The organism is Kitasatospora sp. NPDC048407, from assembly GCF_043200475.1.
In the GTDB taxonomy this organism is placed as follows: Bacteria; Actinomycetota; Actinomycetes; order Streptomycetales; family Streptomycetaceae; genus Kitasatospora.
Genome location: NZ_JBICXW010000037.1, coordinates 1 through 45958, shown reverse-complemented (window position 1 = coordinate 45958; position 45958 = coordinate 1). Strand labels below are relative to the sequence as shown.

Annotated in this window: 43 protein-coding genes; 14 read left to right on the top strand and 29 right to left on the bottom strand. The window is 72.3% G+C overall.

Features of this window, described 5'->3' with window-relative positions; all coding sequences use genetic code 11:
- Positions 1-272 precede the first annotated feature (272 nt).
- The 3 genes from ACGFWJ_RS35225 to ACGFWJ_RS35215 form a co-directional block, all read right to left on the bottom strand.
- On the bottom strand, positions 273-1067 hold the full coding sequence (locus tag ACGFWJ_RS35225) for a DUF3710 domain-containing protein (RefSeq protein ID WP_387866718.1): 795 nt from the start codon (positions 1065-1067) through the stop codon (positions 273-275).
- A gap of 153 nt (positions 1068-1220) precedes the next feature.
- On the bottom strand, positions 1221-1688 hold the full coding sequence (dut, locus tag ACGFWJ_RS35220; protein ID WP_073817349.1) for a dUTP diphosphatase: 468 nt from the start codon (positions 1686-1688) through the stop codon (positions 1221-1223).
- Entirely contained in the window at positions 1685-2266 is a 582-nt protein-coding gene (locus tag ACGFWJ_RS35215; RefSeq protein ID WP_387648924.1) for a PaaI family thioesterase, read from the bottom strand. The genes dut and ACGFWJ_RS35215 overlap by 4 nt, the downstream gene beginning before the upstream one ends.
- A gap of 94 nt (positions 2267-2360) precedes the next feature.
- Between ACGFWJ_RS35215 and ACGFWJ_RS35210 the strand changes: the two genes are divergently transcribed.
- Positions 2361-2810 (top strand): DUF3093 domain-containing protein, encoded by a 450-nt coding sequence (locus ACGFWJ_RS35210; RefSeq protein WP_387648922.1) that lies wholly within the window; start codon positions 2361-2363, stop codon positions 2808-2810.
- A gap of 244 nt (positions 2811-3054) precedes the next feature.
- On the opposite strand, the gene ACGFWJ_RS35205 is transcribed toward ACGFWJ_RS35210, so the two are convergent.
- The 4 genes from ACGFWJ_RS35205 to ACGFWJ_RS35190 form a co-directional block, all read right to left on the bottom strand.
- Entirely contained in the window at positions 3055-3354 is a 300-nt protein-coding gene (locus tag ACGFWJ_RS35205) for a DUF4193 domain-containing protein (RefSeq protein ID WP_043909894.1), read from the bottom strand.
- A 592-nt stretch (positions 3355-3946) separates the two neighbouring features.
- Complete coding sequence (locus tag ACGFWJ_RS35200; RefSeq protein ID WP_387648919.1) at positions 3947-4924, bottom strand: acyl-ACP desaturase; 978 nt, start codon at positions 4922-4924, stop codon at positions 3947-3949.
- Positions 4925-5126: 202 nt separating this feature from the next.
- On the bottom strand, positions 5127-6431 hold the full coding sequence (locus ACGFWJ_RS35195; protein WP_392956752.1) for a sensor histidine kinase: 1305 nt from the start codon (positions 6429-6431) through the stop codon (positions 5127-5129).
- A 46-nt stretch (positions 6432-6477) separates the two neighbouring features.
- Entirely contained in the window at positions 6478-7131 is a 654-nt protein-coding gene (locus ACGFWJ_RS35190) for a response regulator transcription factor (RefSeq protein WP_030458051.1), read from the bottom strand.
- A gap of 466 nt (positions 7132-7597) precedes the next feature.
- Here ACGFWJ_RS35190 and ACGFWJ_RS35185 point away from each other — a divergent pair, with 466 nt between their 5' ends.
- Positions 7598-7783, top strand: a complete 186-nt coding sequence (locus tag ACGFWJ_RS35185; RefSeq protein ID WP_073817364.1) for a hypothetical protein — start codon at positions 7598-7600, stop codon at positions 7781-7783.
- Positions 7784-7856: 73 nt separating this feature from the next.
- On the opposite strand, the gene ACGFWJ_RS35180 is transcribed toward ACGFWJ_RS35185, so the two are convergent.
- Positions 7857-8657 carry an inositol monophosphatase family protein gene (locus tag ACGFWJ_RS35180; protein WP_392956761.1) on the bottom strand — a complete coding sequence of 267 codons (801 nt, stop codon included), beginning with the start codon at positions 8655-8657 and terminating at the stop codon, positions 7857-7859.
- Positions 8658-8662: 5 nt separating this feature from the next.
- The gene (locus ACGFWJ_RS35175; RefSeq protein WP_392956750.1) at positions 8663-9799 is read right to left on the bottom strand and encodes a ferrochelatase; all 1137 of its coding nucleotides are present in this window, start codon (positions 9797-9799) and stop codon (positions 8663-8665) included.
- A 173-nt stretch (positions 9800-9972) separates the two neighbouring features.
- On the opposite strand from ACGFWJ_RS35175, the gene ACGFWJ_RS35170 reads away from it, so the two are divergent.
- Both ACGFWJ_RS35170 and ACGFWJ_RS35165 read left to right on the top strand, forming a co-directional pair.
- A complete protein-coding gene (locus tag ACGFWJ_RS35170) occupies positions 9973-11226 on the top strand; it encodes an MFS transporter (RefSeq protein WP_392956748.1) in 1254 nt (417 codons plus the stop codon).
- Positions 11227-11342: 116 nt separating this feature from the next.
- Positions 11343-12644, top strand: a complete 1302-nt coding sequence (locus ACGFWJ_RS35165; protein ID WP_392956747.1) for a D-arabinono-1,4-lactone oxidase — start codon at positions 11343-11345, stop codon at positions 12642-12644.
- Between the two features lie 7 nt (positions 12645-12651).
- Here the strand turns inward: ACGFWJ_RS35165 and ACGFWJ_RS35160 are convergent, their stop codons facing one another.
- Complete coding sequence (locus ACGFWJ_RS35160) at positions 12652-13464, bottom strand: hypothetical protein (protein ID WP_392956745.1); 813 nt, start codon at positions 13462-13464, stop codon at positions 12652-12654.
- A 438-nt stretch (positions 13465-13902) separates the two neighbouring features.
- On the opposite strand from ACGFWJ_RS35160, the gene sepH reads away from it, so the two are divergent.
- Entirely contained in the window at positions 13903-14979 is a 1077-nt protein-coding gene (gene sepH, locus ACGFWJ_RS35155; RefSeq protein WP_387648908.1) for a septation protein SepH, read from the top strand.
- Positions 14980-15142: 163 nt separating this feature from the next.
- On the opposite strand, the gene ACGFWJ_RS35150 is transcribed toward sepH, so the two are convergent.
- The 5 genes from ACGFWJ_RS35150 to ACGFWJ_RS35130 form a co-directional block, all read right to left on the bottom strand.
- Positions 15143-15973 carry a sulfurtransferase gene (locus tag ACGFWJ_RS35150; RefSeq protein WP_392956744.1) on the bottom strand — a complete coding sequence of 277 codons (831 nt, stop codon included), beginning with the start codon at positions 15971-15973 and terminating at the stop codon, positions 15143-15145.
- A 35-nt stretch (positions 15974-16008) separates the two neighbouring features.
- Positions 16009-16656 carry a thymidine kinase gene (locus ACGFWJ_RS35145; RefSeq protein WP_387648903.1) on the bottom strand — a complete coding sequence of 216 codons (648 nt, stop codon included), beginning with the start codon at positions 16654-16656 and terminating at the stop codon, positions 16009-16011.
- A gap of 46 nt (positions 16657-16702) precedes the next feature.
- Complete coding sequence (locus ACGFWJ_RS35140) at positions 16703-17863, bottom strand: alkaline phosphatase family protein (protein ID WP_387648900.1); 1161 nt, start codon at positions 17861-17863, stop codon at positions 16703-16705.
- 7 nt (positions 17864-17870) lie between these two features.
- Complete coding sequence (locus tag ACGFWJ_RS35135; RefSeq protein WP_043909865.1) at positions 17871-18455, bottom strand: DUF5998 family protein; 585 nt, start codon at positions 18453-18455, stop codon at positions 17871-17873.
- A 122-nt stretch (positions 18456-18577) separates the two neighbouring features.
- Complete coding sequence (locus ACGFWJ_RS35130) at positions 18578-21346, bottom strand: GNAT family N-acetyltransferase (RefSeq protein WP_392956759.1); 2769 nt, start codon at positions 21344-21346, stop codon at positions 18578-18580.
- Positions 21347-21527: 181 nt separating this feature from the next.
- Between ACGFWJ_RS35130 and ACGFWJ_RS35125 the strand changes: the two genes are divergently transcribed.
- From ACGFWJ_RS35125 to ACGFWJ_RS35110, 4 genes are all read left to right on the top strand, one after another.
- Positions 21528-21806: an HPr family phosphocarrier protein gene (locus tag ACGFWJ_RS35125; protein WP_392956742.1), complete on the top strand. Its 279-nt coding sequence runs from the start codon at positions 21528-21530 to the stop codon at positions 21804-21806.
- 227 nt (positions 21807-22033) lie between these two features.
- Complete coding sequence (locus tag ACGFWJ_RS35120; protein WP_392956741.1) at positions 22034-22723, top strand: AzlC family ABC transporter permease; 690 nt, start codon at positions 22034-22036, stop codon at positions 22721-22723.
- The gene (locus tag ACGFWJ_RS35115) at positions 22716-23030 is read left to right on the top strand and encodes a branched-chain amino acid transporter permease (protein ID WP_392956739.1); all 315 of its coding nucleotides are present in this window, start codon (positions 22716-22718) and stop codon (positions 23028-23030) included. The genes ACGFWJ_RS35120 and ACGFWJ_RS35115 overlap by 8 nt, the downstream gene beginning before the upstream one ends.
- Positions 23031-23211: 181 nt before the next feature.
- Entirely contained in the window at positions 23212-24813 is a 1602-nt protein-coding gene (locus ACGFWJ_RS35110; RefSeq protein ID WP_392956737.1) for an ABC-F family ATP-binding cassette domain-containing protein, read from the top strand.
- A 46-nt stretch (positions 24814-24859) separates the two neighbouring features.
- On the opposite strand, the gene ACGFWJ_RS35105 is transcribed toward ACGFWJ_RS35110, so the two are convergent.
- Positions 24860-25231 carry a DUF4190 domain-containing protein gene (locus tag ACGFWJ_RS35105; RefSeq protein ID WP_392956736.1) on the bottom strand — a complete coding sequence of 124 codons (372 nt, stop codon included), beginning with the start codon at positions 25229-25231 and terminating at the stop codon, positions 24860-24862.
- A 135-nt stretch (positions 25232-25366) separates the two neighbouring features.
- Between ACGFWJ_RS35105 and ACGFWJ_RS35100 the strand changes: the two genes are divergently transcribed.
- Positions 25367-26578 carry a sensor histidine kinase gene (locus ACGFWJ_RS35100; protein WP_392956735.1) on the top strand — a complete coding sequence of 404 codons (1212 nt, stop codon included), beginning with the start codon at positions 25367-25369 and terminating at the stop codon, positions 26576-26578.
- Positions 26575-27264, top strand: a complete 690-nt coding sequence (locus ACGFWJ_RS35095) for a response regulator (protein ID WP_392956734.1) — start codon at positions 26575-26577, stop codon at positions 27262-27264. The genes ACGFWJ_RS35100 and ACGFWJ_RS35095 overlap by 4 nt, the downstream gene beginning before the upstream one ends.
- Positions 27265-27271: 7 nt before the next feature.
- On the opposite strand, the gene ACGFWJ_RS35090 is transcribed toward ACGFWJ_RS35095, so the two are convergent.
- From ACGFWJ_RS35090 to ACGFWJ_RS35080, 3 genes are all read right to left on the bottom strand, one after another.
- Positions 27272-28465 (bottom strand): RtcB family protein, encoded by a 1194-nt coding sequence (locus tag ACGFWJ_RS35090; RefSeq protein ID WP_392956732.1) that lies wholly within the window; start codon positions 28463-28465, stop codon positions 27272-27274.
- Between the two features lie 347 nt (positions 28466-28812).
- Positions 28813-30180 (bottom strand): M16 family metallopeptidase, encoded by a 1368-nt coding sequence (locus ACGFWJ_RS35085; protein WP_392956757.1) that lies wholly within the window; start codon positions 30178-30180, stop codon positions 28813-28815.
- Between the two features lie 29 nt (positions 30181-30209).
- Positions 30210-31544, bottom strand: a complete 1335-nt coding sequence (locus ACGFWJ_RS35080; protein WP_392956730.1) for a M16 family metallopeptidase — start codon at positions 31542-31544, stop codon at positions 30210-30212.
- Positions 31545-31772: 228 nt separating this feature from the next.
- Here ACGFWJ_RS35080 and ACGFWJ_RS35075 point away from each other — a divergent pair, with 228 nt between their 5' ends.
- Entirely contained in the window at positions 31773-34220 is a 2448-nt protein-coding gene (locus tag ACGFWJ_RS35075; RefSeq protein WP_392956727.1) for a DNA topoisomerase (ATP-hydrolyzing) subunit A, read from the top strand.
- A gap of 58 nt (positions 34221-34278) precedes the next feature.
- Here ACGFWJ_RS35075 and ACGFWJ_RS35070 read toward each other — a convergent pair whose 3' ends face one another.
- The 4 genes from ACGFWJ_RS35070 to ACGFWJ_RS35055 are packed head-to-tail and all read right to left on the bottom strand — an operon-like array spanning position 34279 to position 37212.
- Positions 34279-34908 (bottom strand): hypothetical protein, encoded by a 630-nt coding sequence (locus ACGFWJ_RS35070; protein WP_392956725.1) that lies wholly within the window; start codon positions 34906-34908, stop codon positions 34279-34281.
- Entirely contained in the window at positions 34905-35465 is a 561-nt protein-coding gene (locus ACGFWJ_RS35065; protein ID WP_392956723.1) for a hypothetical protein, read from the bottom strand. Before ACGFWJ_RS35065 ends, ACGFWJ_RS35070 begins: the two co-directional genes overlap by 4 nt.
- Positions 35465-36919 (bottom strand): putative T7SS-secreted protein, encoded by a 1455-nt coding sequence (locus ACGFWJ_RS35060; protein ID WP_392956722.1) that lies wholly within the window; start codon positions 36917-36919, stop codon positions 35465-35467. The genes ACGFWJ_RS35065 and ACGFWJ_RS35060 overlap by 1 nt, the downstream gene beginning before the upstream one ends.
- Complete coding sequence (locus ACGFWJ_RS35055; protein ID WP_380476393.1) at positions 36916-37212, bottom strand: WXG100 family type VII secretion target; 297 nt, start codon at positions 37210-37212, stop codon at positions 36916-36918. The genes ACGFWJ_RS35060 and ACGFWJ_RS35055 overlap by 4 nt, the downstream gene beginning before the upstream one ends.
- A 121-nt stretch (positions 37213-37333) precedes the next feature.
- On the opposite strand from ACGFWJ_RS35055, the gene ACGFWJ_RS35050 reads away from it, so the two are divergent.
- Positions 37334-38239 carry a sucrase ferredoxin gene (locus ACGFWJ_RS35050; RefSeq protein WP_392956720.1) on the top strand — a complete coding sequence of 302 codons (906 nt, stop codon included), beginning with the start codon at positions 37334-37336 and terminating at the stop codon, positions 38237-38239.
- Positions 38240-38287: 48 nt separating this feature from the next.
- On the opposite strand, the gene ACGFWJ_RS35045 is transcribed toward ACGFWJ_RS35050, so the two are convergent.
- The 6 genes from ACGFWJ_RS35045 to ACGFWJ_RS35020 all read right to left on the bottom strand — a co-directional run bounded on the left by ACGFWJ_RS35045 (position 38288) and on the right by ACGFWJ_RS35020 (position 45178).
- The gene (locus tag ACGFWJ_RS35045; protein WP_392956719.1) at positions 38288-39895 is read right to left on the bottom strand and encodes a cation acetate symporter; all 1608 of its coding nucleotides are present in this window, start codon (positions 39893-39895) and stop codon (positions 38288-38290) included.
- Positions 39892-40317 carry a DUF485 domain-containing protein gene (locus ACGFWJ_RS35040; RefSeq protein WP_387648861.1) on the bottom strand — a complete coding sequence of 142 codons (426 nt, stop codon included), beginning with the start codon at positions 40315-40317 and terminating at the stop codon, positions 39892-39894. Before ACGFWJ_RS35040 ends, ACGFWJ_RS35045 begins: the two co-directional genes overlap by 4 nt.
- Before the next feature lie 114 nt (positions 40318-40431).
- On the bottom strand, positions 40432-41154 hold the full coding sequence (locus tag ACGFWJ_RS35035) for a response regulator (protein WP_392956756.1): 723 nt from the start codon (positions 41152-41154) through the stop codon (positions 40432-40434).
- Positions 41155-41165: 11 nt separating this feature from the next.
- A complete protein-coding gene (locus ACGFWJ_RS35030; protein ID WP_392956718.1) occupies positions 41166-42326 on the bottom strand; it encodes a sensor histidine kinase in 1161 nt (386 codons plus the stop codon).
- A 75-nt stretch (positions 42327-42401) separates the two neighbouring features.
- Positions 42402-42887, bottom strand: coding sequence for a DUF1453 domain-containing protein (locus tag ACGFWJ_RS35025; RefSeq protein WP_392956717.1), 486 nt, complete (start codon positions 42885-42887; stop codon positions 42402-42404).
- 140 nt (positions 42888-43027) lie between these two features.
- Positions 43028-45178 carry a type IIA DNA topoisomerase subunit B gene (locus tag ACGFWJ_RS35020; RefSeq protein WP_387866681.1) on the bottom strand — a complete coding sequence of 717 codons (2151 nt, stop codon included), beginning with the start codon at positions 45176-45178 and terminating at the stop codon, positions 43028-43030.
- A gap of 429 nt (positions 45179-45607) precedes the next feature.
- On the opposite strand from ACGFWJ_RS35020, the gene ACGFWJ_RS35015 reads away from it, so the two are divergent.
- Positions 45608-45838: a hypothetical protein gene (locus ACGFWJ_RS35015; protein WP_387648848.1), complete on the top strand. Its 231-nt coding sequence runs from the start codon at positions 45608-45610 to the stop codon at positions 45836-45838.
- Positions 45839-45958 lie beyond the last annotated feature (120 nt).

Below are 45958 nucleotides of genomic sequence, written 5' to 3'. Positions count from 1 at the left end.
GTTGACTTTTGGCACGCTGTTGAGTTCTCAAGGAACGGACACTTCCTTCGGTCTGCCTTCCAGCAGGCCCTCCGGGCGCTTCGTTCTTTCGTGTTTCCAGCTTATCAGACGTTTTCCGCTCCGTTTTCCGGAGTTTCATTCGATCCGACTTGCTTTCGTTCGCCCCTCTCGGTGCGACTCCGGAACTGTACGGGGATCCGCGTCCGCAAAGCAAATCCGCCCCCGCACGCGGACCGTGCGGGGGCGGAAGGGGACGCGGGACGTCCTGGAGGTCAGCGGACCTCGGTGATCTCGGGGCCGCGCGAGAACGGGTCGATGGAGCCGCCCGCGTAGGGGGACTCGCCCTCGGCGGTGGGGGCCGCGGCGCCGTCGGCGACCATCTGGGCGTCCTCGGGGAGCTTGAGGACGATCGGGTCGCGGGGCGCCATGGGGGCTTCGCCGCGGACCACGACGGTCTGCCGGAAGACCTCTTCGAGGATGCCGGCCATCTCGGGCTGGACCGCGGCCTGGCCGGAGATCACGCCGCGGAGGAACCAGCGCGGTCCGTCACAGCCGATGAAGCGGACCAGCTGGACACCCTGGGTGCCGTCGGGGAGCTGCACCGGGACCTGGGCGCGGAGGTGCCAGCCGAGCGAGCCCTCCTCTTCCTCGATGGCGCCGCCCTGGCTGGTGATGCCGTTGGCGATCTCCTCGCGGACCTCGCCCCAGATGCCCTCCGACTTGGGGGCGGCGAAGGCCTGCAGCTGGATGGCGCTGTTGCCGAGCACCAGGGTGGCGGCGACGATCGAGTCACCGGCCACCTCTACCCGGAGCTCCATGCCCTCGACGCCGGGGACCAGCAGGCCACCCAGGTCGACGCGGCCCTCTTCGGGCTTCTCCAGCTCGGAGACGTCCCACGGCCCGTCCGGGCGCGGGGCCGGCGGGAGGCCGACCCGGTCGGCCGGGTCGAGTTCGGTGTCGTTCTCGTTCTCGACGGAACCCTCGACGTCATCGGCCGTCTCGTCGGCGCTGATGGCGTCCTCGGCGAGCTGCTCGACAGCGTCCTCGCTCTTGCGACGACGGAACACGGTCACTGTCCTTCCCGGTCCAAGACCGAATCCAAGACCGAACGCGAATATCTGCTACCTGCTACCCATCGGACCGGCCGAAAATCGCTGAAACTGCATCGCTTCTTCCACCGCTCGTCGTGCTGCCCGGCTGGGCCGGGACCGCGGCGCATGCTAGACCGCAGCGTGACCGCCGGTCGAGCCGAACCCGCCTTCGGCCCGGACCGAACCCGGGAGTTCACCCACTTCGTGGAAGCGGGCCTTCTCGACCTGCTGGATGACCAGCTGGGCAATTCGGTCGCCTCGCTTGAAGTTGACCGGCTCCCGAGGGTCCAGGTTGACGACGATCACCTTGATCTCACCACGGTACCCGGCATCGACCGTCCCTGGGGCGTTCACCAGTGCAACTCCGCAGCGGGCTGCCAGACCGGAGCGCGGGTGAACGAACGCGGCGTAGCCGTCCGGTAGCGCAATGGAGATGCCGGTGGGGAGCAACGCCCTTTCGCCGGGCTGGAGTTCGGCGTCCTCGGTGGTGCGCAGGTCGGCGCCGGCGTCGCCGGGGTGCTCGTAGGCGGGGAGCGGGATCTCCGGGTCGAGGCGGCGGATCAGGATGTCGACGGGCTGGCGGGCGGAGTCGGTCACGGGTTCACCTCGAAGGCTCGGGCGCGTTTGATCTGGTCCGGGTCGTCCAGGACCTTCTGCACGTCCTCGGGTCGGCCGTGCGTGGTGAAGTGTTCCAGCTTCACCTGGACGAACAGTGCCTGGGCGCGAATGGCGACCGGCCCGTCGGGGCCGCCGATGCGGCCTTCGGCGGCGCTGTAGACCTTGCGGCCGTGGACGCCTGTCACCCGTGCGTGGATGTGCAGCACGGAGTCGACGGGGACGGGGCGGACGAAGTCGGTCTCCAGCCGGCCGGTGACGGCGGGGGCGCCGAGCAGCCAGTTGAGCGTGCCGAGGGTCTCGTCCATGGCGCTGACCAGGATGCCGCCGTGGGCGAGGCCGGGGCCGCCCTGGTGGGCCGTCTTGACGGTGAACTGCGCGGTGACGTCGAGCTGTTCGCCGGCGACGGCGGTGAGCTGGAGGCCGTGCGGGTGGTGCGGGCCGCAGCCGAAGCAGCCGTCGTAGTGGGATCCGATGACGGTGCCGGGTGCGGGGGCGTACGGGGAGCGGGGCGGCAGGACGGCGTCCGCGGGCGGGGTGGTGGGGGTGGGTCCGTTCACGCTCGCGACCCTACCTGCCAGTAGGTTTCCGGCACAGGCACGCCGAGGGGCCCCGGCCGCCGGGCACGGCGTGTGCTGCGCCCACAATGGAGGCATGTACGAGGAACGTCTCACCGTCCCGCGGTCCTGGTGGCTGCTGCCCGTGGCGCTCGGGCTTTCGTTCGGGCTGATCATGCTCCGGTTCAACGGACTGGGCGCCCTGATCGGGCTGGTCGTGGGGGTGGCCGCCGGTGCGGCCGCCCTGAGCAGCTACGGCTCGGCGCGGATCCGGGTGGTGCAGGGATCGCTGGTGGCCGGGCAGGCCCGGATCCCGGTGAGCGCCCTGGGCGAGGCCGAGGTGCTGAACCCGAAGGAGGCCGTCGCCTGGCGCTCGGTGAAGGCCGATCCGCGGGCGTTCATGCTGCTGCGCAGCTACGTCCCGACGGCGCTGAAGGTCGCGGTGACGGACCCGACCGACCCGACCCCGTACCTGTACCTGTCGACCCGGTCGCCGCAGCGCCTGGCGGACGCGCTGGGCGAGGCGGCGGGCGGCCGCAGCCGCTGACCGGCGGCCCGGGGACAACCACAACGCAGACAGACCGAAAGGGACGGCCCCACCAGCGTGGGGCCGTCCCTTTCGGTCTGTCTGCGTGCTCTGCGGGTGCAGGCGCGCGGTTCGCGTTCTGCCGGGTGCGACCGCTCGGGACGGTCGCTGCTTCTGCCTCCGGCCCCGCTGCTCAGGGCCGGACGGGGCGGCGTACCGGGCCGGCGGAGGGGTCTCGCCCGCCCGGGCCAGTGCCGCTCCGTTTTCAGGCGCCGCAGTCCCGGCAGATCGGCTGGCCGTTCTTCTCGCTGTAGAGCTGGCTCCGGTGGTGCACCAGGAAGCAGCTCATGCAGGTGAACTCATCGGCCTGCCGGGGCAGCACGCGGACCGACAGCTCCTCGTTGGAGAGGTCGGCACCGGGAAGCTCCAGGCCCTCGTTGGCGTCGTACTCGTCGACGTCGACGGAGCCGGAGGCCTTCTCGTTCCGGCGGGCCTTCAGTTCCTCGATGCTGTCCTCGTTGAGGTCGTCATCGGTCTTGCGTGGGGTGTCGTAGTCCGTTGCCATTTTTCGCTCTCCCCCTTTGGGTGTGTGCGGTATCTCCAGCGCACGTAACGCCTGGGGGGCCGGTCTTGTGCCCGACCCGAGGGCGAGATTGTGCCTTACTTCAAGCCCTGTTACTCAATCGACACCCGGCCCGAGGCCCGTCGGGACGGTCGAACAGGGTTCGAAAGAGCTCACCCGTGCGGGTGAGCCGGCCAAGGGTGCGAGTCAGCGATCGTGACGGTGCGTGGCGGCCGATCGGCGCCCGGAGCGGCAACTGGGCGGTCAGGAAAGGTTCTTGACCAATGGTCGAGTTGTCCGCGATTATCGGGCACGGTGACCCACCGTAGCCACTCCATCCGAACGGGTGATCGCCCGGTCGGGTGGCACGAATGAGCCACCCGGCCGAGTGTGATGTTCGTCACATCTGGCGCGAGTGTGGGCGATTCCCGTGAAAACGGGCCTTTCGGCTCACCTTTGCGCGGTCGGATTGTCCGCATACCGACCGGAATCGAACGGAGACGTTCCGCTCCCGGGCGACCACACTCCGCTGCGGGTGGCCGGCCACGCCCGACTGCGCGTGGCGACCGCGCTCAGGCGCGGGCGGCGACGGCGCTCAGGCGCGGGCGGCGGCCGCGGCGGCGCGGCGGGCGAGCAGCGCGGCCTGGCGCTCGTCGAAGCGGGTGGCCTGGGCGTCCAGGCCCTCCAGGAAGGCGCCGAGCTCCTCCTGGGCCTGCCGGCCAGCCGGGCCGAGGCCGGTGATCTCCATGACCTTCAGGTGGCGCAGCACGGGCTGCAGCACGTCGTCGTGGTGGATCCGAAGGTTGTAGATGCCGCCGATGGCGATCTGGGCGGCGGAGCGCTCGAAGCCGGGCATGCCGTGGCCGGGCATCCGGAAGTTGATCACCACGTCGGCGACGGCGCGCATGGCCTGGTCGGGGGCGAGCTCCAGGGCGGCCTTGAGCAGGTTCCGGTAGAAGACCATGTGCAGGTTCTCGTCGTTGGCGATCTTGGCCAGCAGCTGGTCGCAGAGCGGGTCGCCGGAGTGGTGGCCGGTGTTGCGGTGGGCGATCCGGGTGGCCAGTTCCTGGAAGGCGACGTAGGCGACGGACTGCAGCATGCTGTGCGCGTTGTCGGACTCGAAGCCGTTCGCCATGTGCGCCATCCGGGCCCGCTCCAGTTCGACCGGGTCGACGGCGCGGGTGGCCAGCAGGTAGTCGCGGATCGCTATGCCGTGCCGGCCCTCCTCGGCGGTCCAGCGGTGCACCCAGGTGCCCCAGGCGCCCTCGCGGCCGAACATGGTGGCGATCTCGTGGTGGTAGCTGGGGAGGTTGTCCTCGGTCAGCAGGTTGACCACCAGCGAGATCCGGCCCAGCGGGGTGACCTTGGACTGGTCGAGGGACCAGGCCTCGCCGCCGAGCACGCCGTCGAAGTCCCGCCCCTGGCTCCACGGCACGTACTCGTGCGGCATCCACTCCTTGGCCACCTTGAGGTGGCGGTTGAGCTCGGTCTCCACGACCTCTTCGAGCGCGAGGATCAGCCTGGCGTCGGTCCAGGCGGTCGTTGCGATGCGCTGCACGGGGGCGATGGTCACGGCGGTTGCTCCTGCGGAAGTGCGGGCGGACCTACGGCTGCGTAGGTTACGACACCGTAAGTTCTTCCGGCCGCAAATGACAAGCCGCCCCTGTCCAGCGCTTATGTCGTTCCGACAAAGGCTGGGCAGGGGCGGCTGAGGGCGTCCCGGCACCGGAAAACGCCGTGTACGGGCACAGGCGGCCCGCAGGGTGTCCCGGCGACTAAGGGATGCGGACCTGGATGCGCAGGCCTCCTCCGGGGCGGGCAGTGGCCTCCAGGGTGCCTCCGTGGGCGCGCACCACGGAGCGGACGATCGACAGGCCGAGACCGACGCCCTTGTCGCTGCGGGTGCGGTCGGTGTTCTTCAGCCGCCGGAACGGCTCGAAGATGTGGTCCAGCTCGTAGCCGGGGACCACCGGGCCGGTGTTGCTCACCACCAGCTCGCCGCCCCCGCCGCGGACCGTGGCGGTGGTGATCTCCACCCAGCCGCCGGGGCTGTTGTAGCGGACGGCGTTCTGCAGCAGGTTGAGCGCGATCCGCTCCAGCAGCACGCCGTTGCCGTGGGCGGGCGCCTCGGCCAGTTCGGGGCGCAGCTCGACCTCGCGGTTGCCGGCCTCCGGGCGGATCTGTTCCAGCGCGCGCTGGGCGACCTCGGCGAGGTCGACCGGGCGCCGCTCGGTCAGCTCGTTCTCGCTACGGGCCAGCAGCAACAGGCCCTCCACCAGCTGTTCGCTGCGCTCGTTGGTGGCCAGCAGGGTCTTGCCGAGCTGTTGCAGGTCGGGCGAGGTGTTGGGATCGGAGAGCTGCACCTCCAGCAGGGTGCGGTTGATCGCCAGCGGGGTGCGCAGCTCGTGCGAGGCGTTGGCGACGAACCGGTGCTGGGAGTCGAAGGCGCGGTCGAGGCGCTCCAGCATCTCGTCGAAGGTGTCGGCGAGTTCCTTGAGCTCGTCGTCCGGGCCGTCCAGGTTGATCCGGCGGTGCAGGTCGGAGCCGGCCACCTCGCGGGCGGTGCGGGTGATCCGGCCGAGCGGGTGCAGCACCCGGCCGGCCACCGTGTAGCCGACCGCGAAGGCGATCACGGCCAGGCAGACCAGGGCGGTGAGCGCCTTGCGCAGCAGCGTGGAGAGCGCCTCGTTGCTCCGGGTGTCCTGGAAGTGCGCCAGCCACCGGTCGAGCTCGCCCTGGTTGGTCAGGGTGGCGCCGTCGTAGGCCCGCAGTGTGACGCCCTGGCCGAGGGTGAAGTGCGGCACCAGGTCGGTCTGGAAGGCCGAGCGGACGAAGTAGTACATCAGCAGCAGCAGCACCACGCCGGCCATCAGGAACATCCCGCCGTACAGCAGGGTGAGCCGGATGCGGATGGTGGGCCGCAGCGACAGCCAGGCGAACAGGCCATCGCCGGGGCGGTAGGCGTCGTCGTCGCGGCGTGGGCCGGGCGGGCGCGGGGGGTGGTTCGGTCGCGGGGGCACCTGGCCCGGGCCCGGAGTGGGCACGCCGGGGGCCCCGCCGGCGGGTGGCGGGGTGGTCATGGCCGTAAGTCCTCTCAGACGGCGGTGGGGGTTGCGGCGGGGCGCGTCAGACGCGGTAGCCGGAGCCGGGGACGGTGACGATCACCGGCGGGTCGCCGAGCTTGCGGCGCAGGGTCATCACGGTGACCCGGACCACGTTGGTGAACGGGTCGGTGTGCTCGTCCCAGGCCTTCTCGAGCAGCTGCTCGGCGGAGACCACGGCGCCGCCGGCCCGCATCAGGACCTCCAGCACGGCGAACTCCTTGGGAGCCAGCTGCACGGGCTTGCCGTCCCGGATCACCTCGCGGCGGCCCGGGTCCAGGCTGATCCCGGCGCGCTCCAGCACGGGGGGCAGCGGGACGGTGGCGCGCCGGCCGAGGGCGCGGACGCGGGCGACCAGCTCGCTGAACGCGAACGGCTTCGGAAGGTAGTCGTCGGCGCCGATCTCCAGGCCCTCGACCCGGTCGCTGATGTCGCCGGAGGCGGTCAGCATGATCACCCGGGTGGCCAGGCCCTGCTCGACGACCCGGCGGCAGACGTCGTCGCCGTGCACCAGCGGGAGGTCCCGGTCGAGCACCACCACGTCGTAGTCGTTGACGGCGATCCGCTGGAGCGCGGCCTCCCCGTCGTAGACGACGTCGACCGCCATGGCCTCCCGGCGCAGACCGGTGGCGACGGCCTCGGCGAGCAGCTGCTCGTCCTCGACGACGAGTACCCGCACGGTGTTTCCCTTCTCCCGGATCGGCCCAGGCCGTGCTGCCCGTGCGGGCCGTGATGCGCCGGGCGCGGATCCGGACATACGGATCCGACGGTGTCTCCATCCTGCCTGGTCGCGCGGTAAAGCAGTCGTAAGTCCGGTGCGCCGACGGCGAAAACGGAGGCTTCGGATGCCGGTTGGACTGTGACTCGGGCAACTTTCCCGTGAGTTGAGGTTTCCCGGGGCCCCGGGTGGGGAGGACACGTGCACACCGTGATGCCGTCCCTTGGCGGCTTTTCACGGCCACCACCCGCCGAGTGCCCCATCCGCACCGGCCGTGGATCGAGAGCCACCGGGTCGCGACTCAATTGTCGCGCGAGCGCCCGACCGGATCCTGCACCGGTCGTGGTGCCTGTCCGGGGTTCATCCGATTCCGTGCCGGGGGGTGCCTCGGGACCGTGCCCGTCCGACACAGGAAAAGGGGGCCCGTATGGACGCCTTCACCGCCGGAATCCTTCAGCGGATCAAGAACGCCGAGCAGGATCTGCACCGCGCGATCGAGTCCGGGGACGAGTTCCTGGCCGAGGTCGAGCAGTCCGAGCTGGAAGACCTCCAGCGTCTCGCCGCCGAACACGGCGTCGACCCGATGCTCGGAACGCACCGCTCCGCGGCCTGAACCCCTCCCTCAACGCACCAGCGAGCCCTGGCACGGTCTCCCCGCGCCAGGGCTTTTCGCTGCCTGCCGAAGATCAGTCGTGCCAGGCGCCGAGCTCCTCCAGCCGGGCCTGCAGCGGCTCGAACACGCCGGGCGGGGCGGCGACGGTGAGTTCGCCGTCGGCGGGCAGGCCGGGGCGGGAGCCGGTGAGCGCGCCGGCCTCCTGGGCGATCAGTACGCCGGCCGCCCGGTCCCAGGGGGCCAGGCCGCGCTCGAAGTAGCCGTCGAAGCGGCCGGCGGCGACGTCGCACAGGTCGACTGCGGCCGCGCCGGCCCGGCGGATGTCGCGGACCTCGCCCATCAGCGCGTGCAGCACCTCGGCCTGGTGCACCCGGCGCTCGCGCAGGTAGCCGAAGCCGGTCGCGACCAGCGCCTGGCCCCAGACCGGGGCCGGGCGGACGGTGAGCCGCCGGCCGTTCAGCTCGGCGCCGCGGCCGCGCACCGCCTGGAACAGCTCGCCGCGGGCGGGCACGTACACCACGCCGACCACCGCTTCGCCGTCCAGTTCGGCGGCCACGCTGACGGCCCAGGACGGCAGCCCGTAGAGGTAGTTCACGGTGCCGTCGAGCGGGTCGACCACCCAGCGCACGCCGCTGGTGCCGGGGCGGTCGGCGCCCTCCTCGCCGAGGTAGCCGTCGTCGGGGCGGCGGGACGAGATCAGTTCCAGCACCAGCTTCTCGGAGGCCAGGTCCATCTCGGTCACCACGTCCACCGGGCTGCTCTTGGTGGCGGCCACCCCGAGGTCCTCGGGCCGGCCGTCGCGGAGCAGTTCCCCGGCCCGGGTGGCGGCGTCGACGGCGGTGGCGAGCAGGTCGTCCAGCAGTTCCACGATCAGTTCCTTCAGGCTTCGGCGGCGGCGGGGCGGGGGGCGCGCGGGTTGGGGCAGCAGGCGGTGGCGCACACGTCGTGGCTGGGGCCGAGGGTGCCCAACGCGCAGCGGCTGACCGGCTCGCCGCGCTGCGCGGCGGCCCGTTCCAGGACGAGTTCGCGCACGGCGGCGGCGAACCGCGGGTCGGCGCCGACGGTGGCGGCGCGGGCGACCGGCAGGCCGAGTTCGGCGGCCTTCGCCACCGCCTCGGTGTCCAGGTCGTACTTGACCTCCATGTGGTCGGAGACGAAGCCGATCGGCACCATCACCACGGCGGCGGCGCCGTCGGCGTGCTGGGCCGCCAGGTGGTCGCAGATGTCCGGCTCCAGCCACGGGATGTGTGGGGCGCCGCTGCGGCTCTGGTAGACCAGCTGCCAGGGCCGGTCGGTGACGCCGGTGTGCTCGGCGACCGCGTCGGCGATCAGCCGGGCGACGTCCAGGTGCTGGGCGACGTAGGCGCCGCCCGGGGTGCCGCGGGCCGGGTCGTCGGGGGCGCCGGAGGTCTCCGCCATGGCGGTCGGGATGGAGTGCGTGGTGAACGCCAGCCGGGCGTTCTCCCGTGCTCCGTCCGGGAGTTCGGCGAGTGCGGCGAGGGTGGCGTCGATCATCGGCCGGACGAAGCCGGGGTGGTTGTAGAAGTGCCGGAGCTTGTCGACGGTCAGTTCGGGCCGGCCCTCGGCGGCCAGTTGGACGAGTGCGTCGGCCAGGTTCTCCCGGTACTGCCGGCAGCCCGAGAAGCCCGCGTAGGCGCTGGTGGCGAGCACCAGCACCCGCTGGTGCCCGGCGTCGGCGATCTCCCGCAGGGTGTCCACCAGGTACGGCGCCCAGTTCCGGTTGCCCCAGTAGACGGGCAGGTCGAGGCCGTGGTCGGCGAAGTCCTTGCGGAGTGCGGCCAGCAGGTCGCGGTTCTGGCCGTTGATCGGGCTGACGCCGCCGAACAGGAAGTAGTGCTTGCCGACCTCGGTCAGCCGCTCCTTGGGGATGCCGCGTCCGCGGGTGACGTTCTCCAGGAAGGGCACCACGTCCTCGGGGCCCTCCGGCCCGCCGAAGGACAGCAGCAGCAGCGCGTCGTACGGCGCGGGGTCGGTGGGGGTGCGCGTGTCGGGCATGGCTCCGATCCTGCCACCCGCGGCGGTCCGGCCGGTGTGTGCCTTCCGATGGCGGGTGTCCGGATTATCCCGGGTGCGGACGATGGATCACGGTTCGTAAGCTGTGTGGGCGATAGTTGTGCCTTACCCCTATCCACGCCCCCGCGCCGCACCCCGTCCGACGGAGCCACCCCGTGCTGTCCAGCTACCGCCAGATATTCGCCGCCCCCGGCAGTCTGGCCTTCTCCTCCTCCGGGCTGATCGCCCGCCTGCCGATCTCGATGACCGGGATCGGCACCGTCACCATGCTCGCCGAGATGAAGGGCACCTTCTGGCTCGGCAGCGCGCTGTCCGCCACCCTCGCGATCTCGGCGGCGATCCTCGGCCCGTGGATCTCCCGGATGGTCGACCGGCACGGCCAGCGCCGGATCGCGCGGCCCGCCACCCTGGTCACCGTGCTGGCTGCGGCCGGCCTGCTGCTCGGTGCCCGGACCGGCCTGCCGGACTGGACGCTGTTCGTGTTCGCGGCGGGCATGGGCGTGATGCCCAGCACCGGTTCGATGGTGCGCGCCCGCTGGGCCCAGCTGTACCGAAACGAGCCGCCGAAGCTGCACACCGCGTACTCCTTCGAGGCGGTCGCGGACGAGATCTGCTTCATCGTCGGCCCGATCCTCGCGGTCTCGCTGGCCACCACGCTGTTCCCCGAGTCCGGTGTGCTGCTGGCGGCGGTCTTCCTGGTGGTCGGCGTCCTGCTGTTCACCGGTCAGCGGCGCACCGAACCGCCGGTGCATCCGGCCACCCACCACGCCGGGCCCGCGGTGATCGCCAACCGGGGCCTGCAGATCCTGGTGATGACGCTGGTCGCCACCGGCGGCGTGTTCGGCTCGGTCGAGGTGGTCACCGTCGCGTTCGCCAAGGCCCAGCAGCACACCGGCGCCTCCGGCCCGGTGCTCGCCGTCTACGCGCTCGGTTCCTGTCTGGCGGGCGCGGTGTTCGGCACCCTGAAGCTGTCCGGCTCGATGGCCCGCCGCTTCCTGGTCGGGGTGACGGTGATGGCCGTCGGCATGGTGCCGCTGATCCTCGCCGCCCAGCTGATGCACGGCACCGCCGCGCTGGTGGGCGTCGGCACCGCGCTGTTCCTGTCCGGTCTGGCCATCTCGCCGACCCTGATCACCGCGATGGCGCTGGTCGAGCGCCTGGTCCCGGCCGCCCAGCTGACCGAGGGCATGACCTGGACCACCACCGGCATGGCGCTGGGCGTGGCGTTCGGCTCCTCGGCGGCGGGCCTGGTGGTGGACGCCAGCGGCGCGGCCGACGGCTACTGGGTGCCGGTCGCCGCCGCGGGCCTCGGCGCGCTCGCCGCGTACGTCGGCATGCCCCGGCTGCGCCACCAGCTGGCCGCGGCCGAGCAGGCGCCCGCCACGGAGGCCGTGGCGTCCACGATGTGAGCCTCCCTCATGTTGGGCCCTTCGGACCATGGACCGGCGCCCGAGGCAGTGACTACGCTCCCCCTACCCACCGGTAGAACCGGCAGGCGGGACACGCGAGCGGGAGGGCTCTGGAGATGACCGAGGTCTGGCGGAACTGGGCGGGAAACCAGAGCGCGCGGCCCGCGCAGGTGACGGCACCGGGCTCGGTCGAGGAACTGGCCGCGGTGATCAAGACGGCCGCGGAGGCAGACCGCCCGGTGAAGGCGGTCGGCTCGGGCCACTCGTTCACCGCGATCGCCGCCGCCGGCGACGCCGTGATGGTGCGCCCGGACCGGCTGACCGCGGTGCGCGGGATCGACCGCGCCGCCGGCACCGTCACCGTCGAGTCGGGCCTGCCGCTGCACAAGCTGAACCGGCTGCTGGCCGCCGCCGACCTGTCGCTGACCAACATGGGCGACATCGAGGTGCAGACGGTGGCCGGCGCCACCAGCACCGGCACCCACGGCACCGGCCGGGACTCCGGCTCGCTGGCCGCGCAGATCCGGGCGGTGGAGATCGTCCTCGCCGACGGCTCGGTGCAGACCTGCTCGGCCACCGAGAACCCCGAACTCTTCCAGGGCGCCCGCCTCGGCCTCGGCGCGCTCGGCGTGATCAGCGCACTGACCTTCGCGGTCGAGCCGATGTTCCTGCTCAGCGCGCACGAGCAGCCGATGGGCTTCGACGAGGTGCTCGACCGCTTCGACGAACTGACCGCCGTCAACGAGCACTTCGAGTTCTACTGGTTCCCGCACACCGACCGCTGCTCGACCAAGCGCAACAACCGCAGCCAGGGCCCCGCCGCCCCGCTGCCGAAGTTCAAGGCCTGGCTGGACGACGACTTCGTCTCCAACACGGTGTGGGAGGGCGTCTGCCGGGTGGGCCGGAGCTTCCCCGGCTCGATCCCGACCATCGCCCAGATCGCCAGCCGCGCCTGGTCGGAGCGCCGCTTCACGGACCAGGCGTACAAGGTCTACACCAGCCCCCGCAAGGTCCGCTTCGTCGAGATGGAGTACGCGGTGCCGCGCGAGTCGGCCACCACCGTGCTGCGCGAACTGAAGGCCCTGGTGGAGCGCTCGGACTGGAGGATCAGCTTCCCCGTCGAAGTCCGGGTGGCCCCGGCGGACGACCTGTGGCTGTCCACCGCGAACGGCCGGGACAGCGTGTACATCGCCGTCCACCTGTACCGGGGCACCCGCGAACTGGGCTACTTCAGCGAGGTGGAGAAGCTGATGACGGCCCACCAGGGACGCCCGCACTGGGGCAAGCTGCACACCCGGGACGCCGAGTACCTGTCGTCCGTCTACCCGCACTTCGGCGACTTCACCGCACTGCGCGACAAGGTCGACCCGGAGCGCCGGTTCGCCAACGACTACCTGCGCCGGGTGCTCGGCGCCTGACCGCCCGTCAGCCGGTCTTCCCCGCGCCGGGCACGGTGTCATGCCCGGCGGCGGGGCCGGGCGAGGCCTCCCCGGTGGCCGCCGGGGAGCTGCCCGCGCTCGGCGAGGCGGAGGGCTCCGGCTTGGTGGACGGCCGGGGCGAGGCGCTGGGCGCGGGCGAGCCCGAAGTCCCCGACGAGGGCAAGTCACTCGGCCCGGGCCAGGACGGCTCGCGGCTCGGCGGCTGGGTCGGGGCGGGCTGCTGCCATCCTTCCTTGCCCCGGCTGCCGTCACCGTCCGTACCGGTCTTGTCGCTATTTCCGTTGCCGCCGGTCGGGCGCGACGGGTTGAACGAAGTGCCGCTGCCGTCCTTGCCGGTGGTGATGTCGTGCAGCGGCTTTCCGGTGGCGAGTTCCACCGACACGATCGGCACCATCGCAATGACGAACACCAGTGCGGATACCGCCGTGTAGGACTTCCAGGTCCAGCGCCGTTTCGCCCGCACCAGCTGCGGCTCGTTCCAGTCCCCGCTGATTCCGCCCGCCGGAGCCGGCCGGGGATCCGCGCCGGGCCCGGATTCGGCGCCGCGGTTTCGCAGCCGTTCCGCGGTGCGCTTGAACAAGTGCTGGAAGACCGCGCTTCCGGTGGTCGCCCCCACCGAGACGACGGCAGCACCGAGTATCGTTCCGTACACTCCGAGTTCCGAGGCGAGTACCGCACCGACCACCGTCGCCAGCGCGCTCGCCGCAACCTGGGTGACCGTCAGGTCAAGCCGCTTGCGCTCGGGCTTCGGGTCGGCCTGGTCCGCTCCGTGCGCGAACTGCTCCCTCTGCTGCGGCATCCAGGTCCCTCGGTCGGCGTGTCGGAATTTCGAACAAGTCTCTCCATCTTGCCCAAAGAAGGACACAAGGGTCGAAAATCCGGTTCCTCCCGGTCGATATATGTGAAGATGATCACCGTCCGTTGATCACTGGCCGTCCATTGGCGTGCCCACTCTTGAGATTCCGATGATTCGCGGGAGACTTGAGCGGCGAGCCGCCCCTGTGGATGCCACGAATGGAGTACTGTTCGTGGAGCCTGAGCCTTCGGTCCCGCCTGTCGACACACCGTCAGACGACAACCCGGGCGCCCGGGTGCGATGTCGACCGTCGACGTGGCAAACAGGCAACCGTGCCACAGCGGCGCGCCCGGGCGAAAGCCCGACACGCCGGGTAACTCTGCAAGGTTGTGGCCACTCGCCAGCGGGCAGGCCACACTCAGTACGGGAGCAGCGACGCAGGTGACGTCGGCAGGCACCACCCGGGAGGTAACCGTGCCCGAACTGCGCGTCGTGGCCGTCAGCAACGACGGCACACGGCTGGTGCTCAAGGCTGCCGACAGCACGGAGTACACCCTTCCGATCGACGAGCGGCTGCGCGCCGCCATCCGGGGTGACCGGCCGCGGCTCGGCCAGATCGAGATCGAGGTGGAGAGCCACCTCCGCCCGCGGGACATCCAGGCACGGATACGAGCCGGTGCCTCCGCCGAGGAGGTCGCACAGGCCGCCGGCATCTCGGTCGAACGAGTCCGCCGCTTCGAGGGTCCGGTGCTGGCCGAGCGCGCCTTCATGGCCGAGCGGGCCCGCAAGACGGCGATCCGCCGCCACGGCGAGTCCACCGGCCCCCAGCTCGGCGAGGCCGTCGCCGAGCGGCTCGCGCTGCGCGGCGCCGAGAAGGACACCGAACGCTGGGATTCCTGGCGCCGCGACGACGGCACCTGGGAAGTCATCCTCGTCTACCGCGCCGAGGGCGAGCACCGGCGTGCCTCCTGGTCCTACGACCCGCCGCGACGACTCGTCCAGCCGAACGACGACGAGGCGCGCGCGCTGATCGGCGAGAACGTCGAACGCGAGGAGGACTCGGTCTTCCCGTTCATCCCGCGGATCGCCCGCCTCCCCCAGGAGCGCCCGGCCCGCCCGATGATCGAGCGTCCCTCCGCCGACCGCATCATGCAGGTCCGCGAGGCCCGCGAGGCAGTCGCCGCGGTCTCCCCCGAACGGGACTCCCTCACCAGCCTGTTGGACGTGGTGCCGTCCTACCGCGGCGACCTGACCCCGGTCGGGCCGAGCGTGGAGACCACGGTCACCGAGGAGCCCGAGGAGATCGACGAACCCGCGAGTGCCCCTGCGGCGAGCGTCGGCGCGGGCTCCGCGTACGCGGACATCCTGATGCCCCGCTCGGTCTCCCCGCACCGCGACCGCATGGTCGGCGCGACAGACCGCCAGGCGGAAGCGGACGGCGTCCGCCCCGGTCGGCGGGCGACGGTGCCGAGCTGGGACGAGATCGTGTTCGGCTCCCGCCGCAAGAAGCCCGAATAATCAGGGGCCCGGGGAACGGCGGGGCCGAGACTGCTGGTGATCAGCAGGGCACGGAAAGGCCCCGTCGTTTCTGGTTCCCGTCTTCAGGCCGCCGGCAACACGGCCCTCCGCTGTCCCCGACCACTCGCAGCTCGGCCCCGCCGTTCCCCGGGCCCCTGGTGGTTCACCCCACAGCGACCGGGTTGGCCGGGTCCGCAGACCATTCGCTCCAGGAGCCCGGGTACAGCGCAGCGCCGGTGTACCCCGCGAGTTCGAGGGCGAGGAGCTGGTGCGCGGCGGTGACGCCGGAGCCGCAGTAGACGGCGGTGTGGGCGGGGTCGGTGACGCCGAGGGCGGCGAACCGGGAGGCCAGATCCGCTGCGGGGAGGAAACGTCCGTCCGTCGCAAGGTTCTCCGTGGTGGGGGCGGAGGTCGCGCCGGGGATGTGGCCGGCGCGGGGGTCGATGGGCTCGGTCTCGCCGCGGTAGCGTTCGCCGGCCCTCGCGTCCAACAGGAGTCCGGTGCGGGCGAGTTCGGCGGCCCGGGCGGCGTCGACGGTGGGCAGGTGGCCGGGGTCGGCCTTGAAGTCCCCGTCACCGGAGGTGGGCGTCTCGGTGCTGACGGGCTGCCCGGCGGCGAGCCATCCGGCGAGGCCGCCGTCGAGGACCCGGACGTCGGGGTGGCCGGCCCAGCGGAGCAGCCACCAGGCGCGGGCGGCGGAGAGCGAGGGGCCGGCGTCGTAGGCGACGACGGGGCGGCTCGTGGTGACGCCGGCCCGGCGCAGCGCGGCGGTGAGGCGTTCGGCGTCGGGCAGCGGGTGTCGGCCGGCGGGGCCGGGTGGGTCGGCGAGGTCGTGGTCGAGGTCGAGGTAGTGCGCGCCGGGCAGGTGGCCCTTGGCGTACTCCTCGGCGCCGGGCGGGCCGCCGAGCTGCCAGCGGATGTCGAGCAGGACCGGCGGGTGCGGGGTGTCGAGCGCGGCGGCGAGTTCGGCGGCGGTGATCAGCGGCGAGGTCATGCTGCCATTGTGGCGGCAACGGACCTGACGCGGTGTCAGCCTTCGAACGGGAGAACGTCCGGGGAGAGCACGGCGGCGCGGGCGGTGGCTGCGGTGAGGCGGCGGCGGTGGTGGCGCCGGCAGAGCACCTCGTAGCCGATCTCGTCCTCGTTGACGGCGACGTCGCCGACCACGACCTGAGCTCCCTCGACGACCATGACGCCGCCGACGGTGCGGGCGTTGTGGGTGGCGCGGGCGCCGCACCAGCAGAGGGCCTCGACCTGGAGGACCTCGACCCGGTCGGCGAGTTCGATCAGTCGCTGGGAGCCGGGGAACAGCTTGGTGCGGAAGTCGGTGGTGATCCCGAAGGTGAACACGTCGATGCCCAACTCGTCCACGATGCGGGCGAGTTGGTCGATCTGTCCGGCGGAGAAGAACTGGGCTTCGTCGCAGATCAGGTAGTCGACCTTGCCGCCGGCGGAGAGCAGGTTGACCACGTAGGCCTGGAAGTCGAAGGCGTCGCCGACCTCGACCGCTTCGGCGCGCAGGCCGAGGCGGCTGGAGATGGTGGCGGCGCCGGCCCGGTCGTGGCGGGTGAAGATCATGCCCTGCCGGCCGCGGGCGGTGTGGTTGTGGTCCATCTGGAGGGCGAGCGTCGACTTGCCGCAGTCCATCGTGCCCGAGAAGAACACCAGTTCAGCCATGGGTTGAGCGTCAGCCTTTCGGGCGTGGGTGGTTGACGGGCCGGTCTCAGCCACGGACTTCGAGCAGCGGGACGAGTTGTTCGACGGGGGTCATCGAGCCGTGCAGGCCGACCATCTGGGACTCGCCGGGCTCGTTGCGGCTGGCGATGATCGCGATGTCGTCGCGCGCGGCGGCGACCACGTCGCCGATCCGGTGGTAGACCCGTTCGTCCACCTCGGGGCCGAACCAGCCTGCGGCGATGGCCTGTTCGCGGGTGGCGACCCACATCTGTTCGCCGAGGACCTCGCTCCACACGGCGTGCACGTCGCCGGCCGCGCCGGGGTGGGCGTACACGTGGCGGGCGCGGCCCTCGCCGCCGAGCAGGGCGACGCCGGCCGAGAGTTCCCAGTCCTCGTCGAAGTCGATCCGGTTCTCCGGGGTGACGTCGATCATGCCGTGGTCGGCGGTGATGTAGAGGGCGGAGCGCGGCGGGAGCTGTTCGGCGAGGCGGCGGGCGAGCCGGTCGACGGTGGACAGGGTGAGCCGCCACTCGTCGGAGTCGACGCCGTACCGGTGCCCGGCGGCGTCGAGTTCGCTCAGGTACGTGTAGACCAGGGCGCGGTCGTGCTCGGCCAGCCAGGCGGCGGCCCGGTCCATCCGCTCCTCGCCGGTGGTGCGGCCGAGGAAGGTGCCGCCGGAGAGCGCGACCTGGGTGAGCGGAGTGGTGGCGAACAGCGGGGAGGACACCTGCGCGGTGGCCACCCCCGCGAGGTGCGCCTGCTCGAAGACGGTCGGGTAGGGCTGCCAGGCGTGCGGGTCCACCGGCGGCTGCCAGCGCAGCTGGTTCATCAGCTGCCTGCGGCCCGGGATCGCCACCGTGTACCCGGCCAGTCCGTGCTGGCCAGGCGGCAGACCGGTACCGACGGAGGCCAGCGAGGTGGCGGTGGTGGACGGGAACCCGGCCGTGATCGGCGTGCCCGCGGCCGTCAGCGAGTTGAGGAACGGCGCCCAGTCGGGGTGCCGGCGGATCAGCTCCCAGCCGAGGCCGTCCACCAGGAAGACGCACACCCGGTCGGCGGGCTCCAGCGGCAGCGTGGCCCGGTAGCCGGGCACGCCGAGACCCGCCGCCAGGGTCGGCAGCAGGTCCGAGAGGGAGGCGCCGCCGTAGCGCGGGGCGGGGGCGTCGGCGGGGTCGAGCGGATCGAACGAGTCGTAGCCGTGATGCATACCGGGCTCAGCCGTTGGCCACGGTCGCCTCGGACAGCGCCCGGGCGAACACCAGCGCCTGGGCGACCGTCTCCGGACCGTCCCCGGCCTCGCTGACCCGCAGCGACAGGTCGTCGGCGGTGGCGGAACCGGTGTAGCCGTGGTCCGCCTCGCAGTTGGGGTCGGAGCAGCCGGCCGGCTCCAGGTCGAGGCGCTGCACGGCGCCCCAGCCGATGGTGAGGACGACCTCGCGGGGCAGGGTGCCGGGGGTGTACGTCTCGGGGTTGGCGACCATGCGGCTGATCACCACGGAGTTGATCCGGTCCAGCCGGACCGTCTCGGTGGAGGTGGTGGCGTACGGGACGGGCGTGGCCGCGTCGCCGTTCTGCTCGTCGGTGTGGCTGACCACGAAGCGGGACGGGGTGAGCACCAGCACGGTGACGTGCCGGCGGACCTCGTTCGCGTCGAAGGTGGTCTCCTGGTGCACCAGGTACGAGCTGATCGGCTCGGGGCCCACCGCGGACTCCACCGCCTCGGAGACCAGCGCCGGGTAGTAGCCGCTGCGCTCGATCGCGGACCGCAGGTCCTGCGTGGTGGTACCGGTCTTCGCCATATCTCCATCCTGGCATGTCCCGCCGGTCCGGCGGGTGGCACTGCGCCGGGGTCGCCCGGCCCGTCGTCCTGCCGTCCGGCCCGGGGGTTGCCCGCTCCTGCCGGGCGGGCAACCACGCAAGATTACAGCGTGCTCATGGCGCGCGGTCCCAGATCGGTACGGACCGGCAGCGGCGCGATCCGCACCCGGGCGCCGAGCACGGTCAGGCCGTGCGGGGCGACCACCACGGGCTCCAGGTCCACGGCGGCGATCTCGGGCAGGTCGTCGACCAGGCGGGAGACCCGCAGCAGCAGTTCCTCCAGGGCTCCGGTGTCCACCGCCTCCGCGCCCCGCCAGCCGAACAGCAGCGGTGCGGCGCGGACCTCGCGGATCAGTTCGGCGACGTCCCGGTCGGTGGCCGGGACCAGGCGGTGGGCGACGTCACCCAGCAGTTCGGCGGGGGCGCCGGCCAGGCCGAAGGACAGGATGGTGCCGACCGCCGGGTCCACGGCGGCGCCGATCACTGTGTCCACGCCGCGCGGGGCGAGCCGCTGCACCACCAGTTCCGCCTGCGCTGCGCCGCCCAGCAGGGCGTCCAGTTCGCGGTGGGCGCGGCGCAGTTCGGCCTCGCTGGTGAGGTCGAGGCGGACGCTGCCGAGGTCGGGCCGGTGGCGCAGGTGTTCGGCGGTGGCTTTCAGCGCAACGGGGTAGCCGAGCGTGGCCGCCGCCTTGACGGCGCTGTTCTCGTCGGGCGCGGCCAGCGTCGGACTGACCGGGATGCCGTAGTGCCCGAGCAGCGCCGCGGCGTCGAGATCGGGCAGGGTGACCCGGGCCCCGCCGGACTGCAGCCGGGCCGCGACCGCCTCGCGGCTGCCCAGCGCCTGCTCGACCAGCGCGCGGGCGGCGCCCTCGTCCACGCCGTCGAGTTCGGGGACCCGCGCGGTCTCCTCGGCCTCGGCGCTGCGGCGTCGCCACTTCGCGTAGCGCACCGCGTCGGCCAGCGCGTGGACGGCGCGTTCGGGGGCCGGGTAGGCGGGCACTCCCCCGACCCGCAGCCGGGCGACCAGGCCGGGCAGTGCGAGGTGGGCGAGCAGCAGCGGCTTGCCGAGTTCCCGGCCGCGCTCGGCCGCGTCCAGCAGTGCCTGGGCGATCTCCGGGGCGTCCTCGACCAGCTCCGGCGCGGACTCGGGGCCCAGCACGCCGATCGGCGGGATGGCGACGGCGATCACCGCGTCCACCTGCGGGTCGCTGAGCGCGGTGTCCAGGGCGATCCGGAAGTTCTCGCCGCTGGCGCCGGTGGTCAGGTCGACGGGGGTGCGCGGGCGCAGGCCGGTGCCCAGGCAGGTGTCGTAGGTGAGCAGGCCGAGCGAGTCGGAGTTGCCGACGATCGCGACCTTGTTGCCGGCCGGGAGCGGCTGGCCGGCCAGCAGTTCGCCGGTGTCGAAGAGTTCGGTGATGGTGTCCACCCGGATCACGCCGGCCTGCTGGAACAGCGCGTCCACGGTGGCGTCGCGCAGCCGGGTGGCGGCGGGCTGGACGGCGTGGCCGGGCGGCAGGCTGCCGGTGTGCCGGGCGCCCTTGAGCACCACCACCGGCTTGGCGGCGGCCAGCCGGCGGGCGATCCGGGTGAACTTCCGCGGGTTTCCGAAGGATTCGAAGTAGAGCAGCACCACGCCCGTGGCGGCGTCCTCCTCCCAGTACTGGAGCAGGTCGTTGCCGGAGACGTCGGCCCGGTTGCCGACCGAGGCGAACGAGGAGACGCCCAGGCCGCGCCGGTGGGCGGCCTCCAGCAGGGCGACGCCGATCGCGCCGGACTGGCAGAACACGCCGAACGGTCCGCGGCCGGGCAGTACGGGGGCCAGCGAGGCGTTCAGCCGGCGCTCGGGGTCGGTGTTGATCAGGCCGAACGCGTTCGGGCCGACCACCCGCATACCGGCGGCCCGGGCCTGCCGGACCAGTTCGCGCTGCTTGTCGCGCCCGTCCGGCCCGGTCTCGGCGTACCCGGCGGTGACCACCACCAGGCCCTGCACGCCGTGCGCGCCGCACTCGGCGACCACGGCGGGGACGGCGGGCTCCGGCACCGCGATCACCGCCAGGTCGACCGGGCCTCGGATGTCCAGCACCGAACGGTGGGTGGGGACGCCGTCCAGCTCGGTGCCCGGCTCGACGGTGCGGTTCACCGCGTACACCGGGCCGTCGAAACCCGCCCGGATGTCGCGCAGCAGCGCCCGGCCCACCGACTGCGGGTTGCGCGAGACGCCGATCACCGCGATCGAACGGGGCGTCAACAGGCGCTGCACGGAACGGGCTTCGGCACGGTGCTCACGGGCCCGCATCACCGCGAGCGACGCGGTGGTCGGCTCCAGGTCGAACTCCAGGTGCACCACGCCGTCGGCGAAGCTGCGCCGCTGGGTGTAGCCGGCGTCGGCGAACACCTTCACCATCTTCCGGTTCTCCGGCAGCACTTCGGCCGTGAACCGGCGGATCCCGCGCTCCTGGGCGACCGCCGCGATGTGCTCCAGCAGAGCGGAGGCGATGCCCCTCCCCTGGTGGGCGTCCTGCACCAGGAACGCCACCTCCGCGTCCGTACCGGTGGTGGACGGCATGCCCGCCTTGTCGATCCGGTCGTAGCGGACGGTGGCGATGAACCTGTCCCGCACCACCAGCGCCAGGCCGACCCGGTTCACGTAGTCGTGGTGCGTGAACCTGCGCACGTCCTTGTCGGACAGGTGCGGGTACGGGGCGAAGAAACGGAAGTACTTCGACTGGTCGGAGACCTGCTCGTAGAACTCCACCAGCCGGTCCGCGTCGTCCGCGGTGATCGGTCTGATCCGGGCCGTGCCGCCGTCGCGCAGCAGGACGTCGGCCTCCCAGTGCTGCGGATAACCGTGCTCGGCCTCTTCGCGCGCCATGGCGTGCTTGACGGTGTCGTGCTCCACGGTCGTCAGGGTAGTCGTCGGCGAGCCTGATGGCGCCGCCCCTGCCGGGCACGGCACTCTGACCCTGCTCGCCCCCGGGCCGCGACAGCACCGGCGTGCAACACTGGTCTAGACAACACCTGCACCACCCTGCACCACCTGAAAGGCACCTCTCATGGCTGAGCGCCGCGTCACCATCGGTTGGGCCGAGGGCCTGCACGCCCGTCCCGCCTCCCTCTTCGTCAAGGCCGTCACCTCCACCGGCGTCCCGATGACCATCGCCAAGGAGAGCGGCACCCCGGTCAACGCCGGCTCCATGCTCGGCGTACTCACCCTGGGCGCGGAGGGCGGCGACACCGTGATCCTCTCCGCCGGCGCGGAGGGTGCGGAAGCCGCGCTGGACCGGGTCGCGAAGATGGTGCACGAAGGCCTGGACGAGCTGCCGGCTGCCTGATTTCTCAGGGGGGTTTGTTCGGGGGTTGGGTATCCAGGGGCCCGAGGGTGCACCACCAGGAGCCCGTGGGGGCACCTCCCAGCCCCCTGGGGCTGGGGGAGCACGGCGGGGCCGGGTCTGCTGGTGATCAACAGGGCGCTGAGCGTTCCGCCGCTTCCGGTCCCCGTCTTCGACCCCCGCCCCGTCCCACTGGATGCACGTCCCACCTGCATTAATGTCCTCGTGTGGTGACCACAACCGACGTCCAGGACCCGCACGCCATCAGATCCGCCGCGACGGACACTCTCGGAGTGGGTCTCGGCCTGTACCCCCTGGGAATAGCATTCGGGGTGCTGCTGGTGCAGAGCGGGTTCGACTGGTGGTGGGCGCCGGCCTTCTCGCTGCTGATCTACGCGGGCTCGCTGGAGTTCCTCGCGATCGGCCTGCTCCTCGCAGTGACGCCGCTCGCGTCCGTTGCCGTCACCACCTTTCTGGTGAACTTCCGGCACGTCTTCTACGGGCTCTCCTTCCCGCTGCACCGGGTTCGCGGTCGGGCCGCGAAGGCGTACAGCGTGTACACGCTGACCGACGAGGCCTACGCCCTGGCCGCCGCCCGGCCGCACCTCACGGGGCGGCGGATCGTGGCCATCCAGGCGTTCTGCCAGGCGTACTGGGTGCTGGGCGGGGTGACGGGGGCGTTGCTGGGTGCCGCGCTGCCGGGCACCGTCCGGGGACTGGACTTCGCGCTCACCGCGCTGTTCGCCGTTCTCGCGGTGGACGGCTGGCGCGCCACCCGTGACGTCCCGGGTCCGATCCTCGCGCTGCTGTCCGCACTGGCCGCGCTGCTGCTGGCGAAGGGCCAACTCCTCGTCGTGGCACTGGGGTTGTACGTCGCGTCGCTGACCGTCCGCTACCTGCTGAGGGGGCGTCGTGCCTGACTGGCGGTACGTGCTGGCCGGCCTGCTGGTGATGTTCGCAGTGACGCTGCTGCTGCGGGCCGCGCCGTTCGTGCTGCTGGGCCGGGTACGGGAGTCCGGGCTGCTGAAGTTCCTGGCGGCGACCATGCCGGCCGGTGTGATGGTGATCCTCACCGTCTACACGCTGCGGGACGTCCCGCTCGCCGGTGCGGGCCCGGCCGCCGCCGGTCTGGCGGCGACGCTGGGGCTGCACCTGTGGCGTCGCAACGCCCTGCTGTCGATCGTCGCGGGGACGGCCGTCTACATGCTGGCGCTCCAGCTCTCCTGACCTACCGAAACCGCTCCCGACCGACCGAGACCTCTCCTGACCTGCGGAGACGGAAATTCGAGTGCGGAACGCCCGGCCGTCGGCGTAGCGTCGGGACCATGTCGACGCCCCGCATCTCCTAGCAAGAGGACCAGCTTCCACGCCACCCGTGTGTCCTCTTGCTGTTTCGGAGCGTCCTTTCATGATCACCGTTCGTGGTCTCGACGTGCGCGTCGGCGCGCGTCTGCTGCTGCACAACCTCTCCTTCCACCTCGCACCGGGCGACCGGGCCGGCCTGGTCGGCCGCAACGGCGCGGGGAAGACCACCCTTCTCTCCACCCTGGCGGGCCTCGCCGAGCCCGCCGCCGGAACGATCTCGCGGACCGGTTCGACCGGGTACTTGCCGCAGGATTCCCGCGCGGCCGACCCGACCGTCCCGGTGCTGGACCGCATCCTGTCCGCGCGCGGGATGGACGGCGCGCAGCGTGCGCTGCGCGCGGCGGAGTCCGCGATGGCCGCGGCCGAAGGGCCGGCGCTCGAGCGCGCGATGAACGCCTACGCCAGGGCCGAGGCCGGCTTCCAGCGGCGCGGCGGGTACGCCGCGCAGGCGGAGGCGGCCCGGGTCGCGGCGGGGCTGGGCCTGCCCGAGCGGCTGCTGGAGCAGCCGGTGGGCGACCTGTCGGGCGGGCAGAAGCGCCGGGTCGAACTGGCCCGGATCCTGTTCGCCGGGCACGACACGCTGCTGCTGGACGAGCCGACCAACCACCTGGACGCCGACTCGGTGGCCTGGCTGCGCGGCTTCCTGGCGTCCCACCGGGGCGGGCTGGTGCTGATCAGCCACGACCTGGAGCTGATCGCCGCGACGGTGAACCGGGTGTTCCACCTGGATCCGCAGCGGGCCGCGCTGGACGTGCACAACACCGGCTGGTCGGCGTACCTGACGCAGCGGGCGGCGGACGAGCGGCGGCGCGCCCGGGAGCGGGCGAACGCGGAGCGCAAGGCGTCCAGCCTGCACGCGCAGGCGGAGAAGATGAAGGCGAACACGAACACCGCCTCGGCGGCGAAGTCGATGGCCAAGCGGGCGGACCGGCTGCTGGCGGGAACGGAGCCGGTGCGGAAGGCCGAGCGGACGGCGCGGATCCGGCTGCCCGAACCCGCGCCGTGCGGGCGGATCCCGCTGGGTGCGATCAGCCTGGCCAAGTCGTACGGGGCCCACCGGGTGCTGGCCGGGGTGGACCTGGCGGTGGACCGCGGCAGCCGGCTGGTGGTGCTCGGACCGAACGGCGCGGGCAAGACCACCCTGCTGCGGCTGCTCGCGGGCCGCGAACTCCCGGACGGCGGGCGGACGGTGGCGGGCCCGGGCCTGCGGCTGGGCTACTTCGCGCAGGAGCACGACACGCTCGTCCCGGACCGCACCGTGTTCGAGCACCTGTCGTCCGCCGCACCGCACTTGACGGACAGCGAGGTGCGCTCCGCGCTCGGATCGTTCCTGTTCGGCGGGGCGGACGCGGACAAGCCGGCCGGGGTGCTCTCCGGCGGCGAGAAGACCCGCCTGGCGCTGGCCTGCCTGGTGCACTCGGGCGCCAACGTGCTGCTGCTGGACGAGGCGACCAACAACCTCGACCCGGCCTCCCGGGACGAGGTGCTGCGGGCGGTCGCCGGGTACCCGGGCGCGATGGTGATGGTCACCCACGACCCGGACGCGCTCGCCGCCCTGCGCCCGGACCGGGTGCTGCTGCTGCCGCAGGCGCACGAGGACCTGTGGCACGACCGCTACCGCGCGCTGGTGGGACCCGGCGCGTAGTTGCCGCTCAGCGGCGGCCGCACGCACGTGGGCGGGTAGCCACCGGTCAGCCGCGGTCGAGCTGCTGCTGGACGCACTGCGTCCACTGGCCGACCTCGCGGTACTCGTAGCAGTCCCGGGTCAGGTCCGCGAACCACACCGCGAAGACCGCCATCACGGCGGCCGCCACGACGGCGAGCGCGGACAACACGGTGCCGGTCAGGGCCAGGCCCCGGCCGGCACCGGTCCGGCGGGCGGTCCGCAGCGCGAACGGGCCGAGCACCAGGCCGATCACGCCGAGCGCGCCGCCGACCACCACCGGGGAGGTGAGCAGCGCGACGGTGCCGAGCACCACGGCGGCCACGGCCGGGGCCGGCGCCGTCCGGCCGGGGCGGGGACCGTAGCTGCTCGGTGCGGTCGTCGGGTGGGTGGTGTTCATCGTCGTCCTCTCGTCGGTTGGGCCGGGTCCGATCCTGGCGGTGGGGACGGGGTGCGCACATCGCGGGAACAGGGGAACTGTTCCTCCCCCGGTCGGGGGAGGTCCGCGTCCGGCGGCCCGGCCATACTTGCGCCCATGACCTGGGGATTTCGGCCGCTGCTGCGCGGCTCCACGTACTCCGGCGCGCTGTTCGCGTTCTGCGCCGCGCCGGCGAGCCTCGTGCTGCTGCCGCTCGCCGTGGTGCCGGCGACGATCTGGGGCTCGGCGCCGTACGGGGCGCGGGCGGCGGTCACCGTGCTGGTCTGGGCGGTGCTGGTCGGTGCGGTCGGCCGGCCCCGGATCACCCGGCGGGCGCTGACGGCCGGCGCGCGCCGGCTGCTCGCGGTGCCGTTGCCGGACGTGCCGGCGGCCGGTGGCGGCGGCTGGCGCACTCCGCTGTGGCTGGTGGCGCAGGTGACGCTGGGCTGGGTCGGCGGGCTGAGCTGCCTGGTGCTGGTCGTCGCCGGGGTGGCCCTGCCGGGCAACTGGCTCGGCGGGGAGGCGAAGCTGAGCCTGGCGGGCCGGTCGGCCGAGGTGACGGGTGCCTGGAGCTGGCTGGTCGCCGCGCTGTGTCTGCTGCTGGTTCCGGTGGTGTGCGCGGTGGTGGCGGGCGTGCTGCGCGGGCTGGCTCCGGCGTTGCTCGGGCCGTCGGCGGCGGAGCGGCTGGCGCTGTCGGCCGAGCGGGAGCGCCGGCTGGCCGAACGCAACCGGCTGGCCCAGGAGTTGCACGACTCGATCGGGCACACGCTTACGGCGGCCACCATCCAGGCGGCGGTGGCCGGCGAGGTGCTCGCCGCCGACCCGGTGACGGCGCGGGCCGCGCTGCGCAGCATCGAGGTGTCGACCCGGGCCGCGCTGGAGGACCTCGACTACGTGCTGGGTGTGCTGCGCGAGGAGGAGTCCACCACGGCGCCCACCCGGACGCTGGCCGACCTGCCCGAGCTGCTGGAGCGGCTGCGGCACGCCGGTGCGGTGGTGGAGCCGGAGCTGTCGGGCGAGTTGACGAATCTTCAGGGGACGCTGTCCCGGGCCGCGTACCGGATCCTGCAGGAGGGGCTGACCAATGCGCTGCGCCACGGCGCCGGCGGGCCGATCGAGGTCCGGGTGGCGGCGGGGCGGGAGGCGTTGGAGCTCACGGTGGTGAACCGGACCGGGGTGGCGGCCTCTCGAGACTTCCCGACCTCCGGGCACGGCCTGCCCGGGCTGGCCGAGCGGATCCGGCTGCTGCACGGCGAGTTCGAGGCCGGCCCCGACGGCCCGGGGCACTGGCGGCTGGCGGTCAGGCTGCCCGTCCGGTGGTCGGCATGATCGCGTCCGACGCTGCGGCTCCCGTCACCTTGCTGATCGCGGACGACGACGACATCACCCGCAGCGGCCTGCGCGTGCTGCTCGGCACGCAGCCGGGCCTGAGCGTGCTCGGCGAGGCCGCCGACGGCGTCGAGGCGGTCGAGCGGGCCCGGCGGTTGCGGCCCGACGTGGTGCTGATGGACGTCCGGATGCCGCGCTGCAACGGGATCGAGGCCACCCGACAGCTGCTGGCCGGGGAGGCCGATCCGCCGAAGGTCGTGATGATCACCACCTTCGAGAACGACGGCTACGTCACGGCGGCGCTCGGCGCGGGTGCCAGCGGTTTCGTGCTGAAGCGGCTTCCGGTACCGCAGATCGCGGAGGCGGTGCGGGTGGTCGCGGCGGGCGAGGCGATCCTGTTCCCGGCCGCCCTGCGCCGGATGGTGACCGCCCGCCCCCGGGGTTCGGCGGAGGCCCTGCCGCGGGCCGCGCTGACGGCGCGGGAGGAGGAGGTGCTGCGGCTGATGGCCACCGGCCTGTCCAACCCGGAGATCGCCGAACTGCTCACGGTGAGCACCGAGACGGCGAAGACGCACGTCGGGAACGTGCTGACCAAGCTCGGCGCGCAGAACCGGACGCACGCGGTGGTGATCGCGTACGAGTCCGGCCTGGTGGTGCCCGGATTCCGGGCACCACCGGGCAGTTGACGCTTCGTCAGCCCTTGACGCAGATCACCTGCTTGAGGTGCGCGACCACCTCGACCAGGTCCTTCTGCTGGGACATGACCTTCTCGATCGGCTTGTAGGCGCCGGGGATCTCGTCGACCACGCCGGCGTCCTTGCGGCACTCGACGCCCGCGGTCTGCTCGACGAGGTCCTTGGTGGTGAAGCGCTTCTTCGCCGCCGTCCGGCTCATCTTGCGGCCGGCGCCGTGCGAGGCCGAGTTGAAGGACGCCGCGTTGCCGAGGCCCTTCACGATGTACGAGCCGGTGCCCATGGAGCCGGGGATGATGCCGTACTCGCCGGAGCCGGCCCGGATCGCGCCCTTGCGGGTGACCAGCAGGTCGACGCCGTCGTAGCGCTCCTCGGCGACGTAGTTGTGGTGGCAGGAGATCATCTCGTCGAAGGTGACCTTGGCCTTGGGCAGTTCACGGCGGACCGCGTCCTTGAACAGGGCCATCATCAGCGCCCGGTTGTGCTTGGCGTACTCCTGCGCCCAGAACAGGTCGGAGCGGTAGGCGGCCATCTGCGGGGTGTCCGCGATGAAGACCGCGAGGTCGCGGTCGATCAGGCCCTGGTTGTGCGGCAGCGACTGGGCGATCGACATGTGGTGCTCGGCGAGCTCCTTGCCGATGTTGCGCGAGCCGGAGTGCAGCATCAGCCAGACCGCGCCGTCGTCGTCCAGGCAGAGCTCGATGAAGTGGTTTCCGCCGCCGAGCGTGGCCATCTGCTGGGCGGCCCGTTCGCGCCGCCAGCGCACCTCGGTGGCGATGCCGTCGAAGCGCTGCCAGAAGTCGTTCCAGCCGGCGGTGGACTGCCCGTGCAGCCGGCCCGGCTCGACCGGGTCGGTGTGCAGGCCGCGGCCGACCGGGATGGTCTGCTCGATCCGGTGCCGCAGGTGCGACAGGTCGTCCGGCAGGTCCTTCGCGGTCAGCGAGGACTTCACGGCCGTCATTCCGCAGCCGATGTCGACGCCGACCGCGGCCGGGCAGACCGCGCCCCGCATGGCGATGACGGAACCGACGGTGGCGCCCTTGCCCAGGTGGACGTCCGGCATCACGGCGAGGCCGTGCAGCCACGGCAGGGTGCTGATGTTGCGCAGCTGCTGCAGGGCCTGGCCCTCGACGGTGGCCGGGTCGGTCCACATCCGGATCGGTACCCGGGCGCCCGGGATCTCGGTGTACGACATGGTGGTTCGACCTCCTGGGGTCCGTGAGTTCATGGTGCCGCACAAAAACGCCCGGTGCGGCGGCGGGGAGGATCGGGGGGCGGCCCGGCATGGCGGGACCGCGGGCGGCAGACGGTGCTGCGCGGCGACTGCTCAGGCAGTTCGGTACGAACAACGGAAGGGCAGCCTCGGGGAGCGTCGTCGTGGCTCGACCCGCATGGTGACCGCCTCCTTCCGCTTTCGTCGCGACCGCGCGCCTCTCGCCCGGCCGGGGATATCTACCCACGCCCGGCGGCGGTGGCGCAATCGATTAAAACGCCGAGGGCCCGACGGAGCCGATGCCCCGTCGGACCCTCGTGCGCAGCAGGTCAGTTGGCGATGACCGTGACGTCCCCGATACCGAGCGCCTTGACCGGCTCGGCGATCACCGAGGCGTCGCCGACCAGCACGGTGACCAGCCGGTCCGGCGGGAAGGCGGCGACCACGGCGCGGGTGGCCGCGTCGGTGTCGAGCTCGGCCAGCTGCCGGTACAGCTCGGCCTGGTAGGTGTCCGGCAGGTACTGCTCGACCTGGTCGGCCAGGGTGGCGGCGACCGACCCGGCCGTCTCGTACTTCAGCGGGGCGACGCCGACCAGGAACTGGACGGCCTCCTCGCGCTCCGCGTCGGTCAGGCCCTCGGCGGCCAGCGTGCGCAGGATGGTCCAGGTGTCCTCCAGCGCGGGCGCGGTGGACTCGGTGTCCACCGAGCCGCTGATCGCCAGCAGCCCGCGGCCGGAGCCGTCGGCGGCGGAGCGCAGCGACTGGGCGAACGCCCGGACGCCGTAGGTGTAGCCCTTCTCCTCGCGCAGCACCCGGTCGAGCCGGGAGGTGAGGGTGCCGCCGAGGCAGTAGATGCCGAGGACCTGCGCGGCCCACGCCGGGTCGTGCCGGTCCGGACCGATCCGGCCGATCAGCAGCTGGGTCTGCACCGAGCCGGGCCGGTCGACGATGACCACCCGGCCGGTGTCGTCGGCGACCACCGGGCCGTGCACCGACGGCTCGGCGCTCTCGCCGGTCCACCGGCCGAGGGTGGACTCCAGCAGCGCGGTCAGGTCGATGCCGGTGAGGTCGCCGACCACCACGGCGGTGGTGGTGGACGGGCGCAGGTGGGCGTCGTAGTACGCCTTCACCGCGTCCCGGTCGATCCGCTTGACGCTGTCGGTGGAGCCGGCCCGCGGCCGGGACAGCCGGTCGGCCTCGGCGAACAGCGTGGCGTACAGCGCCTTGGCCGAGCGCCGGGACGGGTTGGCCTGCTCGTGGACGATCTCGTCGAGGCGGTTGGCGACCAGCCGCTCGATCTCGTCCGCGGGCAGCGCCGGCACCCGCAGGGCGTCGCCGAGCAGGGTGAGGCCGCGCTCCAGCCGGGAGGCCGGGACCTCCAGCGAGACCCGCAGCGCCGGGTGGTCGGCGTGCGCGTCCAGGGTGGCGCCGGCCCGCTCCAGCTCGGCCGCGAACTCCTCGGCGGTGAGCGTGTCGGTGCCCTCGGAGAGCGCCCGGGACAGGATCGAGGCGACGCCGTCCAGGCCCTCGGGCTCGGCGGCCAGCGGCGCGTCCACCACCACGTCGACGGCGACCAGCTGCTGGCCGGGGCGGTGGCAGTGCAGCACCGTCAGGCCGTTGGCCAGGGTGAGCCGTTCGGGAGCCGGGAACGCCCACGGGGTGGGGGTGCCGGGCTGCGGCTGCGGGTGGAAGTCCATCGCCGGGATGTACTGCGCGGGGGTGTCGCTCATGCCGCCGCCTCCTCGTTCTCGGAGCTGTCGTCGTCGGTGCTGTCGTCGGGGGTCGGCTCGTACACCAGCACCGCCCGGTTGTCGGGGCGCAGCCGCGCGGCGGCCACCTCGCGGACTTCCTCGGCGGTGACGTCGAGGACCTTCGGCAGGGCGCTGTTGAGCAGCTTCGGGTCGCCGAACAGCACGGCGTAGCGGCAGAGTTCGTCGGCGCGGCCGGCCACCGTGGTGAGCCGGTCCAGCCACTCCCGCTCGATCTGGGCCTGGGCGCGCTCGAGTTCCTCGGCGGTGGGGCCCTCGGCGGCGAACCGGGCGAGCTCCTCGTCGACGGCGGTCTCGATCTGCTCCAGGGTGGCGTCGCCACCGGCCTTGACGTCCAGCCAGCCCAGCGAGGGCGCGCCGGCCAGCCGCAGCAGGCCGAAGCCGGCCGCGACGGCGGTGCGGTCGCGGCGGACCAGCCGGTTGTACAGCCGGGAGGACTCGCCGCTGCCGAGGATGGTCAGCGCCAGGTCGGCGGCGTCGGCCTCGCGGGTGCCGTCGTGCGGCAGCCGGTAGGCGGCCATCAGCGCGCGGGAGGGGACGTCCTCGCGGATCAGCTCGCGCACCTCGGCACCGATGGTGTCGGGCAGCGAGCCGTCGCGCGGCGGCTGCTTGCCGTCGTGGCTGGGGATGGAGCCGAAGTACTTCTCCACCCAGGCGATGGTCTGCTCGGGGTCGAGGTCGCCGACGATCGACAGCACCGCGTTGTTGGGCGCGTAGTACGTCCGGAAGAACGCCCGGGCGTCCTCCAGGGTGGCGGCGTCCAGGTCGGCCATCGAGCCGATCGGGGTGTGGTGGTAGGGGTGCTCGCCGGGGAAGGACAGCGCGGTGAGCTTCTCGAACGCGGTGCCGTAGGGCACGTTGTCGTAGCGCTGGCGGCGCTCGTTCTTCACCACGTCGCGCTGGTTCTCCATGGACGTGTCGTCCAGGGCGGCCAGCAGCGAGCCCATCCGGTCGGCCTCCAGCCAGAGCGCGAGCTCCAGTTGGTGCGCGGGCATGGTCTCGAAGTAGTTGGTGCGCTCGAAGCTGGTGGTGCCGTTGAGCGAGCCGCCGGCGCCCTGGACCAGTTCGAAGTGCCCGTTGTTGGAGACGTTCGCCGAGCCCTGGAACATCAGGTGCTCGAAGAGGTGGGCCAGACCGGTGCGCCCCTTCACCTCGTGCCGGGAGCCCACGTCGTACCACAGGCACACGGCCGTGACCGGAGTGAGGTGGTCCTCGGAGAGCACGACGCGCAGGCCGTTGGCCAGGCGGTGTTCGGTGATGGCGAGGCCGCTGGCGGGGCCGGGGTTGGCCATGCGGGGGTCCTTCCCGTCGTCGGTTCCGGAGTGTCCGGGCCGGGGGCTTGTGACGTCCCCCATTCTGGTGCAACGCCCGGTGGTGCCGTCAGGTGTCCGTGCGTCGGGCGCGTTCGCCAGCGGCGGAAGCGGCCCGGGTGACAGGCGGTGTCCCACCGAGGGTCCACAATGGGGGGCGTTCATGCCTTGGCCCTGCCCACCCCAGTACCGCAAGGGAGCCCCGCAGCGATGGCCCGCCGCAGTTCGCCCACCCCGCCGCCCGGTGACTTCGAGGAGCGCATCCTCGATGTCGATGTCGTGGACGAGATGCAGGGCTCGTTCCTGGAGTACGCCTACTCGGTGATCTACTCCCGGGCCCTGCCGGACGCCCGCGACGGCCTGAAGCCGGTGCATCGCCGGATCCTCTACCAGGCCAACGAAATGGGCCTGCGCCCGGAGCGCGGCCACGTCAAGTGCGCCCGCCTGGTCGGCGAGGTGATGGGCCGTCTCCACCCGCACGGCGACGCCTCGATCTACGACGCCGTGGTACGCATGGCGCAGCCGTTCTCGATGCGGCTGCCGCTGATCGACGGTCACGGAAACTTCGGCTCGCTCGGCAACGACGACCCGCCGGCCGCGATGCGCTACACCGAGTCCCGGCTGACGGCCGCCTCGATGTCGATGGTGGAGTCGATCCACGAGGACACCGTCGACTTCGGCCCGAACTACGACGGCTCCGAGCAGGAGCCCCAGGTGCTCCCCTCGGCGTACCCGAACCTGCTGGTCAACGGCGCCACCGGAATCGCGGTCGGCATGGCCACCAACATGCCGCCGCACAACCTGTCCGAAGTGGTGGCCGCCGCCCGGCACTTGATCAAGCACCCGGCCGCGGACCTGGAAACCCTGATGCGGTTCGTCCCCGGCCCGGACCTGCCGACCGGCGGCCGGATCGTCGGCCTGTCCGGCATCCGCGACGCGTACGAGTCCGGCCGCGGCACCTTCAAGATCCGCGCCACCACCACGATCGAGAACGTCACCGCCCGCCGCAAGGGCATCGTGGTCACCGAACTGCCGTACACCGTCGGCCCGGAGAAGGTGATCGCGAAGATCAAGGACCTGGTCAACGCGAAGAAGCTCCAGGGCATCGCCGACGTCAAGGACCTCACCGACCGCGAGCACGGCCTGCGCCTCGTCATCGAGGTGAAGAACGGCTTCGTCCCCGAGGCGCTGCTGGAGCAGCTGTACAAGTTGACGCCGATGGAGGAGACCTTCGGCATCAACAACGTGGCGCTGGTGGACGGCCAGCCGCTGACGCTGGGCCTGAAGGAGCTGCTGGAGGTCTACGTCGACCACCGCTTCACGGTGGTCAAGCGCCGCAGCGACTTCCGCCGCCGCAAGCGCCAGGACCGACTGCACCTGGTCGAGGGCCTGCTGATCGCCCTGGTCGACATCGACGAGGTGATCGCGATCATCCGCAACAGCGACGACGCGGCCCAGGCCAAGAACCGGCTGATGGAGCGCTTCGGCATCTCCGAGACGCAGACCGCGTACATCCTGGACACCCCGCTGCGCCGGCTCACCCGCTTCGACCGGGTCGAGCTGGAGGCCGAGCAGGCCAAGCTGCTCAAGGAGATCGCCGAGCTGACCGAGATCCTGGAGTCCGACACCAAGCTGCGTTCCGTGGTGTCCTCCGAACTCGGCGCGGTGGCCAAGCAGTTCGGCACCGAGCGGCGCACCGTGCTGCTGGAGGCCGGATCGGTGCCGTCGGCGGCGCTGTCGGTGCCGCTGGAGGTCGCGGACGACCCGTGCCGGGTGCTGCTGTCCTCCACCGGCCTGCTCGCCCGCACCTTCGACCTGGAGCCGGTCACCGACGAGCCGTCCCGGGCCAAGCACGACGTGCTGGTCTCCGCCGTCCCCGCCACCGCGCGCGGCGACATCGGCGTGGTCACCACGGCCGGCCGGGTGCTGCGCCTGCCGGTCATCGACCTGCCGGCGCTGCCCCCGGGCACCACGGCGCTGGCCGGCGGGGCCGCGGTCTCCGAGTTCCTCCGGCTGGAGGCCGACGAGACGGCGCTGGCGCTGACCACCCTGGACGAGTCCTCGCCGGGCCTGGCGCTCGGCACCGTGCAGGGCACGGTCAAGCGGGTGGTGCCCGAATGGCCCGCCAACAAGGACGAGTTCGAGGTGATCGCGCTCAAGGACGGCGACACCCTGATCGGCGCGGTCGAACTGCGCACCGGCGAGGAGGACCTGGTCTTCCTCACCTCCGACGCCCAGCTGCTGCGCTACCAGGCGAGCCAGGTCCGCCCGCAGGGCCGCCCGGCCGGCGGCATGGCCGGCATCAAGCTGGCCGACGGCGCCCGGGTGCTGTCCTTCACCGCCGTCGACCCGGCCGAGGACGCGGTGGTCCTCTCGGTGGCCGCCGCCACCGGCACGCTGGACGGCGAACAGCAGACCAGCTGGAAGCTCACCCCGTTCGACCAGTACCCGCGCAAGGGCCGGGCCACCGGCGGCGTCCGCTGCCAGCGCTTCCTGCGCGGCGAGGACGGCCTGGCGTTCGCCTGGGCCGGCCCGGTGCCCGCCCTCGGCGCCGCCGCCAACGGCCAGCCCGTCACCCTCCCGGAGCGCGACCCGCGCCGCGACGGCTCCGGCACCCCGGTGCCGGCGCAGATCGCGGCGGTCGGCGGCCGGATGTGACGAAACGGCGGGCGCCCCCTCGCACGAGGGGGCGCCCGCCGTTTTCACCCGTGCGGATTCAGAACAGCGGCACGCGCTCCGCGGGGCGCTGCACCGGCAGCGGCGCCGGATCGTCCGTCAACACCTCGACGGTGTCGGTCAGTTCGGACAGCAGCGCGACGTACTCCGGCAGGTCGGGCAGCGACGGCGTCGTCAACGAGAACACCAGCAGCTCGGAGATCTCCGGCAGCGGCAGGTAGACGTCCATCCGGACCAGCGGCAGCGCCGGCTGCTCGGGCACCGGCGTCCACTCGACGCCGCTGAACGCCACCACGGCCGGGCCCTGCTCGGTCTCGGTGCGGTGCACGTCGGCGGCCGGGTCCAGCGAGAGGACCTCCTCCAGCGTCTCGATCACCGCCTCCGGGTCGGCCGCCGGCTCCAGCGTCTCGCTGCGGGCCACCAGCGACGCGGTGGACACCCGGTCGTCCTCGGTGGCCATCAGGCACACCCCGGCGTAGCTCGCACCGTCCTCGGCGGCGGCGTCGGCCAGCTCGCCGTAGAACTGCTGGACGCCCGCACGCTGCGCCTCGGTGCCGCCCGCCCATATCTCGCACGCCAACTCCCGCAGGTGGACGGCGCGTTGATCATCGTCCAGGTGCATGCCGAGGTCGTGGAAGTGCACCGGCACGTCGAAGGTGTAGCTGCTCATCGGGCCACCGTCCGGTTCCACGCGGCCACGGGGGCAACGGGGGCCAGCTCGACGCCGAACTCGCCCGCGGAGCGGGCCGTCAGGCCGTGCTCGGCGGCGATCGCGTGGATCCGCTCCGGCCGCACGCCCCGGTAGTCCTTCGGGGAGAGCAGGAACGCGGACATCTCGCTTCCCCAGCGCAGCCCGGCCCAGCCGTCGAGCTCCTGCTTCCCGGCCGGCCGGCGCGCGTAGGCCGCGGCCGCGGTGCGGCAGATCGCCGCCATCCGGGCGTCCCAGAGCCGCTCGCCGTCGCCCCACTCGCGGACCAGCCGGACCGGGCCGACGAACCTGGTCAGCGGCCGCAGCAGCATCCGCAGCCAGCCCCGGTCCGGCCACTCCAGGTCGGTGGCCACCTCGATCACCACGAATACCGGCACGTACAGCAGCCGGGCCATCAGGTCCAGCGGGACCAGCACCCACTGGACGGCGAACCACAGCACCAGCCCGATCCGCGAGCGCCGCCCCGCCGACGGGGTCAACGGCGCTGTGCCGTACGTCAACGGCGGTGTGCCGTACATCAGTTGCCTCCGCTGAACTGGTCGTGGATGCCGGTGACGATGCCCGGCAGCGAGGGCACCCCGTTGATGCCCCGGCTCCACCAGGACATCGGGTCGAGGCTGCCGTCGGCCCGGATCGCGTTCTGGAACGAGGGGATCGAGCGCAGGCCTGGCAGGTTGGCGACCCGGGTGGACTTGAACGTGTCGACCGCGGTGCCGTACACCGACTCGGCGACGTGCTTCTCCCAGGCGAACTTCATCCGGTTGCCCATGCCGGGCAGCGCCTTGAAGGTGGTCTTCAGCGCGCCCTCCGCGCCGATCTCGGTGACCCGGACGGCCGACCCGCGCAGTGCGTCGCCCATGTGGTCGACGATCTGGCTCTTGGCGATCTCCCGGACCTTCCCGCCGGTCTGCCGCATCACCGTCCCGCCGGTCTCCAGCGCCACCTTCTCGATCTTCGGGACCAGCTTGGTGGTGACCTTCATGACCGGCTTGGCCGCCGTTCCGACCAGCTTGCCGAAGGGCAGCGCACCCAGCCCGTCGCCGACCAGGTCCATCGCGCTGACGTCCGCGCCGCCGAGCTTCGCCAGGCCGTGGCTGGCCAGCGCACCCGCCGAGAGCACGCCGCCGGCCAACGCCAGCGCGCCGGACAGCGGCGGGAACCACAGGGTGCACAGGGCTGCCACGCCCAGGATGGTGGAGGCGATGCCCAGCCAGTCGCCGATCTTCTTCAGCAGGTCGGCGTGCTTGGTGGCCCACTCCTTGAGCGCGTGCCCGGCCCGCTTCAGGGCGTCCTTGAAGCCGTCCCACATGCTGGTGGACGGCGCGTTCTGGTTTGCCTTGCGCAGGGCCCGGGCGACCTTCGCGGCCTCGTCCTGGTGATCCTCGCGAAGTTCCTTCGCCTGCTTCACTATCGCCCGGAAGGCGTCCTCGGCGTTCTCCAACGCCTGCTTGGCGTCGTCGAGTTCCTCGCCGGCCGCGTTCAACTCGCGCTGCGCGGCGTCGATCTCGGCCTGGGCCTGCCGCAGCTGCGCGTCGTCGGTGTACATCCGCCCGGCCAGCCGGAACGCCGGGGCGCCGGCCGCCGTCTCGTACCGCGAGCGAGCGCCGTCCTGCTGACGCTCGCAGGTCTCGCAGCGCCGCTTGGCCGCCTCCGCGTCCGCCTCGTAGCGTCTCGCCACCTCCTGGAAGTGCGTCAACTGGCCGCGCCAGTTCTCCAGTTGCCGGGCCGCCGTGCGCACCGCGTCGTCGCTGTCGCGGAGCAGGCCGGGCAGTTCGCCGACCTTCCCGGCGAACGCGCGCGCCGCGTCGCCGCGCCAGCTGCCGCCGGCCCGGGTGAGCCGCTCCAGGGTGCCGTGGGCACTCTCCAGCGCCCCGGCCGCGGTGGTCAGCCGCCGCACCAACTCGTCCACGCTGCCCGGGTTTCCGGGTGCCGGGTCGAAGCCCAGCGCCGGGAACTGCGCCGTGTCGTTCACGCGGCACCGCCGCCGAACGCGTCGCGCAGGGCCTGGTCGGTCTCCGCGTAGGCCCGCCGGGTGATGGTCAGCCCCTCCTCCACCTGCTGGGTGGACTCGGCGATCTTCTTGATCGCGTCGTCCCAGCTGTCGTGGAACTCGTCGCAGGCGTGGTCCAGCGACGTGGCGCCGGTGGTCTTCGGCCCGGTGTCGCGCATCGCGTTCAACGCGGTGCGCAGCTCGTCCTGACTGCGGTGCAGGTCAGCCAGCAGACGGTCCAGGTCCGCCACGTCGACCGCGAAAAACGACCCCAAGACTCCCCCAAAATAACGTCAACTCCAGGTAATGGGGCTCAGCATAATCCGTGCCCGCCGCGACGCTCCGCACGCGAAGCTCCGTCCACCCCGCACCGCCACCCGGACATAAGGTGGGCAGGTGAGCACCTGTACGACGCTGTCGCGCGAACTGACCGAGCCGCTGGCCGCCACCGCGGCCACCGCCACCACCTGGCTGCTGCTCGAACAGCCCGGCCCGTGGGGCGCCCAGGCGCTCACCGCCAGCCACCTCGACCACGAGCTCGGCGCCGCGCTGGAGCTGGCGGCCGAGGGCACCGGTGTCCGGATCGCGCTGATCCGCCGGCCCGGCCGGCACGCCGACACCGACACCGCGGCCCGCCACGAGGTGCTGATCGCGCACACCGCGCCCGCCGACCCGTGGGTGCGCCGGGCCCGGCTGGACTCCCCCGCCGAACTGCTCGGCCTCGACTTCGCCGCCCTCGGCGCGGGCCGCCACGACGGCTTCGGCAGCGAACACATCGGCGGCCCGATCGCCCTGGTGTGCACCAACGGCCGCCGCGACCGCTGCTGCGCACTGCTCGGCCGCCCGCTGGCCGCCGACCTGCTGTCCGCCGGCCACAGCGAGGTCTGGGAGGTCACCCACCTCGGCGGCCACCGCTTCTCCCCCACCATGCTGGTGCTGCCGCACGGCTACGCGTACGGCCGGCTCACCGCGGAGTCCGCCAAGGAGGTGCTGTCCGCCACCGCCGCCGGCCACACCGTCCCCGCCCACGCGCGCGGCCGCTCGTACTGGCCCCGCCCGTCCCAGGCCGCCGAGCAGGCCGTCCGCGACCTGACCGGCGAGAGCGCCGCCGACGCGCTGACCATGCGTCAGTCCCCGGACGGCGACGGCTGGACGGTCGAGGTCGCGCACACCGACGGCCGCCGCTGGCGGGCGACGGTCGCGGAGGCCGCGAGCGAGCCGCCCCGCGCCGAGAGCTGCGGCAAGGCCCCGGGCACCCCGTCCCGGATGGACGTCACCGCCCTCGCGGCCGTCACCGAATGACGAACGGGCCCCGCACCACCCGGTGCGGGGCCCGTCGTCGACGCTCCGTCAGGCGGCTCCGGCGCCGGTCAGGGCGCGGACCTCCAGCTCGGCGTAACCGTCCTCGTCGGCGGGCTCCCGGTCCAGCAGGGTGCCCAGCCAGCCGGCCAGGAAGCCGAGCGGGATGGAGACCAGTCCGGGGTTCTCCAGCGGGAACCAGTGGAAGTCCATGCCGGGCAGCACCGAGGTCTTCGCCCCGGAGACGACCGGCGAGAACAGCACCAGCACCACCGCCGGGACCAGGCCGCCGTAAACCGACCAGACCGCGCCCCGGGTGGAGAAGCGCTTCCAGAACAGCGAGTACAGCAGCGTCGGCAGGTTCGCCGAGGCGGCCACCGCGAACGCCAGGCCGACCAGGAAGGCGACGTTCAGGCGCTGCGCGTAGAGGCTGAGCACGATCGCGAGCCCGCCGATCACCACGGCGGAGACCCGGGCCGCGATCACCTCCTCGCGCTCGGACACCTGCCGGCTGCCCTCCCGCCGCCAGGCCCGGGCGTACAGGTCGTGGGCGAAGGCCGCGGAGGACGCCAGGGTGAGCCCCGCGACCACCGCCAGGATGGTGGCGAACGCGATCGCCGAGATCACCGCGAACAGCAGCAGGCCCCAGGTCGAGCCGTCGCCGCCGCCGAGGTCCAGGGCGAGCAGCGGAACGGCCGTGTTGCCCGCCGAGTTGGACACCCGGAGGTCGTGTCCGCCGACCACCGCGCCCGCCCCGAGCCCGAGCACGATCGCCATCAGGTAGAACGAGCCGATCAGGCCGATCGCCCACATCGTGGAGCGCCGGGCGGCCCGCGCGGTCGGCACCGTGTAGAACCGGCTGAGGATGTGCGGCAGTCCGCCGGTGCCGAGCACCAGCGCCAGGCCGAGGCTGACGAAGTCCAGCCGGTCGAGCGCGCTGGAGCCGTAGTTGAGGCCCGGCCGCAGGTACTTCTCGCCCTCGCCGCTGCGCCGCGCGGCGGTCTCCATCAGCGCGCCCAGGTCGCCGTGGAAGCGGGCCACCACCAGCACCGTGAGCAGCACCGAACCGCCCACCAGCAGGAAGGCCTTGACGATCTGGATCCAGGTGGTGGCGCGCATTCCGCCGACCGTCACGTAGACGATCATCAGGGCGCCGACCCCGATGATGGTCCACGCCTTGGCGGCCCCGCTGTTGGTGCCCAGCAGCAGCGCGACCAGGCTGCCCGCGCCGACCATCTGCGCGATCAGGTACATCAGCGTGACGACCATGGACGACAGGCCGGCCGCGGCCCGCACCGGCCGCTGGCGCATCCGCAGCGCCAGCACGTCGGCCAGCGTGTACCGGCCCGCGTTGCGGACCAGTTCGGACACCAGCATCAGCACGACCAGCCAGGCGACCAGGAAGCCGATGCTGTAGAGCACGCCGTCGTAGCCGTACAGCGCGATCAGTCCGGTCACGCCCAGGAAGGAGGCGGCGGACAGGTAGTCGCCGGACAGCGCGAAGCCGTTCTGCAGCGGGGAGAAGTCCCGGCCGCCGGCGAAGAAGTCCTCGGCGGCGTGGCCGCGGCGGCCGACCCAGACGGTGATGGTCAGCGTCACCGCGACGACGACGGCGAACAGGGCGACGGCGAGGCCGTGGTTGGGGTGGTGAGCGGTCATCGCAGCTGGTCCTGGGTGTCCCAGCGCAGCTCGAGGGCGGCTCGATCGCGCTTGGTGCGGGCATTACGGGCGTAGAGCCAGGTGAGCAGGAACGTCGAGGCGAACTGGCCGAGGCCGAGCGTCCAGGCCACGTTCAGCGGCCCGGCGATCCGGCGGCCCAGCAGGTCCGGCATGAAGGCCTCGGCCGTCACGAACAGCAGGTACCAGGCCAGGAACCCGGCGCTGGCCGGGAACACGAACGAGCGGTAGCCCCGCCGGATCTCCTGGAAGGCCTCACTGTCCTGGACGCTCCGGTACACCGCGCCCCCGACCCGGTCCTCCGGCGGCACCGCGTCCACTTCCGCACTGCGCCGCGGCGCCACCACCCGCGGTTGGGGGGCGGCGGTCCCGGCCCACCAGTCGACTCTCTCCTGCTGCGCCACTTGCCGACACCTCATCATTTCGGTCGTTACGACCGAACCATGATGGAGTGTCACAAACCACACAACGAAACCCATGAAGAAACCTTCAACCAAAGCGGCGAAAGGGCGGTACGTTCACAAACCTTCGGAAATTCCATGCTTGAAGGCGTACGCGACGGCCTGCGCACGGTCCCGGACCGCCGTCTTCGCGAAAAGGTTGTTGATATGGGTTTTCACCGTTGCGGGGCTGACGAACAACCTCTCGGCGATCTCCGCGTTGGACAGTCCGGACGCGATCAGCGCCAGCACCTCGGCCTCCCGCTGGGTCAGCCCGTCCGGCAGCACCGCCCGGGCGGTTTTCCCGGCCTCGGGCTTCGACGGCCGCACCGGCTCCGGGGCCCCGCTCGGCGGCGGACTGGTGCTCGGCGCGCCCGAAAGCCGCTCCAGCAGCCGCAGTTGGACCTGCGGGGAGAGCCCAGCCGCGCCCGAACGGACGTCCGCGACCGCGCGGGCGATCTCCTCCGCGCCGGCGTCCTTGGTCAGGAAGCCGCGCGCCCCGGCCTGCAGCGCGGAGAACAGCGAATCGTCGTCGGCGTACGTGGTGAGCACCACCACCTCGGTGCCCGGGTGCTCGGCGCGGATCCGCCGGGTGGCCTCCACACCGTCGCAGCGCGGCATCCGCAGGTCCATCAGCACCACGTCGGGGGCGTGTTCGGCGACCAGCCGCACCGCCTCCTCGCCGTCCGCCGCCGAGCCGACCACCGTGATGCCCGGCAGCAGGCCGAGCAGCATCACGATGCCCTCGCGGACCACGGTCTGGTCGTCGGCGACCACCACCCGGATCGGTCCGCCCGTCATCTCCGCACCCGTCACGTCGGCACCCGCAGCAGCACGCGCCACCCTCCCTCCTCGGGGCCCGCCAGCAGTTCGCCGCCGAGCAGTTCCGCGCGTTCGCGCATCCCGAGCAGACCGTACCCGCTCCCGCTGTCCCCCAGCACCGGGTGGCCGCCGCGGGGCGCCCGGGAGTTGTGCACCCGCAGCTCCACCGCACCGTCCAGGTAGCCGAGTCGGACGTCCACCCGGCCGCCGGGCGCGTGCTTGCGGGCGTTGGTCAGCGCCTCCTGGGCGACCCGGCGGACGGCCAGTCCGGCCTCGGCGGGCAGCGGGCGGGGCACCCCGTCGACGGCCAGTTCGGCCCCGGACTGCGCGGCCAGTCCGGCCACGAACTCGGTGACGGGGGCGAACTCGCCGCGCAGCGCGGACAGCGCCTGCCGGGTCTCGGTCAGCCCGTCCTGCGCCATCCGCCGGGCGGCGACCACCCGTTCGCGGATCTCCGCCCGTTCGGCGCCGGCGTCCAGCATCAGCCGGGCCGCCTCCAGGTGCACCAGCTGCGCGGACAGGCTGTGCGCGAGGACGTCGTGGATCTCCCGGGCGATCCTGGCCCGCTCGGCGAGCGCCGCGGACTCCGCCTGCGCGACCTGCGCGGCCCGTTCCTGGGCGAGCAGGGCGCGCTGCGCGGCGCGGGCCTGGCTGTCCAGGCGCAGCAGGTAGCCGAGCAGTCCGAGGCCGCCCGCGACGGCCAGCATCATCAGCATCGAGTCGCCCGAGCTGAGACCGTAACTGCCCAGCGCGGCACCGGCGGTGAGCAGCCCGGCGGCCAGCGGCAGCCGGATCACGGCGAGCACCGCGAGCCCGCACCAGATCACCGAGGCCAGCGTGTCGGCGCCGCCTTCGTGGGCCAGCGCGGAGAACACCAGCAGCCCGGCGGCGCAGCCCAGCGCGGGCCACAGCCGCTGGGCCCGGCAGTTGAAGAACCAGCCGGTGAACAGGGCGGCCGATCCCGCGATCCAGAAGATCGGGGGCAGCAACCGCCAGCCGGAGTACCGCTGTTCGGCGAAGGTCCCGAACAGCACGGCGGCCAGCATCGCGCCCCGGCCGAAGAACGACAGCACGAGCCGGGCCCGGGAGCTGCGTTCCCTGATCGGGACGTCCCCGGCCGGCCACCGGGTCCAGCGTTCCAGCGTGCTCACCGGCTGTTCCTCTCTCAACGGCGGTGCCGCCGACCCCCGTTGCGGGGCCGGCGGCTCTGGTGGTCCGACGGGCCGTCAGGCGGCCAGCGTGTGCTGCTTGCCGCCGTCCAGGTGCTTGGCCCGCCACTGGATGGCCACCGAGCGGGTCAGCAGCAGCAGGCCGAGCGACAGCAGCAGCACGCTGTTGGACTGGTGGATGTGCAGCGCGACGGCCACCCCGTACCAGCCGGCGCGGATCAGGATCGCGCCGACCCAGGCGAACGCGGTGGAGGCGGTGCCCTTGGTCCACAGCGCACCGTCCGACTCGCGCCAGATCCGCACCGTCCAGCCCCAGGCGCAGCCCATGCCGACGGTGGTGATCAGCGAGCAGCCCACGATGACGGCGGCGGCGGTCTTGTGCTGCGGGTCGATCAGTACCGGGTCGCGCAGCGCGACGGCGGCCAGCACCAGCGGCAGCAGCCAGAAGCGGCGTTCGGTGTCCAGCCGGCGGGCCCGCAGCTGCCGGCCGACCACGAGGACGATCACGGCGACGGCGATCAGGACATCGGACAGGGCGGTCATTTCGGGTGCCTCCTGGGCGGGGTGTTCTCGACACCACGAACGCTACGGAGCACGGGCCGCGGAATCCTCGGAGCGCGGGTTGATCCCGCAGCTGAAAGGGCTCTCCACCCGTGGGTGGAGAGCCCTTGCGAGCGGCTTGCTCAGGCGTCGATCCGGGAGCGGTCCAGGGTGGCCGCCGAATCCACGATGAACTCCCGCCGCGGCGCGACGTCGTTGCCCATCAGCAGGTCGAAGGTCTTCTCCGCGGACTCCAGGTCGCCCAGGTTGATCCGGCGCAGGATCCGGTGCCGCGGGTCCACGGTGGTCTCCGCCAGCTGGTCGGCGTCCATCTCGCCGAGGCCCTTGTAGCGCTGGATCGGGTCCTTCCAGCGCAGCCCCTTGCCCTGGAACTCCAGCAGGGTGCGGCGCAGTTCGGCGTCCGAGTAGGTGTAGTGGTACTTCTCCTGGCCGCGCTTGGGGTTGGTCAGTTCGATCCGGTGCAGCGGCGGCACCGCGGCGAACACCCGGCCCTGCTCGACCATCGGCCGCATGTAGCGGTGGAACAGCGTCAGCAGCAGGGTGCGGATGTGGGAGCCGTCGACGTCGGCGTCGGCCATGAAGATGACCTTGCCGTACCGGGCCTGGTCGATGTCGAAGGTGCGGCCGGAGCCTGCTCCTATGACCTGGATGATCGACGCGCACTCGGCGTTCTTGAGCATGTCGCTCACCGAGGCCTTCTGGACGTTCAGGATCTTGCCGCGGATCGGCAGCAGCGCCTGGAACTCGGAGTTGCGGGCCAGCTTGGCGGTGCCCAGCGCCGAGTCGCCCTCGACGATGAACAGTTCGCTGCGGTCCACGTCGTCGCTGCGGCAGTCGGCCAGCTTGGCGGGCAGCGAGGAGGTCTCCAGCGCGGTCTTCCGGCGCTGGGCCTCCTTGTGCTGCCGGGCGGCGACCCGGGTGCGGGCGGCGGCGACGACCTTCTCCAGCACGGCCCGGGCCTGGAGCTTCTCGTCCTTCTTGGCGGAGGTGAGGAAGCTCTTCAGCTCCTTGGCCACCACCGCGGCCACGATCCGGTTGGCCGCCGAGGTGCCCAGCACCTCCTTGGTCTGCCCCTCGAACTGCGGCTCGGCCAGCCGGACGGTGACCACCGCGGTCAGGCCCTCCAGCGCGTCGTCCTTGCTGATGTCGTCCTCGGCGACCCGCAGCAGTTTGCTGGCGCGCAGCACCTCGTTGACGGTCTTGGCGAGCTGCCGCTCGAAGCCGTTGACGTGGGTGCCGCCCTTGGGGGTGGAGATGATGTTGACGAAGGAGCGCACCGTGCTGTCGTAACCGGCGCCCCAGCGCAGTGCGATGTCCACCCCGAGCTCGCGGGTGACCTCGGTGGGGGTCATGTGCCCGAGCTCGTCGAGCACCGGGACGGTCTCCTTGAAGGTGCCCTCGCCGCGCAGCCGCAGCACGTCGGAGACCGGGCGGTCGGGCGCGAGGAACTCGCAGAACTCGCTGATGCCGCCGTCGAAGCGGAAGGTGTCCTCCTGGACCTGCTCGCTCTCCGTCAGCCGCTCGTCACGGACCACGATGGTCAGGCCGGGCACCAGGAACGCGGTCTGCCGGGCGCGGGCGTGCAGCGATTCCAGCGAGAGCTTGGCGTCCTTGAGGAAGATCTGCCGGTCCGCCCAGTAGCGGATCCGGGTGCCGGTCCGGGTCTTGGCGAACTTGCCCTTCTTGGTCATTCCGCTGCCGGCCGTGAACTTCGCGTCCGGGCCGTCCTCGCCGAACGTGCCGGGGGTGCCGCGCCGGAAGCTGATCGAGTGGGTGGTGCCGGAGCGGTCGACCTCCACGTCCAGCCGGGCGGACAGCGCGTTCACCACCGAGGCGCCGACGCCGTGCAGACCGCCGGAGGCCGCGTACGAGCCGCCGCCGAACTTGCCGCCCGCGTGCAGCTTGGTCATCACCACCTCGACGCCGGACAGCCCGGTCTTGGGCTCCACGTCCACCGGGATGCCGCGGCCGTTGTCCCGCACCTCGACCGAGCCGTCCTGGTGCAGCAGCACGTCGATCCGGTCGCAGAACCCGCCGAGGGCCTCGTCCACCGAGTTGTCGATGATCTCCCACAGGCAGTGCATCAGGCCGCGACTGTCGGTCGACCCGATGTACATGCCCGGCCGCTTGCGGACCGCCTCCAGCCCTTCGAGGACGAGCAGATGCCGCGCGGTGTAGTCGGACCCGCCCTCGCCGGTCACCAGTGAGGACGGGACGGTCTTTTCTCCACTCACGCTCTGCACTCCTCCACGATGTTGACGGACACCCCGCATGCTCTCAGCAACTGAGACTTCGGCCGCCGAGGCCCGCGCGCCTTGTACGCGCTGCGCGAACACGACTCCCACCGCGAACGCGGCCCCCACCCTGCCATGCCCTGCCGACACCACGGGTCCTGGCGGACCGGGGCGGCCGGGGAGGGCGGCGGAGCTGCTGCGATGCGGTCAAACGGGGTCCGGGACGGGGCTTATGCTCCAACCCAGCGGAGGATTATGCTACGCGGACCTCGCTCCCCGGCCCGATCGGGTGTTCGAGGTGATTGGCAGACCATCGGAATCGGTACGCATGAACCACCGGTGCCCGGGGCACGCCCTCATCAACGAGACAGCAGAATCCTCAAAGAGAAAAGCCACGAGCGGGAACGAATTCGACCTGGTTGGATGTTGATCCTGGTACACAGCTCGTCGAGCTAGAGAAGAGGCGACGTGACTACTGTTCTGACCCCTGCGAGCCCGCTCACCGCGGCAGACCGCTGCGACCGTTGCGGCGCTCAGGCCTACCTGCGCGTCGTCCTTTCCAGCGGTGGAGAGCTGCTGTTCTGCGCCCACCACGGGCGTAAGTTCGAGCCCGAGCTCAAGAAGATCGCCGTGGAGATACACGACGAGAGCGAGCGCCTCTCCGGCACCTCGGCAACGGCCGGCGAGGGCGAGCGCTGACGCTCCCGCTCGTCTCCTGAGCTGCCTGAACGGCCGGGGGGGGGGCCCCGCGGGGGGGGGGGGCGCGCCCGGGGGGGGGGGGGGGGGGGGGGGGGGGGGGGGGGGGGGGGGGGGGGGGGG

Excerpts from the sequence above, each read along its gene's own strand:
- ACGFWJ_RS35210 (WP_387648922.1), top strand. The coding sequence starts at position 2,361 with ATGTACGAGGAACGTCTCACCGTCCCGCGGTCCTGGTGGCTGCTGCCC.
- ACGFWJ_RS35205 (WP_043909894.1), bottom strand. The coding sequence starts at position 3,354 with ATGGCAACGGACTACGACACCCCACGCAAGACCGATGACGACCTCAAC.
- ACGFWJ_RS35195 (WP_392956752.1), bottom strand. The coding sequence starts at position 6,431 with ATGACCACCCCGCCACCCGCCGGCGGGGCCCCCGGCGTGCCCACTCCG.
- ACGFWJ_RS35185 (WP_073817364.1), top strand. The coding sequence starts at position 7,598 with ATGGACGCCTTCACCGCCGGAATCCTTCAGCGGATCAAGAACGCCGAG.
- ACGFWJ_RS35175 (WP_392956750.1), bottom strand. The coding sequence starts at position 9,799 with ATGCCCGACACGCGCACCCCCACCGACCCCGCGCCGTACGACGCGCTG.
- ACGFWJ_RS35165 (WP_392956747.1), top strand. The coding sequence starts at position 11,343 with ATGACCGAGGTCTGGCGGAACTGGGCGGGAAACCAGAGCGCGCGGCCC.
- ACGFWJ_RS35160 (WP_392956745.1), bottom strand. The coding sequence starts at position 13,464 with ATGCCGCAGCAGAGGGAGCAGTTCGCGCACGGAGCGGACCAGGCCGAC.
- ACGFWJ_RS35150 (WP_392956744.1), bottom strand. The coding sequence starts at position 15,973 with ATGACCTCGCCGCTGATCACCGCCGCCGAACTCGCCGCCGCGCTCGAC.
- ACGFWJ_RS35145 (WP_387648903.1), bottom strand. The coding sequence starts at position 16,656 with ATGGCTGAACTGGTGTTCTTCTCGGGCACGATGGACTGCGGCAAGTCG.
- ACGFWJ_RS35140 (WP_387648900.1), bottom strand. The coding sequence starts at position 17,863 with ATGCATCACGGCTACGACTCGTTCGATCCGCTCGACCCCGCCGACGCC.
- ACGFWJ_RS35135 (WP_043909865.1), bottom strand. The coding sequence starts at position 18,455 with ATGGCGAAGACCGGTACCACCACGCAGGACCTGCGGTCCGCGATCGAG.
- ACGFWJ_RS35130 (WP_392956759.1), bottom strand. The coding sequence starts at position 21,346 with ATGGCGCGCGAAGAGGCCGAGCACGGTTATCCGCAGCACTGGGAGGCC.
- ACGFWJ_RS35125 (WP_392956742.1), top strand. The coding sequence starts at position 21,528 with ATGGCTGAGCGCCGCGTCACCATCGGTTGGGCCGAGGGCCTGCACGCC.
- ACGFWJ_RS35110 (WP_392956737.1), top strand. The coding sequence starts at position 23,212 with ATGATCACCGTTCGTGGTCTCGACGTGCGCGTCGGCGCGCGTCTGCTG.
- ACGFWJ_RS35105 (WP_392956736.1), bottom strand. The coding sequence starts at position 25,231 with ATGAACACCACCCACCCGACGACCGCACCGAGCAGCTACGGTCCCCGC.
- ACGFWJ_RS35100 (WP_392956735.1), top strand. The coding sequence starts at position 25,367 with ATGACCTGGGGATTTCGGCCGCTGCTGCGCGGCTCCACGTACTCCGGC.
- ACGFWJ_RS35095 (WP_392956734.1), top strand. The coding sequence starts at position 26,575 with ATGATCGCGTCCGACGCTGCGGCTCCCGTCACCTTGCTGATCGCGGAC.
- ACGFWJ_RS35090 (WP_392956732.1), bottom strand. The coding sequence starts at position 28,465 with ATGTCGTACACCGAGATCCCGGGCGCCCGGGTACCGATCCGGATGTGG.
- ACGFWJ_RS35085 (WP_392956757.1), bottom strand. The coding sequence starts at position 30,180 with ATGGACTTCCACCCGCAGCCGCAGCCCGGCACCCCCACCCCGTGGGCG.
- ACGFWJ_RS35080 (WP_392956730.1), bottom strand. The coding sequence starts at position 31,544 with ATGGCCAACCCCGGCCCCGCCAGCGGCCTCGCCATCACCGAACACCGC.
- ACGFWJ_RS35075 (WP_392956727.1), top strand. The coding sequence starts at position 31,773 with ATGGCCCGCCGCAGTTCGCCCACCCCGCCGCCCGGTGACTTCGAGGAG.
- ACGFWJ_RS35070 (WP_392956725.1), bottom strand. The coding sequence starts at position 34,908 with ATGAGCAGCTACACCTTCGACGTGCCGGTGCACTTCCACGACCTCGGC.
- ACGFWJ_RS35065 (WP_392956723.1), bottom strand. The coding sequence starts at position 35,465 with ATGTACGGCACACCGCCGTTGACGTACGGCACAGCGCCGTTGACCCCG.
- ACGFWJ_RS35045 (WP_392956719.1), bottom strand. The coding sequence starts at position 39,895 with ATGACCGCTCACCACCCCAACCACGGCCTCGCCGTCGCCCTGTTCGCC.
- ACGFWJ_RS35035 (WP_392956756.1), bottom strand. The coding sequence starts at position 41,154 with ATGACGGGCGGACCGATCCGGGTGGTGGTCGCCGACGACCAGACCGTG.
- ACGFWJ_RS35025 (WP_392956717.1), bottom strand. The coding sequence starts at position 42,887 with ATGACCGCCCTGTCCGATGTCCTGATCGCCGTCGCCGTGATCGTCCTC.
- ACGFWJ_RS35020 (WP_387866681.1), bottom strand. The coding sequence starts at position 45,178 with ATGCGGGGTGTCCGTCAACATCGTGGAGGAGTGCAGAGCGTGAGTGGA.